Genomic DNA, 57671 nt, shown 5'->3' on the forward strand with positions numbered 1-57671 from the left:
GGCGCTGTCATCGTTAAATATGGATGAGCGTTGAACTGCTGAGCTGACCCGCGGTCCAATCCTGGTCGCCATCGCCCGGGAGCGCACGATGAAAGCGCCGAAGTTCGAGAAGCTGTTCGCCCAGCTGGCGTTGCTGAACCAGCCGCAGCGTCAGCGGGTGCTCGCCGCCCTGCATCCGGCAGCCGGGCTCGCCCGGGTGGTCGCCCTCATCGGCGAGATCCGGTCAAAGGGGCGCTGCTGCCCCGATTGCGGCTGCGAGCGTTGCCACCGGCACGGTCACGCTAACGACCTGCAACGCTTTCGCTGTTGCGCATGCGGCCGCACCTTCAACGACCTGACGGGCACGCCGCTGGCGCGGCTCAGGCACAAGGGCAAGTGGCTTGATTATCTGGACACGGTGCTCGATTCGCGCACGGTCCGCTCTGCGGCCAAGCGTGTCGGCGTGCACCCCAACACCACGTTTCGCTGGCGTCATCGCTTTCTCGACCGGGTCAAGAACGACCGGCCCGAGCGCCTGATCGGCATCGTCGAGGCTGACGAGACGTTCCTGCTCGAATCGCAGAAGGGTTCACGCAAGCTCGATCGCAAGCCGCGCAAGCGTGGCGGCAGGGCCGCCCTGCGTGGCATTTCGCATCACCTCGACTGCATCCTGGTGGCGCGCGACCGCAGCGGCCAGACCATCGACGCCGTCACCGGCCGCGGCGCCTTGAAGGTGAGCCAACTGGTCACTCACCTGCTGCCGAAACTCGATCCCCAGGCGCTGCTGGTCACCGATGCCAACGCCGCCTATCCCGCCTTCGCCCGTGCCCATGGCATTGCGCACCAGGCCGTCAATCTCAGCACTGGCGAACGCGTCCGCAACGGCGCCGAGGGCGCCATCCACGTTCAAAATGTGAACGCCTACCACCGGCGTTTCAAGGAATGGCTGGCGCGCTTCCATGGCGTGGCGTCGCGCCGCCTGCCCAACTATCTGGACTGGCATTGGGCGCTCGATGGCGGCCGAGTCACTTCTGTCGAGCAATTGCTGCGCAGTGCATTCGGGGTCATCAACAGATAACGATGACAGCGCCTAATTCATTGCTACATCCGAGAGGATCGTGTTAAACGGGGGCGGTCAGCTCGACTATGATGGGAGCGGGAAGCCGGATCGTTCATGCTCATATCAGGAGGCCGCATGCGTATGTCAAAGCTTGCTTTACCAATTCTTCTTTCCTTGCAATTGTGCATGGCGTCCGCCGAGGCTAGATCGCCGAATCAAGTTCTGGGCACCTGGCGCATGGTGACCGCGCAGATCGATCCGGACGGCAAGAACGTACCGGCCTACGGCGACAAGCCCAACGGCCTACTGGTGTTCACCGAAGACATGCATTTCATCGAAGTCCTGACCGATGCGAACATTCCAAAATTCGCCTCGAATGTCCGGGGGCAGGGCACGATCGAAGAAAACCGCGCCGCGATGGCAGGCAGCATCGGTTTCTTCGGCACCTATACGGTGGACAAAGATGGCGTCTTCAGCGGCAACCGCGTCGAAGCCTCAACCTTTCCGAACTGGATCGGGCAGGTGCGTACCCGCAAGGAGCTGCGCCTGGTCGTCGAAGGCGATCGCATGATCGAGAACTTCCAGAGGCCCGACGGCGCCAGGATCCGGATCGTCTGGCAACGGGGCAAGCGTCAGTAGCGGTCACAGGACCATGCCACTATCTCGATAGCGAAGATCAACCGCTGCAATCCGATGATCAGGCGGGAATGCGGGCAATGACCTTGATCTCGAAGTCGAGCCCTGCGAGCCAGGTGACGCCGACAGCCGTCCAGTTTGGATAAGGCGCTTCAGGAAAGATTTCGCTTTTGACCTTCATCACCGAGGCAAACTGTTTTTCGGGATCGGTATTAAAGGTACGTTGCTGGAGCAGTATGTGTTGTCGAAGGATGAGGTGTTTGCGTTGCTGAAAGAGCGGAGTGAATTGCTGATGCCGCAGTTGCATGGGCATCGGGCGGCCAAGCGACCTCGTGCGAGGAAGAAGTCGCGGCTTGAGTATCGATGGATGTTTGCTGATCAACCCGTTCCGCGAAAGCCGAACGGTTTTTTTATTGGCGCACGTGTGCTCCCGCTGCGCTGGCCTGCATCCATCAAACGCTCCGATGTTAGAAATCACTCAGCTTTGCGCCATCGATCTCCTCGATCTGGTCCAGGCGCACGGTGTCGCCCGTACTCATCGACATGTACTCGGCACCATTCTTTGCGTATAAGTCGGTAATGGAGGCCGTGTAATACTGTATGGCGCCTGTCTCGTTGCGAATGCCGATCTGCACTGGCTTGCCTAAGGTGGCGTGGGCCTCGAGCAAATCGTGAAATTCGCAGTTGATCGGCTGGTATGGGGAAGAAAAGTTTGTCGTCATGGTCGAGTCACACTCAATGCGGTTATCAAGGGCGAGCGAGTTGGGCGAGTTTGGTGAGCTAGGCCCGTTTTTGCTCCTGCAACGTTTCTAGCACATGCCGCGTCATGCTGCTGGCCAGCTCCTCCTCACCAACGAACACCCGCCCACCGGTCTCCGCCCGCAGCAGTTCAGCCTCTTTGTCGTTATGCGTGCGCACCACGCAGCGAATCGACGGATTGAGCGCCTTCGCAATCTCCACCATCTTGCGCACGTCGAAGGTGTCCGGCGTCGCGATCACCAGCATCGCCGCCTTGTGGATATGCGCCTGGATCAGCACCGCCGGCTCCGCTGCATTGCCCACCACTGCCGGGATGCCGCGCTGGCGCGCCTGCTCGACCAGTTCGCGATGCTGCTCGGCGAGCACGAAGTGAATGCCACGCGCCGTCAGGTCGTCCGCAATGCGCCGCCCAACCCGGCCGAACCCCACCAGCACCACCTGGTTGCTGAGTTTTTCACGCGAGGTCGTCATCGGCAGTTCCGCCAGCGGATCGGCCGGCCGTTCCAGCCTGCGTGCCAGGTGCATCAGGTGGTCCTGCTTGCCGAACCAGCGCTGCACCGGCTCGATCGACGAGAACACCAGCGGATTGAGGGCGATCGAGATGATGGCGCCGGCAAGGATCAGGTTCTGGCCCAGCTCCGGCAGCAGCCCGAGCTGCATGCCCAGCGCAGCGAGAATGAAAGAGAACTCGCCGATCTGCGCCAGGCTGGCCGACACGGTCAGCGCCGTATTGAGCGGATAGCGCAGCGCCAGCACCAGGATAAAAGCGGCGAGCGACTTGCCGACCACGATCACCAGCACCACGCCCAGCACGTGCAGCGGATTGTCGACCAACACCATCGGATCGAACAGCATGCCCACCGAGACGAAGAACAGCACCGAGAACGCATCGCGCAGCGGCAGCGACTCCTCGGCCGCGCGGTGGCTCAGTTCCGATTCGCGCAGCACCATGCCGGCGAAGAAGGCGCCCAGCGCGAACGACACGCCGAACAGGCTCGAAGACGCATAGGCGATGCCGACCGCCGCCGCGATCACGGATAGCGTGAACAGCTCGCGCGACGCGGTCTTGGCCACGCGCCACAGGAACCACGGAAAGACCTTGCGCCCGACGATCAGCATGAAGGCGATGAAGCCGCCCACCTGCAGCAGGGTCATGCCCAGCGCCGGCCACAGATCGAGCCCGGCATCGCCCTTGCCGCCCAGCGGGCCGGCGAGCGCCGGCAGCATCACCAGCACCAGCACCATGACCAGATCCTCGACCACCAGCCAGCCTACCGCGATGCGGCCGTTCATCGAGTCGAGCACCCCGCGCGCCTCCAGTGCGCGCAGCAGCACCACGGTGCTCGCCACCGACAGCGCCAGGCCGAACACGATGCCCGCGCCCAGGCTCCAGCCCCACCACCACGACAGCGCCATGCCCATCGCGGTGGCCACGCCGATCTGCAGCAGCGCGCCGGGCAGGGCGATGCGGCGCACGTCGAGCAAGTCCTTCAGCGAGAAATGCAGCCCGACCCCGAACATCAGCAGCATGACCCCGATCTCCGCCAGTTGCGAAGCCAGGCCGATGTCCGCCACGAAGCCCGGCGTGGCGGGGCCGATGAAGACGCCGGCGGCCAGGTAGCCGACCAGCGCCGGCAGCTTGAGGCGCACGGCCAGCATACCGAACATCAGGCCGAAACCGAGTGCGGCGGCAATCGTGGTGATCAGGCTTAATTCGTGGTGCATCAGGGCGGCGGCTTATCAGGTTGGGATTTCTTTAGTATAAGTCAGCAGTATGTACGGGCCATGAAAATACCGACAGACGTCGATGCGCCGTGGGCGCGTCGTCCGCGCCTGAAGTGCGATAGCATTGGCATATTGTCACTACCGAGCCAGCGCCGCATGCAAAAACAGGATGAACTGCGCCGTTCCAAACTGATCGCCCTGAGCTTTTTCGTGGGCGCGGCCGTGCTGTTCGTCATCAGCCTGCTGCTGCCATACACCTGGTGGACCGGCCTGCTGCGCGCCTTCTCCGAAGCAGCCATGGTCGGCGCGCTGGCCGACTGGTTCGCGGTGGTGGCCTTGTTCAGGCGCGTGCCGATCCCGATCGTGTCGCGCCATACCGCCATCATCCCCAACAACAAGGACAAGATCGCCGACAACCTGGCCCTGTTCGTGCGCGAAAAATTCCTCGACACCGATTCCATCGTCGGCCTGATCCGGCGCCACGACCCGGTACAGAAGGTGGCCGAGTGGCTGGTCAAGCCGGCCAATACCGAGTTGATGGGCGCCCACCTGGTGCGCGCCGCGACCTTCATGCTCGATTTCATCGAAGACGCGGCGGTGCAGAACTTCATCCGTCGCGGCGTGCACACGATGGTGAACAGTGTCGACCTGTCGAAGTCGAGCGGCGCCATCCTGGAAAGCCTGACCCGCGGCCGGCGCCACCAGGAACTGCTCGACGAAGGCATCCGGCAATTGGCACACTTGCTGGACAACGCGGACACGCAAGACTACATCGCCCAGGGCATCGTCGAATGGCTCAAGCAAGACTATGCCTTCATCGAAAAGATGCTGCCGTCGGACCTCATCGGCCGCAAGGGCGCCGACATCGCCGTGCGCCTGGCTGCCGGGGTGCTGAACAAGGTCGCGGCCGATCCCGAGCACCCGCTGCGCCACCGCTTCGACGACTACGTGGCCGGCTTCATCGAACGCCTGAAAGACGACCCGGCCTTCCTGGCCAGGGCCGACGACGTCAAGCGCTACCTGCTCGAGGACGAGACCGTCAACACCTATCTCGGTTCGCTGTGGGCCGAACTGAAGGCCTGGCTCAAGCGCGACCTCGAAAGCGAGGATTCCAGGCTGCGCGGTCGCATCGTGGCCATGGGCGCCTGGATCGGCAAGGTGCTCAGTGAAGATCCCGCATTGCGCCAGTCGCTGCAAGAAAACCTGGAAGCGGCCGCGCGCGGCGTGGCGCCCGAGTTCGCGGGCTTCCTGACGCGCCACATCGCCGACACCGTCAAGCAGTGGGACGACCGCGAGATGTCGGCCCAGATCGAACTCAATATCGGCAAGGACCTGCAGTACATCCGCATCAACGGCACCATCGTGGGCGGCATGATCGGCGTGACCTTGTACCTGCTGTCCCAACTGCCTGCGCTCCTGAACTGAAGGCCTCCACCATGCACACGCTCGCACTGAACGACTGGCTCGCCGCCCACCCCGAGGTCGAGCGCATCCCCGAACGCGACCTGTACGTGGTGGCGCGCTACATGATCCCGATCGACGCCAACCTGGCCCAGGGCTGCCTGGAAGCCTCCGGCATCCCCGCCATGCTGGCCGATGCGCACCTGATGCAGACCGACCTGCTGCTGGCGCCGGCCCTGGGCGGCGTGCGCCTGCTGGTCGATGCCGAACACGTGCAGCAGGCGTATGCGGTGCTCGAAGCGCTGGCGCGGGGCGACTTTGCGCTCGACGAGCACGCGCCGGAAGGCGAGTGGCAAAAGGCCGAGTAGACCGGGTCGACAAGCGGGGTGGCGTACGACATGACGGCGGCCTGCGTGATGGCGGCCTGCGGCTTGGCGGCGCCGGAAACAACAACGGCCCGGTTCGCGAGAACCGGGCCGTTCTGTATTTGGTGGTGATAGGTGGACTTGAACCACCGACCCCAGCATTATGAGTGCTGTGCTCTAACCAGCTGAGCTATATCACCGAAACGGGCAAAAGCAAAAATGGCTTGACTCGTTGGAGAGCCAAGCCATTCGCTTGGAATTCTTGGTGGTGATAGGTGGACTTGAACCACCGACCCCAGCATTATGAGTGCTGTGCTCTAACCAGCTGAGCTATATCACCGCAACGACCAATATTATCGGGCGCGACCGGTTGCGTGTCAAGATCGTGGCGTGTTCTGCGCGTAAAAATGTCGCATCGATGTCATTTATCCAACGTTTCGAGATGGGCCAGCATCGCCCCCGCCGGATCGGGCCCGAGGCAGTCGATCACGATCCGGTCCGGCATCGCGCGCAGCCAGGTGATCTGGCGCTTGGCCAGCTGGCGGGTGGCGATGATGCCCAGTTCGCGCAGCTCGGCACGGTCGATATTTCCGTCCAGGTAGTCCCAGGCCTGGCGATAGCCCACGCAGCGGATCGACGGCAGCGCGGGCGTCAGGTCGCCGCGTGCCCGCAGGCGCGCCACTTCCGCCACCAGACCGCCATCGTCGCTATCGCCGAGCATCTGGTCGAAACGCAGTGCGATGCGCTTGTGCAGCACAGACCGGTCTTCAGTCTCCAGGCCGAACGACACCAGTTCGAACGGCAGCTCGGGCCTGGCACGCTTTGCCAGCAGGGCCGACATCGGCTGGCCGGACAGGGCATGGATTTCCAGCGCGCGGTTGATGCGCTGGGCGTCGTTCGGCGCCAGGCGTGCAGCCGTCACCGGATCGACCGCGCGCAGCTTCTCGTGCATGCCGGGCCAGCCGATGCGCGCCGCTTCGGCATCGAGCGCGGCGCGCACGCCCGCATCCGCCGTCGGCAGGTCGTCCAGGCCGTCGACCAGTCCCTTGAAATACATCATCGTCCCGCCCACAAGCAGCGGCAGCTTGCCGCGCGCCGTGATCTCGCCCACCAGGCGGATGGTGTCGGCGCGGAACTGCGCCACCGAATACGCCTCGAGCGGATCGAGGATGTCGATCAGGTGATGCGGCACGGCGGCCAGTTCGGACGGCAGGGGCTTGGCGGTGCCGATGTCCATCCCGCGATATACCAGGGCCGAATCGACCGAGATGATTTCGCACGGCCGCGTTTGCGCGATGCGCAGGGCGCTTGCCGTCTTGCCGGACGCGGTCGGGCCCATGATGGCCACGGCCATTGGTTTCTTCATATCGTTCATTACTGCCCGCGCAAGAACAGTTTGTCGAGCGCCGAGATCTCGAGCTGGACCCAGGTCGGGCGGCCGTGGTTGCACTGGTCGGCGCGTTCGGTGCTTTCCATCTGGCGCAGCAGCGCGTTCATTTCGGGCACGGCCAGGATGCGGTTGGCGCGCACCGCCGTGTGGCAGGCGAGGGTGCCGAGCAATTCGTTCCTGCGTTCGATCAGCACGCGCGAGCCGCCGTACTCGCGCACGTCGCGCAGCACGTCGCGCGCCAGGGTCTGGGCGTCGGCGTTCTTGAGCAGGGTCGGCACGCTGCGCACGGCGAGGGTGGTCGGCGACAGCGCGGCGATGTCGAAGCCCAGTGTCTTCAGGGTGTCCTGGTGCTCGGTCGCGGTCGCGACTTCGATCGCGTCGGCGTAGAAGGTCACCGGGATCAGCATCGACTGCACCTGCATCTCCTGGCCCTGGGCCTGGGCATCGAGCGCGTTCTTGATCTGCTCGTAGAGGATGCGTTCGTGGGCCGCGTGCATGTCGACCAGCACCAGGCCGCGCGTGTTCTGGGCCAGGATGTAGATGCCGTGCAGCTGGGCCAGCGCGAAGCCGAGCGGGAAGTCGTCGTTCGACAGCGGGCGCTCCGACGCCGAGAGCGGCACGTCCATCGGGGCGCTCATTGGCGCCGAGGTCGTGGCCGCATCCGACTTGAACAGCGCGCCATACGCCTCGGTGCGCTGCGCCACGCCACCCCCGGTCGATGGATCATCCCAGCGGCTCCCCGCCGGATAAGGCGACGGCGAGAAGGTGGATAACTGCGCCCCGAACGACGTCTGCTCATGCGGCCGCATCTGCGGCTGCGATGGCGACGGCGACATCCGCCACAGCGGCGTGCCGCTCGGCCGCACTTCGGCCGCCGTGATCGGCGCCGGCACGCTGCCGTGCGCCGTGGCCGAGGTCTGGGCCAGCGTGCGCTGCACAGCGTGGAACACGAACTGGTGCACCGCGCGGCTGTCGCGGAAGCGCACTTCGATCTTCGACGGGTGGACGTTGACGTCGACCAGCGCCGGATCGAGGTCGAGCGACAGCACGTAGGAGGGGAAGCGGTCGCCGTGCAGCACGTCCTGGTAGGCGGCGCGCACCGCGTGCACCAGCACCTTGTCGCGCACGAAGCGCCCGTTCACGTAGAAGAACTGGCCGTCGGCGCGCGCCTTCGAGGCGGTCGGCAGGCCGACATAGCCATGCAGGTGCAGCGGGCCGGCCGATTCATCCAGGGCCAGGCGCGCCTCGGCAAAATCGCTGCCGAGGATGTGGGCGCTGCGCTTGGCCGCTTCGCTCACGTTCCAGTGGTCGATCGTGCGGCCGTTGTGCGACAGGCTGAACGACACGTCCGGACGCGCCAGCGCGATGCGGCGCACGACTTCGGCGCAGTGGCCGTATTCGGTCTGTTCGGATTTCAGGAACTTGCGGCGCGCCGGCGTATTGAAGTACAGGTCCTGCACGTCGATCGTGGTGCCGAAGGCGCCGGACGATGGCGCCACCGTGCCTTCGTGCGAGCCGACGATCTCGAAGGCGTGGGCCGCGTCGGGCGTGCGCGAGGTGATGCGCACCGCGGCCACCGAGGCGATCGAGGCCAGCGCCTCGCCGCGGAAGCCCAGCGTGCCCACGTTCTCGAGGTCATGCAGCGAAGTGATCTTGGAGGTCGCATGGCGCGCCAGCGCCAGCGGCAGCTGTTCCGGCGCGATGCCGCGGCCGTTGTCGGTGATCGCGATGCGCTTGACGCCGCCTTCTTCGAGGCGCACGGTGATCTGGGTTGCGCCCGCATCGAGCGCGTTTTCCAGCAGTTCCTTGACGACGGCCGATGGCCGTTCGACCACTTCGCCGGCGGCGATCTGCGAGATGAGCTGGTCGGGGAGCTGCTGGATGGGGCGGTGGGTCGGGGCAGGGGCGTTCATGGTGCGATTATATCGCGCTGCCCGAGCCCCGGATCGTCAACGACTCATTGCTGTTCGCGCACGGGAATCGGCACATTGCACAGGTCGATGGCGCCGGCCGCGACCTTGGTCCACGGACCGCCGCGGTTGCGCTGGGCCTCGATCACGGCCTGGAAGGCGGCGCTTTCGGTGCGCATCACCTCGAGCTTGCTGCGTTCGGCCGCCGGCACGTCGGCCGCCAGGCGTACGGTGGTGATCGGCGTGCGCTGCTCGGCCTTCTCGTAGAAGCCGAGGGCTGCCGTCCCGCGCGGCATCACGGTCAGCAGCGGCATGCCGGCCACGATGCGGCCGACCACGGTGATGTTGCGGTCCAGGTGGCGCGGCGCGTGGCCGATCACGGTGTACAGCTGCGAACCGTTGCCCGTATTCGAGGCCTCGTCGCGCGCCACGCCGACCATGGCGTAGCAATGCGGCAACCAGGTCTGGCCGCCTTTCGGATCGCGCGCTACCGGGAAGCCGTTCACGTGACCCACCTGCGGTGCGTAGACGTCGCGTTCCCTCAGTTGCGTGAACGCGCCGGTGCCCTTGGCGGGCACGGTGAATTCGGCGTCCACGGTCTTGGCGGCCTTGAACGGGCGCGGCGTTTCTTCGTCCGGATCGCCCCATTGCACCACGAAGCCATCTTGCGCGCGCATGATCCACAAGCCGTCGAAATAGCGCTCGCGCACCAGCGCGCGGATGTTCGCGGCCGCCTTCGGCGCGAAGTTCGGCGCCAGTTCCATGACCACGCGGCCGGCCGGCAATTCCATGTACAGCGTGTTCTCGGGATCGAGAGGGCGCCAGTCGCCCGGCTTGGACGCCTTGACCACGTCCGCCACCGAGGGCTTGGGCGGCAATTCCTTGCCGGGCGCGGCCGGCGCTGCGCCGGCGTCGTGCGCAAGCAGGGCAACGAGCGCCATGCCGGTGATTGCGTGGATCGTGGTCGCTGCCTTCATGGATTCTCCGTTTGGTTATGTGTATCAGGCAATTGTAGTCGAGCGTGAGGTCTGTACAAACCTGGCGAGCAGGTCCCGTGCCATAGTTGACAATTGGTGTAAATAAGTCGGCAAAAGGCGACCGGCGTGGGCGTAAATTCGCCGCTTTGTTGCTGCGGCGCACTCAAGTTAGCTGCGCCGGGTCCGATAAGGATAGGGTAAGCCCACTATCTGGACATCCATGCGTAACCTGATCGCACTATTCGCCCTGAGCCTGGTCACCGCTCTGGCGAATGCGAACGATGCAGCTCCCACGACCAAGCCCGCGGTTGAGAAACCCGTGGCGATCGCCTCGATCAAGCCGAACCTGCGGCCTGGCGCGGCTACCCCTGCTGCTGCCCAAAAATCCGAAGAAGATGCGGAAGTCGACCTGTCGGTCCGTATCGCCGAAAAACTGGCCGAGCTGCGCGCCAAGCAAGCCCTGCGCGCCGAGGACGCCGCACGCGCACGCCGCGCCGCGGAAGCCCGCCGCAAGAAGGAAGCCGCCGCCGCCGCCGCTGCGGCAGTCGAGGCGGCCAAGCCGAAGAACGGCACCCACTGGACGTATGAGGGCGAATTCGGCCCCGAGAATTGGTCGAAGATCAATACCGCCTGGGCGTCCTGCAATACCGGCAACCGCCAGTCGCCGATCGACCTGCGCGACGGCATCAAGGTCGACCTGGAACAGATCAGCTTCGACTATCACCCGAGCTCGTTCAACGAGATCGACAATGGCCATACGATCCAGGTGAATGTCGCAGGCGGGAACTTCCTGAGCGTGGGTGGGACCACGTACGAGCTGCAGCAATTCCACTTCCATCGCCCGGGCGAAGAGCGCATCAACGGCAAGGGCACCGAGATGGTCGTGCACCTGGTGCACAAGAGCTACGACAACAAGATCGCCATCCTGGCGGTGCTGCTCGAGCGCGGCGACGCCAATCCGATGATCCAGACCGTATGGAACAATCTGCCGCTGGAAAAGCACATGACGGTGACGCCGTCGATCGTGCTTGACGTGAACGAGATCCTGCCGGCGCGGCGCGATTACTTTACGTATATGGGTTCGCTGAGCGAGCCGCCGTGCACCGAGAATGTGCTGTGGCTGGTGATGAAGCAGCCGATGACGGCCTCACCCCAGCAGATGGCCTTGTTCTCGCGGCTGTATCCGTTCAATTCGCGGCCTGTGCAGCAGGCGAATGGGCGGATGGTCAAGGAATCGATGTAAAACAAAAAACGCGCCGAGGCGCGTTTTTTTATGATCCAGGTTCGAACGTATATCGTCAGGAAACGCGGTAACGGCCTTCCCACACGGCGCCCGGCGCCAGTTCGACCGGCGCCAGTTGCGCCGGCTCGATGCACACGAAGCGCTGGTACTCGTCGTCTTCCATATCGGCCAGCGCGGCCGTATCCGCAGCGCCCGGATTCCATACCACGGCATCGCTGAAACCTTCCTGCTCCAGCGTCAGTACACGCGCCCAAGTGCCCAGGGTGATGTTGCAGGCAACATTTTCATAAACCACGTCGAGCTTGTCCGCGATCGACAAGGTCCCGGCCTCGAGCCCCTCGATGCGCACGTCCGCCAGGTGCGGCACCAGGTGATAGGTATGCAGCGCCGCCGCGAACGGGAAGGGGATGTCGCCCGCGTTGCGCACGCTGAACGCCATCTCCAGCGCATTGGCGCGCACGGTCACGCGCAGCGCCAGCGCGAAGCGGTGCGGCCAGGCGGCGGCCGTTGCCGGGGCCAGGCCGGCCTCATTCAGGCCGAACTCCGCCCACGCCGCATCGCCCTCGATGCCGTGCCCTTCCAGGCGCCAGGTGCTGAGCCGTGCGAAGCCATGGCGCATGCCGTCGCCGCGCTCGCCGAACTGGGGAAAGATGACCGGCACGCCGCCACGGATCGCGCGGCTGCCGTCCAGGGCCGAGCGGCCACTGAGGAACATGCGCTCGCCGCCGTCGGCGCCATGCCACGACACCAGGTGGCCGCCATACAGGGTGACGACGGCGCTGGCGCCATCCGGCGCCGTGATGCGAATCGCGGGCAGTTGCCCGAAGCTGATGTTTTCCATGATGGTCGGACTCAGGTCTGGCGGCTCTTGGCCATGGGCGGATTATCGGCGAAATAGCGGCGGATGCCATTCGTGATCGCATTGGCCAACTGGTCCTGGTAGGCGTCGTCGTTCAGGCGCGCTTCTTCCTGCGGGTTCGAGATGAAGGCGGTCTCGACCAGGATGGACGGGATGTCCGGCGCCTTCAGCACGGCGAAGCCGGCCTGCTCGACCGAGGCCTTGTGCAGGCGGTTGATGCCGCCGATTTCCTTCAGCACGGCCTTGCCCAGCTTGAGGCTGTCGTTGATCTGGGCCGTGGTCGACAGGTCGAACAGCACGCTGGCCAGGTGCTTGTCGCCCGTGCCGGTCAGGTTGGCGCCGCCGATCAGGTCGGCCTTGTTCTGGTCATTCGCCAGCCAGCGCGCCGCGCTCGAGCTGGCGCCTTTTTCCGACAGCACGAACACCGAGGAGCCGCGCGCGGTCGGCGAGATCCAGGCGTCGGCGTGGATCGACACGAACAGGTCGGCCTGCACCTTGCGCGCCTTTTGCACGCGGGTGCCCAGCGGCACGAAGAAATCGCCGTCGCGGGTCAGCATTACGCGGGTATTCGGCATCTGCTCCAGCTTGGCCTTGAGGCGCTTGGCCACCGCCAGCACGATGTCCTTCTCGCGGCTGCCCTTGGCGCCGATCGCGCCCGGGTCTTCGCCGCCATGGCCCGGATCGAGGGCGATGGTGATCATGCGCGCCACCTTCTGGGCAGGCAGGGGGGCGGTTGCCTTGGCCGGCGGCGGCTGCACCGCCAGGGCCGGGGCCGTGCCCTTCAGGCCCGACATCTCGGCTTCCAGCTTGGCGATCGCGTCCGGGCCGGCATTCGGCTGGGTGCGCGGGACGGCGAGCGGCGGCACGGGAATCTGCACCGGCGGCGTGCCGGTGGCGGGATTGGGCGAGGCCGGCGCGCCGGCCACCGGCGTACTGGCAACGGGATCGCCCAGGGCCGGCTGGTCGGCCGCCAGGGTCGTGGTCGGGCCCGGACTCCAGTCGCCCTGTTCGATCAGGGCGGCGATCGGGTCGACCGGGTCGGCCGGGTACAGGTCGAACACCAGGCGGTGCTGGTAGCCGGCCACCGGGGCGAGCGTAAACACCTGCGGCTTGATCTCGGCCTTGAGGTCGAACACCAGGCGCACCACGTTCGGCCGGTTCTGGCCGACGCGCACCTGCTTGATGTATGGATCGTTTGCCTCGATCTTGGCCACCAGGCTCTTGAGCGTGGGGCTCAAGGCAAGGCCGTCGATATCGACCACCAGGCGCGGCGGATCGGGGATCAGGAAGTGTTCGGCCTTGAGGTCGGTGTCGTTTTCCAGCGTCACCCGGGTGTAGTCGGGGGCGGGCCAGACACGTACGGCCAGGATTTCATTGGCGCTGGCGTGCAGCGGGATGACGGACAGCAGCAGTGTGCCGCCAGCCTTGAGCAGGACGCGGCGGCGCGAGGACGAAGGCGTCACGCTGGCAGCTGGGGCGGCAGAAGGGGGGCGAGACGGTCGAGGCATAGCAGGCCTAATTCAGACAACGCCTGCAATTCTACATCACGGCCGGGCCCGCTAACGTTGAGCAAGACACGCAAGTCGGGCGGTGGCAACACCGGATCGCCTTTTTCGGGCCACTCGACGATACATACATTGCGTCCGTCGAAGTCCTCGCGAAAGCCCGCATCCAGGAATTCTTCCGGGCTGGACATGCGGTACAGGTCGTAGTGGATGACGTTCAAGGGATTGCCATCGAGCATCACCCGATATGGTTCCGACAAGGTGTAGGTCGGGCTTTTGACATTGCCCGCATGGCCCGCCGACTGCAGCAGCGCGCGGGTGAGTGCGGTCTTGCCGGCGCCGAGGTCGCCGTGCAGATAGATCACCAGGCCCGGCTGCAAGGCGCGCGCCAGGGCGGCGCCGAGGGCGGAAGTGGCGGACTCGTCCGGCAGATAGCGCTGCAAGTGCGATTTAAAAGGCTGCATCGAATAAAATAGGGTGTTGTCTTGCATGTTTTCTTGCGGTATGCCCACTTCCCCCGATTCTGCCCCAGATCCTGACCCCGACCTGCCCCAGCTTGCGCGCGCCATCAAGGCGTGGGGCAAGGAGCTGGGCTTTGCCGACGTGCGCATTGCCGACGTCGACCTGGGCCACCTGGAGGCCGGCCTGCAAGCCTGGCTGGACGCGGGTTACCACGGCGAGATGGATTATATGGCAAGCCATGGCATGAAGCGTGCCCGTCCCGCCGAACTGGTGCCGGGCACGGTGCGCGCCATCGTGGCGCGCATGGATTACCTGCCCGCCTCCCAGGATGCCGACTGGCGCGCCGCGGAGCGCCTGCGCCAGCAGGACCCGGATGCCGCCGTGGTCTCGGTCTACGCCAGGGGCCGCGACTACCACAAGGTCTTGCGCAACCGCCTGCAGTCGCTGGCCGGCCGTATCCAGGACGCGATCGGCCCGTTCGGCTTTCGCGTGTTCACCGATTCGGCGCCGGTGATGGAATTGCCGCTGGCCGAAAAGGCCGGCCTGGGCTGGCGCGGCAAGCATACGCTGCTGCTGTCGCGCGCGGCCGGCTCCACCTTCTTCATCGGAGAAATCCTGATCGACCTGCCGTTGCCCGTCGATCCGCCCACCGGCGCGCATTGCGGCCAGTGCCAGGCCTGCATCGACCTGTGCCCGACCGGAGCGATCCTGGGGCCGGGCAAGCTCGACGCGCGGCGCTGCATCTCCTACCTGACGATCGAGCTGAAAAGCAGTATCCCGGAAGAACTACGTCCCCTGATCGGCAACCGCATCTATGGCTGCGACGATTGTCAGGTGGCCTGTCCGTGGAACAAGTTTGCGCAGCGTGCGTCGGTGCCGGATTTCGACGAACGCAACGGCTTGGGCGAAGGCGACCTGGTCGGTCTGTTCGCCTGGGACGAAGCCGAATTCAACCGCCGCATGGAAGGCAGTCCGATCCGCCGGATCGGTCACGAGCGCTGGCTGCGTAACCTGGCGGTGGGATTGGGAAATGCCGCCGAGAAAAAGCGCGGGGATGCTGTCATCGTGGCTGCCTTGCAATCCCGGCGCGATCATCCATCCGAACTGGTGCGCGAACACGTCGCCTGGGCCCTGGCGCGCCACGCCGCCTGAGCCGATAGTGAATCAGGCCATCAGATCTCGATGCGTTTCAGGCGCAGGGCCGACCAGTCGCCGTCGATCGAGATCATGGCCACGCCGGTGATGCCGTTCTCCTTGGCATAGGCATTGATCGAATCGCGGTTGATGTCGGTGGCCTTGGAGGCGGTCTGCTTGAGGTAGGCGATCCACAGCGAACCCTTCTCGCCCAGCTTGCGCTTGGCGACATCGAAATAGTGTTCGAGATCCTTGCGGTGCATGCAGAACATCAGGATCACATCGAAGGGACCGTCGCCCTCCTTGACGATCTCGGCCGGCATCTGGGCCGCCACGTTTGGATTGACCTGGCCATTGAGCACGAGCATCGATTTTGCCGTTCGTAAAAACATCTTGTCTGCAACTGTCTTTTCGTTCATTGGAGTTTCCTAAAAGAGAGTGGCATCGCGGCGCCCGGGGCCGCGGCGCGTTCAAGACTATTTTACAAGGCTTCTATTGAGAAGCTGGAACGCTTGACGCGCGACAAGGTCGGCAAAAAGGGAGGGGCCGCGCGAACGCGCGGCCGGTATTTACTTCAACAGCCCGGCCAGCTCGACGGCCGTCTTGACCTGCATCTTGTCGAAGATATGGGCCCGATGCACCTCGACCGTGCGCATGCTGATGCCCAGTTTATCGGCCACCACCTTGTTCATCATGCCGGCCAGGATCAGGTCGAGCACTTCGCGTTCGCGCGCCGACAGGGTGGCCAGGCGCGCCTGCACGCCGGCCGATGCGGCCGCCTTGCGCGAGGCGGCGAGGGCTTCCTCGACCCGGTCCATCAGCTGGTTGTCGTTGAATGGTTTCTCGAAGAAATCGAAAGCGCCGCGCTTGAGCGAGTCGACCGCCATCGGCACGTCGCCATGACCGGTGAGAAAGATCACAGGCAGGCGCGGCAGCAGGCCGCGCTTGAACAGGTCGTCGAACACGGCGATTCCGTTCATGCCGGGCATGCGCACGTCGAGCAGGATGCAGTCGCCGCTGACGTCGAGGTCTTGCAGGGCGTCGAGGAATTCCTGCCCGCCCGCGTAACCGCGCGCGGGCAGGCCGCGCGACTGCGCCAGCCAGGCGAGCGAATCGCGAATGACTTCTTCGTCGTCGACGATGTGCAGCATGCAGGTCTCCGTAGTGGCGGGATGGTTTCCCGCCTTGTTGCTTTTCTAATAAAGATGGCGCATCCAGCCAACACCGGCGCGCCGCAGACCGGATTTTAGCCCAGCGCCCGGCTTGCCGCTTGGGCCGGCAGCGAAAATGTGAATACAGTGCCGCCGGCCGGATGCGGCGCGTGGCTCAGGGTGCCGCCATGGAACTCGATCGCGGTGCGGCAGATCGACAAGCCCATCCCCATGCCCTCGGCCCGCGTCGAATAGAACGGAGAGAACAGCCGCTCGGCTACTTCAGGGGCAATGCCGTGGCCGCGGTCGATCACCGAGACCGCCACTTGCTCATCCGCGTGCACGGCCTCGATGCGCAGCACGCGCTGGTCCGGCGCCGTGTCCTGCATGGCCTGGATCGCATTGCGGGTGAGGTTGAGCAGCACCTGCTCCAGCATCACGCGGTCGGCCAGCACGGTTGGCAAGCCGGGCGGCAATTGCACGCGCAACGCCACGCCGGCCTGGCGCGCCTGCAGCTCGATCAACGCATGCACGTTGGAAATGATGCTGCGGATCGTTACTTCCTGGCGCAGCGGTTCGCGTTTCTTGACGAACTCATGCACGCTGCGGATGATCTGGCCGGCGCGCTGGGCTTGCTGGCGCGCCTGTTCCAGCGCATGGCGCAGCATGCCAGGCTTGAGGTCGTCGCCGGTGCCGGCGGCGCGCTCGAGCATGTTCAGGGCGCCCACCGTGTAGCTGGAAATCGCCGCCAGCGGCTGGTTCAGCTCGTGCGCCAGCATCGACGACAACTCACCCATGGTGGCCAGGCGCGCGCTGGCCTGCAGCTTTTCTTCCTGCTGGCGGTTGAGTTCTTCCACCCGCTTGCGGTCGGTGATGTCGAGCACCGAGCTCATCCAGCCGGTATGGCGGCCGTCGACGTCCACCAGCGGCGCCTCGAACACCAGCACCGGCACCCGGGCGCCGTCCGGGCGCTGGAACACGGTCTCGAATTGCGGCGTCACCTTGCCCGACAGGATGCCCTGGAAGCGTTCCTCGTATTCGGCGGTCGCTTCCGGCGCCCAGTAGGCCATCGGCGGTTTTTTGCCGATCAATTCTTCTGGCGGGTGGCCGACGATCTGGCAGAAGGCGCGGTTGACGTAGGTGACGCGGCCCTCCAGGTCGCGCGCGCGCAGGCCCGTGAGCAACGAGTTTTCCATCGCCGTGCGGAACGCCATCTGCTGGCGCAGCGCGCTTTCCGCCGCCAGCGTGCGCGAGATGTGGCGCCACAGCGCGGCCAGGCTGGTCAACAGGCCCAGGGCCAGCACGATCACCGAGCCCACCAGCAGGTTCGGCAGCAGCTGCGGCGCGCGTTTCACGCTGTTGGTCGACAGCACCAGCTGGGCGCCCGGCAGGTCGAGCTCGCGCTGGTGGGTGTAGACGCCGCGTCCCGGACCGCCGGCGGCGCGCCGCGCCACCGTCTGTTCGTCGCGGTCGACCAGGGCCAGCGCATTGTCCTGGGCGAACCACCAGGGTACGGTCTCGTCGAGCAGCACCTGCAGGCTGTAGGTCGCGACCAGGCTGCCCGTGAACTGGCCGTTGCGGAACAGCGGCAGGTAGAAATCGATCAGGCCATGGGTGGATGGCGTGGCGCCATACGGTTCGCTGTAGCGGCCGCGGCGGATCGAGCGCGCCATCTCGCCGGCCAGCGTCGTGGTCCCGGGCAGTCCGGCGGCGGGCAGGTCGGCGCCATGGCTGGCCAGCACCGCGCCGGCGGCGTCGCTCCACACCACGCGCACCAGTTCCGGGCCGTTGACGAACATCTGGCGGAAACGCGCCTGCAATTTCTCCGGCGGCAGCGGCGCGACCACCAGGTCGGCGCCGAGGGCGCTAAGTGCGTCCTCGCTGCGCGCCAGCTCGAAGCGCAAGGTCTGCTCGACCCACAGCGTGTCCGCAATCAATTGCTCTTGGCGTTCGGTGCTTTCCATCTGGCGCGCCTGCCACGGCAGCCAGATCAGTACGGCCAGGAACAGCAGCACCAGCAGCATCGGCACCAGCCAGCGCCAGAACCGCCAGGCGCGGATGCGCGCGCGCGGTTCCGACATGGGCTGGGCGAACGGAATTTTCATGCATGAGTCCTGTATTGGTTAAACTGTCCAGCTGTTGTGGAAGTCCACGATGGCGGTCGAGCAAGGTGCGGCACAGACTTGCGTGCGGCAGTGCATCCGCCAGTGTAAGGGAAGCGCCTCGACGCTTTCCAAGGTTTTATTAGAAAGAATCAGACCGTCATGCAGATCAAGACCCTGGCCGCCACAGCGCTGTTCGTGCTGGCGGCGGCCGCGAGTGTCGACGCCCTGGCGCAGGGACCGATCGTCATCAAGTTCAGCCACGTGGTGGCGCCCGACACGCCGAAGGGCCGGGCCGCCGAGCATTTCAAGGAGTTGGCCGAGCAAATGACGGGCGGCCAGGTCAGGGTGGAAGTGTATCCCAACAGCCAGCTATACAAGGACCGCGAAGAGCTCGAGGCGCTGCAACTGGGCGCGGTGCAGATGCTGGCGCCGTCGCTGGCCAAGTTCTCGCCGCTTGGCGTGCGCGAATTCGAGGCCTTCGACTTGCCGTACATCTTCCCGGACAAGGCGGCGCTGTACAAGGTGACCGAAGGAAGGATAGGGCGCGACCTGCTGCGCAAGCTCGAGTCCAAGGGCATCACCGGCCTCGCGTTCTGGGATAACGGCTTCAAGATCATGTCGGCCAACCAACCCTTGACCTCGCTCAAGGATTTCGAGGGATTGCGCATGCGTATTCAGGCGTCCAAGGTATTGGATGCGCAGATGCGCGCGCTGGGCGCCCAGCCGATGACGCTGGCTTTTTCAGAGGCCGCACCCGCCCTGCGCGACGGCGTGGTGGAGGGTACCGAGAACACGCCGTCGAATATGTACACCCAGCGCATGCACGAGACGCAAAGCCACCTGACGGTGTCCAACCACGGCTACCTGGGTTACGCGGTGATCGTTAACAAAAAATTCTGGGATGGCTTGCCAGCCGCCACCCGCAATACCCTGGCGCGCGCGATGCGCGAAGCCACGGTGTACGAAAAAAAGATCGCCCAGCGCGCCAATGACGACGCCATGGAAGCTATCCGCCAGGCCGGCACCACGACGATTCACTCGCTCACGCCGGCCCAGCAGGCCGAATGGCGGCGTGCGATGCAACCCGTGTATGGACAAATGGAGAGCCGCATCGGCAAGGAAACGGTGCGTGCCATCCTGCGCGAAGTCGAGCGTTGATGCGCGTCAAGTGTCTGGGGGATGTCCGCTGGCATGCTGACATTCGCCTACAACATATGGACAATGACGTTTTGTTTATAAGTAAAATAATTTTCTGAACTTGTGGCCGAAAAGATACATTTTCTACAAGCACTTGCGTTATCATGGGGCTCATGCGCACTGGGATGGTGCGCGGCAGTGCCAAGAACAAGCAACAGGCGGGGCATTTTGAAAAACCGTCGCGAGCGGCGGCAGTTGCGGTCGAGAAGCGCAGTCGTACTGTCGTACGACGAGCATCGCAGGCCGCAACTGCAACGCGCAGCAGGTTTGTCGAGATGCCAAGCGGCATGTAAAGGTTTTTGGGGGAGCATTGATAAAAGCACGGTATTCATACCGGAGACATTCGAGGAGACACCACGTTTGACAGAAGTCGCTGGCATTGACCAAGCGGCCGGAAACGTGACCCGAATTGGAGCGCACCCGAGGGTGCGCTTTTTTTTCGCCTGAACAGTCCAATCACTGGCCGGGTGCGCGCTGCGCGGTTAAGATGCCTGTGCAACACTTTGCTCAGTAGACCCATCATGAAGACCGATCCAGCCAGCCAGATTTTCAATGCCATCGTGCCCGCTCCCTTCGGCGCGCTGGGCATCCGCATCGCCGACGACAAGCTGCGCGAAGTGGTCTACCTGCCGCCTTCTTTCGAAGAAAAAAGCGCCGACAGCGCCATCGCCCAGCAGAGCGCCGAGCAGCTCGCGCGCTACCTGGCCGACCCCGATTTCACCTTCGACCTGCCCTTGATGGCGGCCGGCACCGAGTTCCAGCGCAAGGTGTGGCAAGAAATCAGCGCCATCCCGCGCGGCACCGTGCGCACCTATGGCCACCTGGCCAAGGTGATCGGTTCGCATCCGCGCGCCGTGGGCCAGGCGTGCGGCGCCAATTGGTTCCCGCTGGTTATTCCCTGCCACCGGGTCACGGCAGCCGGTGGCCTGGGCGGCTTCTCGAACCAGAACGACGAAAACGGTTTCCATCTTTCGGTCAAGCGCTGGCTGCTGCGGCACGAAGGCGCCACCGCCGCTCCATGGCAGCAGCAGTCGATCTGGCCCTGATCGACGAGTTCTGCGACACGCTCTGGCTGGAACAGGGCCTGGCGAAGAACTCGCTCGACGCCTACCGGCGCGACCTGCGCCTGTTCGCCGGCTGGCTGGACGCCAAGCGTCCCGGCCGCGGCCTGCTGGCCGTGGGGCCGGAAGACCTGGCCGCCTATTTCGCCGAGCGCCACCCGGAGTCGCGGCCGAGTACTGCCAACCGTCGGCTGTCGGTGTTCAAGCGCTTCTATGGCCTGGCGCTGCGGCGCGGGCAGATCGCGACCGATCCCTGCCTCAAGATGCCGTCGGCGCGCCAGCCGACCCGCTTCGTGCATACGCTGACCGAGGACCAGGTCGAGGCCTTGCTGGCCGCTCCCGATATTTCGACGCCGTTGGGTTTGCGCGAGCGCACGATGCTGGAGCTGATGTATGCCAGCGGCTTGCGGGTGTCGGAACTGGTGGCCCTCAAACTGGTCGAAGTGAGCCTGAACGATGGCGTGCTGCGCGTGACCGGCAAGGGCAGCAAGACGCGCCTGGTGCCGTTCGGCGAAGAGGCGCGGCGCTGGCTCGACCGCTACCTGAAGGATGCGCGCGGTATCATCCTGAACGGTCAGGTCGACGATGCCCTGTTCGTCACGGGCCGCGGCGGCCCGATGACGCGCCAGATGTTCTGGATACTGGTCAAGAAACACGCGTCGAAGGCCGGCGTTACTGGTCCGCTGTCGCCGCACACGTTGCGCCACGCCTTCGCCACCCATTTGCTGAACCACGGGGCTGACTTGCGCGTGGTGCAATTACTGCTGGGCCACGCCGATATTTCGACGACCCAGATCTATACCCACGTGGCGCGCGAGCGCTTGAAACGCCTGCACGCACAGCATCATCCACGTGGATAGAGTAAGTCGGGAACTGCGTAGTAGTCCATAATGGCTGTGCAGATGCAGCATTTCCTTGAAATAAACATGTCGAGGTGACTATGGCACGGAACAATTTTTCGTACGAAAAGCGGCAACGGGAACTCGAAAAGAAGCGCAAGGCGGAAGAAAAAGCCAAGCGCAAACTGGAATCGAAGAACGCGCCGGCTGACGGCGCCGAGGGCGCGCAGCCGGATGGCGATGCGGACGGCGATGAAGACGACGCTGCGCCGGGCGAAGAGCGTACTCCCGCCGCGGCGCCGCCGAGCCTGGCCTGAGCGGCCGGCCCATCAAGAGGATTGCGCGCGTGCTCCGTCGACCTCGATGGAGCCACTGGCGCATGATGGAACTATAAGCATCCACAACGGTCTGAGCCACCTGAATGCGACAAGCTGTCAGTTGGCCGGTGTGAATGGCGGTATGGCGCGATAGAGCGCATGCCGCCCGCCGTTTGCGAGCTCGCAAACGGCATGGCCCGCCACGGTATAACAATGTCGGTGTTGTCTGCCAGATTATTGTCGTTTCCACAGCGAAAGGCCGTTGCTTTGAACGAACCACCGCCGAAGCCAGCGGCGCCCACGTCCACGCCTTCATCCGCGTCGTCATCCGCGCCTCCATCCGATCCTCCGCTTGCCGGGGATGGGCAGGCCATTCCCGCGGGTGATTTTCCGGGGCGCGCCGAGGCGGGGCCCGAGGCCTTCGGCTGGCTCCACCATTTCGTCACGGCGCTCGAGCTGGCGCCGGCGGTCGCCGTGCATTCGATGGACCAGGCCGGCACCATCCGCTTCTGGAACCGCGCCAGCGAAGAGCTGTACGGCATCCCGTCCGGCGAGGCGGTCGGCAAGCCCTTCCGCGAGCTGGTGTTCCACCTCGACCACCAGGCCGAGTTCGAGGACGCGATCGCCGCGATCTGGCACAGCGGCCATGCGCCGCCGGCGCGCGACTGGCAGGTGCAATCGCGCGCCGGCCGGCGCCACTGGGTCTATTCCTGCCACTACCCGGTCAAGCACGACAGCGTGATGCAAGAAGTCTTCTGCATGGAAGTCGACATCACGGCGCGCAAGGAGGCCGAGAGCAACCTGGCGCAGGCGGCCCAGGTGTTCCAGAATGCGCGCGACGCCATCATCATGATGGATGCCGACTACCGCGTGCGCGCCGTCAACGGCGCCTTCACCAGCATCACCGGCCATGCCCCCGAGCACATCCTCGGCCAGTCGCTGGCCAGCCTGGGCTGGGATGCCGCCGACGGCTTCTACGAGCGCATCTGGTCCGAGCTCGACGGCCAGGACCACTGGGAAGGCGAACTGGCCAGTGTGCGCAGCAATGGCGAACACTATCCGGTGCGGGTGGCGCTGACGGCGATCCGCGACGCCCACGGCGACGTGTCCAGCTATATGGCGATGCTGTCCGACATCAGCGAGCGCAAGCGGCTCGAGGAGCAGGTGCGGCACCAGGCCGAGCACGACGCCCTGACCGGCTTGCCCAACCGCATCCTGTTCCTCGACCGCCTGCACCACGCGCTGGCCACCTGGCGCCGCCAGCGCGACCGCTGCGCCGTGATGTTCCTCGACCTCGATAAATTCAAGCCGATCAACGACACCCATGGCCACCAGGCCGGCGACGCCGTGCTGCGCGAGGTCGCCGCGCGCCTGCGCGCCTGCGTGCGCCGGGTCGACACCATCAGCCGCCTGGGCGGCGATGAATTCGTGGTGCTGCTGACCGACATCAAGGGCGCCGACCAGGCCGCGCACGTGGCTGGCGCCGTCACCCAGGCGGTGGCGGGGCCCATCGACCTCAAAGGGCAGCAGGTGACGCTGTCGGTCTCGATCGGCATCGCCCTGTGCCCCGACGACGGCGATGATGTCGAGGCCCTGCTGCACCATGCCGACGTCGCGATGTACCACGCCAAGCAGGATGGACGCGACACCTTCCGCTTCTTCAATCCGGCCATGAACGCCCATGTCATCGAACGGGTCGAGCTCGAGAACCGGCTGCGCAAGGCGATCGAGAGCCATGAGTTCGTGCTCGAATACCAGCCCGAGGTCGAGGTGGCCAGCGGCCGCGTCGGCACGGTCGAGGCCTTGCTGCGCTGGCGCCATCCCGAGCGCGGCCTGCTGCTGCCGCGGCACTTCTTGCCGGTGGCCGAGGAGTCCGGCCTGATCGTCCCGATCGGCGAGTGGGTATTGCAAGAAGCCTGCCGCCAGGCGCGCGCCTGGGGCGAGGCGGGTTTTCCGGTCACGGTCGCGGTCAACCTGTCCGCCGCCCAGCTCGCGCATGCGGGGCTGCTGCCAGCGGTCGATGCCGCCTTGCAGGACGCCGGCCTGGCGCCGGGAGCGCTCGAGCTCGAGATCGTCGAGGAAGCGCTGGTGCGCGGCGAACCGGCTTTCGAGACGGCGCTGGCGCTGCGCGCACGCGGCGTGCAGCTGAGCATCGACCGTTTCGGCACCGGCACCTCGAGCCTGGAGGCGCTGCGCCGCTTCCCGCTCACCAAGCTCAAGATCGACCGCAGCTATGTGGGCGACGTCGGGCACGATCCGGTCGATGCGGCGATGGTGCCGGCCATCATTTCGGTGGCGCGCAGCCTGGGCTTGCGGGTGGTGGGGGAGGGCGTGGAGACGGCCGAGCAGCTGGATTTTCTGCGCCAACATGGCTGCGACGATTACCAGGGCTTCTATGCCGGCGCGGCCATGGCGAAACCCGATTTGTCACCGCATTCTGGCTGATGCGGTTGCCGGACCGTTGCCGGTCACGTCAAATCACGTTGCCCGAACAAGCGTATCCTGGCCAGCACCTGCCCATGATCCGACGCCTCGGGCAAGCCGAGATTCAGGTGATCGTTCAGGTACACCACGTCCACCACTTCCCCGATCGCCCCCGGCAGCGCCGGATTGAATTCGGGCGACACCAGGATGTGGTCGATGGTCGAATGGCGCGTGTCGTGCAGGATCGAGAAGCCCACATGGCGCTGGTGGTCGAGCCGGCGCTGCACCTGGCTGGCGTCGAACATGCGCTCGCCGACCGGCGTGCCTTCGCCTAGCACGATCTCGGTGGTCACCGAATCGGCCACGTCGTTGAAGTCGCCCAGCACGATGCGCGGCCGGCGGTTGGCGTGGGCCATGTCGGTGAGCAGCACGCGCAGCGCGGTGGCCTCGGTGCCGCGCCTGACAAGCGAGCGCAGGCAGGCCAGCGCATACAGGTGAGGGTCGGCGCCGCTGTCGCTCGAGCGGTAGTCGGGCCGGCGCGACTTCAGATGGACCACGACCACGTCGATCACAACCCCCGACGCCGCGATCACGCCCGCATGCAGCGGCGCGCGGGTGAACCGGTCCGGGTCGCGGCTGCCGGGCGGCATCGTGACGTTGTCCGGGAACATGGGCAGCTGCGATCCGGGCTCGGCCAGCGGCAGGCGCGAGACCAGGGCCACGCTCGGGGTCAGGCGCGGCGCGTTCGGGTCGGGGTCGAAGCCGATGTGGTGGGCGTCGCGATAGCGCCGGCTGCGCCGCAGCACTTCTTTCAGCACGCTTTGCGAAAAGATCTCCTGGAAGCCGATCACGTCGGCATTGATCAGGTCGAGCTGATGCGCGGTCCAGTCGAGCTTGGCCTCGTATTCCTCGGCCGTGAAGGGCGCGAGGTTGTCATACAGGCGGGCGCCGGGCGGGGCCAGGTTGAAAGCATTGAAGGTGGCAAAGCGAAGTTCTTCCTGCATAATAGAAACCCCTATTGTTCGTCTTTAGCGTAACACGCATGGCCAAGAAAGAGCACGTCTCAGAGACACCCGCCACCCAGTTCCTGCGCAAGCATGCTGTCGCATTTTCCGAGCATCCTTATGAGTACGAAGAACATGGCGGCACGGCAGTGTCCTCGAGCGCGCTCGGCGTGCCCGAACACGATGTCGTCAAGACCCTGGTCATGCAGGACGAGGCCGCCAAGCCGCTCATCGTGCTGATGCATGGCGACTGCAAAGTGTCGACCAAGAACCTGGCGCGCGCCATCCCCTGCAAGTCGGTCGAGCCGTGCAAGCCGGACGTCGCCCAGCGTCACTCAGGGTATCTGGTCGGTGGCACCTCGCCGTTCGGCATCCGCAAGGCAATGCCGGTCTACGTCGAGGAAAGCATCCTGGCGCTGGACAAGATCTACATCAATGGCGGCCGCCGCGGCTACCTGGTCGGCATCGATCCGAAAGTGCTGGTCGACGTGCTGAAGGCGCGCCCGGTGCAGTGCGCCCTGGCCGAGTAACTTTATCCTTCGCGATCCGATGGTGTATATTCACGACCGATTTCCGGTAAGACCTTTGGGCCGGAACCCACTGAGAGACTAGATGAACACCCTGATTGCCACCATCGCCGCCTATTTGCTCGGCTCGATTTCCTTCGCGGTCGTGATGAGCCGTGTCTTCGGCCTGTCCGACCCGCGCACCTATGGCTCCAAGAATCCCGGCGCCACCAATGTGCTGCGCAGCGGCAGCAAGAAGGCCGCGATCGCCACCCTGGTCGGCGACGCCGCCAAGGGCTGGCTGGCAGTATGGCTGGCGGTGCAGTTCGGCCCCGACGTCGGCCTGGACGACACCGGCATCGCCCTGGTCGCGATCGCCGTCTTCCTTGGCCACCTGTGGCCCGTGTTCTTCCGCTTCGTGGGCGGCAAGGGCGTGGCCACCGCGCTGGGCGTGCTGCTCGGCATCAACCCATGGCTCGGCCTGGCGACCCTGGCCACCTGGCTGATCGTCGCCTACGCCTTCCGCTATTCCTCGCTGGCCGCCCTGGTCGCCTCGATCTTCGCGCCGTTCTACTACGGCCTGCTGTTCGGCGTCGATCCGATCCTGTTCTCCGTGTTCGTGATGAGCGCGCTGCTGCTGTGGCGTCACAGCGCCAATATCGGTAACCTGATCGCCGGCAAGGAATCGAAGATCGGCAGCAAGTCTGCCGGGGCCAAGAAGGCAAAATAAAGCCGGCGCGCGCCGGATTTTCTTGCAGGCGTTACCATTCGTCTCGAACAGCGGCACATCCGTGCCGCGCCGGACAGAAAGGTGGTAAGCCGTGAGCAAGCAACTCAGGATCGATTTTGTGTCGGACGTCTCGTGCCCCTGGTGCGCGATCGGCCTGAAATCGCTGGAACAGGCCCTGTTGAAGGTCGGCGACGAGGTGCGCGTCGACCTGCATTTCCAGCCCTTCGAGCTGAACCCCGACATGGGACCGGACGGCCAGGACATCGTCGAGCACGTGACGCAGAAATATGGCGCCACGGCCGAGCAGCAAGCCGCCACCCGCGAGACGATCCGCGAACGCGGCGCCGCCGTCGGTTTTACCTTCGACATGGAGCGGCGCGGCCGCATCTACAACACCTTCGACGCCCACCGCCTGCTGGCCTGGGCCGAGGACGAAGGCAAGCAGCGCCAGTGCAAAATTGCGCTTCTGGAAGCCTATTTCACCCGCTGCGAAGACCCGAGCAACCACGAGGTGCTGCTGCGCACGGCCGAAAGCGTCGGCCTGGACCGTGAGCGGGCGGCCATCATCCTGGGCTCCAATGAATACGCGGAAGACGTGCGCACGCGCGAACAATTCTTCCAGCGCGCCGGCGTCAAGTCGGTGCCGGCGATCATCATCAACCAGCGTCATTTGATTTCCGGCGGGCAGCCGCCGGAAGTGTTCGAGCGGGCGTTGCGTGAGATTCCAGGGTTGGAAGCAGGGGCTGAATCGCAAAACTCTGAGGCTTGAGTCAGCTCAAATACGTCGTTCCCGCGCAGGCGGGAACAGTGCCACTGGCACTGTTCCCCCTAAGTTTGCTAGCGCTGTCGTAACGCGAACAACTTAGGTTCCCGCCTGCGCGGGAACGACGGTCTTGGGGCAAACAATGCTGCATATGTCCCATGTGGCTCTAGCATGGGGACTTACGTCAACTCCAACACCACCGGCTGATGATCCGACGCCGCCGTCTCCGACTGCACGTCGAGCGCCGTCAGCCGCGATGCCAGGTCGTCGGTGACGAAGAAATAGTCATAGCACTCAGGCCGCTCGGGCCACGGGAAACCGTGCAGTCCGGTGGTCGGTGCGCGCGCCATGTCGCCGTGCACCACGCGCCAGGCGTCCACCAGCGGCAGCGCGCCGGGTTCCGGCTGCGCCAGCAGCGCCTGGTAATCCGGCGCATCGGGCGCGAAATTGAAGTCGCCGCACAGGATCGCCGAACCGGGCCGGAAGCCCAGCTGGAACGGCGCATCGAGGTTCGGATCGGGCTGGAACAGGCGCGAGCGGGCGCAGGCTTCGGCATGCAGCTCGCGGATGCGCGCCACTTGCGCCATGCGCTGCGGCGGCGAATAGTATTCCAGGTGTGTGGTCAGCAGGCGCAGCTTGCCGGTCGGCGCATCGATCACGGTTTCGAGCAGGCCGCGCGGCATGCCGGCGGGGTGCTCCGGATCGGCCGGCCAGGGCAGCAAGTGACGGTGCACCTGCGAGATACGGTACTTGGAGAGGATCAGGTTGCCGAACATCCGCGGAACGTTGTTCTTGTAGATTTCACTCGGGGCGTGCTCCATCGCGTGGTAGCCGCCGAATGCGCCGCTGAGCTGCTTGAACTGGTTGGCGCTGGCGCTGCCCTCGAGCTCGGGGTGGTTGGCGGCCACCTCCTGCAGGCAGATCACATCGGGGTTCAGCCGGCGCAGCACATCGATGATCGCGTGGATGCGTATCCTTCCGTCCTTGCCACAACCCCAACGAATATTCCAGCTTACTACGCGCATTGTTCACCTCCGTAAATCTTGATCGACGGATATTGCCACCGTTTGGCGAGCAACGGTCACACGGTAGGATCGATGTCAGGCTGGCAAGTTCAATGGCGAATTCGAGCGATTTCCTTGTTATTCAGGCAGCTTCGAGCTCGTCCAGCGGCCAGCGTGGGCGCACCGTGAAGGCGTAATCGCGCTGGGCCAGGGCCGGGTTGCGCTCGAGGCGCATGGCGCCGGCAAAGGCGATCATGGCGCCATTATCGGTGCAGAATTCCAGCTCCGGGTAATAGACCTTGAACTTGCGCTTGGCGGCGGCCGCGTTCAGCGATTCGCGCAATTGCTTGTTGGCGCCGACGCCGCCCGCGATCACGAGGCGCTTCAAGCCTGTGTGCTTCATTGCATTGACGCATTTCGCGGTGAGCACATCGACGATCGCATCGACGAAGCCGCGCGCGATGTTGGCCTTGTCCTGCTCGCAGATATTGGCGATGACCTTTTCTTCGTGGTTCTTGACCACGGTGAGCACCGCCGTCTTCAGTCCCGAGAAGCTGAAATTGAAATCCTTGCTGTGAAGCATAGGGCGCGGCAGGGTATAGGCGGTCGGATCGCCGAACTCCGCCAGGCGAGAAATCGCCGGCCCGCCCGGGTAGCCCAAGCCCAGAAGCTTGGCTGACTTGTCGAAGGCTTCGCCGGCCGCGTCGTCCAGGGTCTCGCCCAGCAGCGTATAGCTGCCGACGCCGTCGACCCGCATCAGCTGGGTGTGCCCGCCCGAGACCAGCAGGGCGAGGAAGGGGAATTCGGGACGCTCGGACGCGAGCAGCGGCGACAGCAGGTGACCCTCGAGGTGGTGCACGCCGAGCACGGGTTTATCGAGCGCCAGCGCCAGGCTGCAGGCGACCGAGGAGCCGACCAGCAGCGCGCCGGCCAGGCCCGGGCCTTGCGTATAGGCGATGGCGTCGATATTCGACGCCGGCAGGTCCGCGCGCTTCAGAACCTCGTCCAGCAGCGGAATGGCGCGCCGGATATGGTCACGCGAAGCGAGTTCCGGCACCACGCCGCCATACTCCTCGTGCATGGCGACCTGCGAGTGCAGGGCGTGGGACAGCAGGCCGCGCTCGGTGTCATACAGAGCAAAGCCGGTTTCATCGCAGGAGGATTCGACGCCGAGAACGATCATGGAAGGAGCAGTTTGAATTAGGCAGAACCGTCGATTTTACCGTACGGTTCGTTCGAATTCACGGACGCTGCAATAACTCCTTGTGCGCCTGACGCAACATGCTCTCGGTCTCTTCCCAGCCGATGCAGCCATCGGTCACCGAGCAGCCATAGGTCAGCTGCGACAGGTCGGCCGGAATCGCCTGGCTGCCGCTGACGATATTCGACTCGATCATCACGCCCACCAGCGATTGATTGCCATGACGAATCTGCTGGATCACGTCCGACATCACCAGTGGCTGCAGTTCCGGCTTCTTGTAGCTGTTCGCATGCGAGCAGTCGACCACCAGGTTGGCCGGCAACTTGGCCTTGGTCAGCGCCTGCTCGGCAATCGCCACCGACACCGAATCGTAGTTCGGCCGTCCGCCGCCGCCGCGCAGCACCACGTGTCCGTAGGCATTGCCGCTGGTGCGCACGATCGATACCGAGCCCTGGCCATTGATGCCCAGGAAGGCATGCGGATTGGCCGAGGACAGCACCGCATTGATCGCGATGCTCACGTCGCCGTCGGTGCCGTTCTTGAAGCCCACTGGCGTGGACAGGCCGGACGACATCTCGCGGTGGGTCTGCGATTCGGTGGTGCGCGCGCCGATCGCGGTCCAGGCGATCAGGTCGCCCAGGTATTGCGGGGAAATCGGATCCAGCGCTTCGGTCGCGGTCGGCAAGCCCAGCTCGCACACGTCGAGCAGGAAGCGGCGGGCGCGTTCCATGCCGACCTCGACGCGGAACGAGTCGTCCATGAACGGATCGTTGATATAGCCCTTCCAGCCGGTGGTGGTGCGCGGCTTCTCGAAATACACGCGCATCACCAGCACCATGGTGTCGCTGACTTCGTCCTGCAGCGCCTTCAGGCGGCGCGCATAGTCGAGGCCGGCTTCTGGATCGTGGATCGAGCAGGGGCCGACGACGACGAACAGGCGCTTGTCCTTGCGATCCAGGATATTGCGCAGCGTCTCGCGACCACCCATGACGGTCGCATAGGCGCGGTCGCTCAGCGGCAGGGCTGCGTGCAGTTCGACCGGCGTGGGCATGCGGGCGAACGAGCTGACATTGGTATTTTCAATTTGAGGCGTGCTGATCATGATGCTGTCTGGTTTTTTCAGGTGGATCGGCCAGTGTAGACGGAAATTGCTGCACGTGCATAAGCGATATCGCAAAAACCACGTTGCGCCACTCCCTACGCCGCCCCTCGTGCAGCAGGCGAATCCCGTTCCCGTGTATCCTTTTGCCATGACTACCGACACGAATGACATCGAGCGCTTTGTCGCCGCCCCCTTCATCAAGGAAATCGGCCGCGGCGTCAAGGGCGCGCGCAGCATGACGCGCGAAGATGCGCGCGCGCTCTACGCCGCCATGCTGGAAGGCCGGGTCTCGGACCTCGAACTGGGCGCCATCCTGCTCGCCATGCGCATCAAGGGCGAGTCCGTGGACGAGCTCGGCGGCTTCATGGACGCCGCCGCTGCCTCGTTCGCGCCGCTGCCCACGCCGCGCGGCGAGTTCGCCCCGGTCCTGATCCCGACCTATAACGGCGCGCGCAAGCTGGCCAACCTGACGCCGCTGCTGGCCCTGCTGCTGGCGCGCGAGGGCGTGCCGACCCTGGTGCACGGGGTGCGCACCGACCCGGGCCGCGTAACCACCGCCGAGATCCTGCGCGAACTGGGCATGCTCGATGCGACCACCACCGCCGAGATGCTCAACGAGTTCGCCCACTTGCGTCCAGCCTTCATGCCGATCGAGCACCTGGCCCCGCGACTGGCCCAGATGCTGTCGCTGCGGCGGGTGCTGGGCGTGCGCAATTCGACCCACACCCTGGTCAAGATCCTGCAGCCTTTCGATGGGCCGGCGCTGCGCCTGGTGTCGTACACCCATCCCGAATACCTGGAAACCCTGGGCGGATTCTTCGAGGGCGTGGACAGCGAAACGCAGGGCGACGCCTTCCTGATGCGCGGCACCGAGGGCGAGACCGTGGCCCATCCGCACCGTGCCCAGCGCATCGACTGGTTCCATGCCGGCCAGCGCGCGCTGCTGGTCGAGCGCGATGCGCCGACCGACGACTTGTCCGAGGTGCCCGATGGCCGTGACGCGGCCACCACCGCGGCCTGGATCGGCGCCGCGCTGCGCGGCGAAGTGCCGGTCCCGGCCTCGATCGCGACCCAGGTGGCGTATTGCGTGGAAGTGTCGCGCAAGATCCGCGCGCGCAGCCAGCCGCTGGAATAGTTGCTTACTTATTGCCCCTTTAGCTGCTGACCGGGACCCGCTACTGGCATTACAATGGCAGGTTCGACGGACGGCGGGAAGCAGCAAGCATGGCAAAACAATACGATGTGGCAGTGATCGGCGCGGGCGCGGCCGGGATGATGTGCGCGGCCGTAGCGGCCCAGCAGGGCAAGCACGTGGTGCTGATCGACCATGCCGGCAAGCTGGCCGAGAAGATCCGCATCTCGGGCGGCGGCCGCTGCAATTTCACCAATATCAATGCCGGTCCGCAAAACTACCTGTCGCAGAATCCGCACTTCTGCAAGAGCGCGCTGTCGCGCTACACGGCCCAGGATTTCCTGGCGCTGGTGAAGAAATACCGCATCAGTCACCACGAAAAGCACAAGGGCCAGTTGTTCTGCAACGACTCGGCCGAACAGATCATCGCCATGCTGCGCGCCGAGTGTGATGCTGGCGGCGTGGAATGGCGCATGCCGTGCAAGGTGGCGGATGTGCAAAAGCTGGAGACCGGTTTCTCGATCGGCACGGATGGCGGCGAATTGCTGGTCGACACCGTCGTGGTCGCCACTGGCGGCCTGTCGATCCCCAAGATCGGCGCGACCGACTTCGGCTACCGCATCGCCAGACAGTTCGACCTGAAACTGGTGGAGACCCGTCCCGGCCTGGTGCCGCTGACCTTCGACGGCCCCAGCTGGGAGCCCTTCGTGCCGCTGGCCGGCATCGCGCTCGAGGTCGAGGTGAGCACGGGCAGCGCGAAAGGGAAGGGGAACTTGCGCGGCCATTTCCGCGAAGATTTGCTGTTCACGCACCGCGGCCTGTCCGGCCCGGCGATCCTGCAGATTTCGAGCTACTGGCAGCCGGGTACGCCGATCGTGATCGACCTGCTGCCCGAGATGGACGTGGCGGAGACCCTGATCGGCCTGAAGAAGACCGAAAAAAAGCAGCTGGGCAATGTGCTGGCCCAATGGCTGCCGGCGCGCCTGGCCGATGGCTTGCTGACGGCCAATGGTTTTGATCCAGCCGCGCGCCTGCCCGATATGACCGACGCGAAATTGCGCCAGTTGGGCGACGCGATCAACCGCTGGGCTATCGTGCCGACCGGCTCGGAAGGATATCGCAAGGCCGAGGTGACCTTGGGCGGTGTCGACACCAGGGAGCTGTCGCAGCAGACCATGATGGCCAATAAAGTACCGGGTTTGTACTTCATCGGCGAGACGGTCGACGTCACCGGCTGGCTAGGTGGCTACAACTTCCAGTGGGCCTGGGCATCGGGTGTCGCGGCCGGCCTGGCGCTGGCCAATGGCTGATGTGTCAATCGCGGCACACCGCGATTGACAGCGACATAAACGCTTCCATTGATCGACAAACGATGCTAGAATTTCGTTCTTGTCTAAATCCAACGGTTCAATTTTTACATGACCACTATCCGCCTTAAAGAAAACGAGCCGTTCGAAGTCGCAATGCGTCGCTTCAAACGCACCATCGAAAAAACCGGTCTGCTGACTGAACTGCGCGCACGCGAGTTCTATGAAAAGCCAACCGCAGAGCGCAAGCGCAAGCTGGCAGCTGCCGTGAAGCGTCACTACAAGCGCATCCGCAGCCAGCAACTGCCGAAGAAACTGTACTAATTACAGATCAGCCGGCCAAGACCCGGTGACGGCGATGTCTGTCCCGGCGAGTCGCTGATGTCCGCAAGCCCGCTTCGGTTTCGCCGCAGCGGGTTTTGTCGTTTGTGCCACGCCACAGGCGGTCTCGGCACAGATCCAGTCATACCACCGAATACGGAGATTCCATGAGCTTGAAAGAACAACTGACCGAAGACATGAAAGCAGCGATGCGCGCCAAGGAAACCGGCCGCCTGGCCGCCGTGCGCCTGATCATCGCCGAAGTCAAGCGCAAGGAACTCGACGAACAGACCCAGCTGGACGACACCCAGGTGATGGCCGTGATCGAAAAAATGATCAAGCAGCGCAAGGATTCGATCACCCAGTTCGAAGCCGGCGGCCGCGCCGACCTGGCCGACATCGAGAAGGCCGAGATGGCCATCCTGTCGACCTATATGCCTGCCGGACTGTCTGACGAAGAAATCGCCGCCGAAGTCGCCGCCGCCGTGGCCGCCACCGGCGCCAGCGGTCCGCAAGACATGGGCAAGCTGATGGGCGTGCTCAAGCCGAAGCTGGCGGGCCGTGCCGACATGACCGTCGTCTCGGGCCTGGTCAAGAAGGCCCTGGCCGGCGCCTGATAAGCCACATGATGTCCCGGCGCGCTACCGTGCGGGGACATCATCTTGTTGCATATCAACTTGCAGCAAACGCTGCGGTATAGTCTGCTCCTAGACAAACACTGTGTAACGCCAAGTGATTCCGCAAACTTTCATCACCGATTTACTTAACCGTGTCGACATCGTCGACATCGTCGGCCGCTACGTCCAGCTCAAGAAGGGCGGCGCCAATTTCATGGGCCTGTGCCCATTCCATAACGAAAAATCCCCCAGCTTCACGGTCAGCCCGACCAAGCAGTTCTATCACTGCTTCGGCTGCGGCGCCCATGGCACCGCGATCGGCTTCCTGATCGAGTACTCGGGCATGGGCTTCGTCGATGCCGTCAAGGACCTGGCCCAGAACGCGGGCATGATCGTGCCCGACGCCGACGACCGCATCCCGCCGGCCCAGCGCGCCGCCCAGCAGGCGCAGACGCTGGCCATGACCGATGCGCTGGCCCAGGCCTGCAATTTTTACCGCGCCCAATTGCGTGAAGCACCGAGCGCCATCGCCTACCTCAAGAACCGGGGCCTGACGGGCGAAGTGGCTGCCCGCTTCGGCATGGGCTACGCGCCATCCGGCTGGGACGGCCTGCGCTCGATCTTCCCTGACTACGATGCCCACGTGCTGGTCGAATCCGGCCTGGTGATCGACAAGGTCGATGAGCAGGGCAATCACCAGCGCCGCTACGACCGCTTCCGCGAGCGTGTGATGTTCCCGATCCGCAATACCAAAGGCCAGGTGATCGGCTTCGGCGGCCGCGTGCTCGACGGCGGCGAACCGAAATACCTGAACTCGCCCGAAACCCCGCTGTTCCAGAAAGGCCTGGAACTGTACGGCCTGTTCGAGGCGCGCCAGGCGATCCGTGACGCCGGCTACGTGCTGGTGACCGAAGGCTATATGGACGTGGTTGCGCTGGCCCAGCTGGGCTTCCCGCAAGCGGTCGCCACCCTCGGCACCGCCTGCACCACGACCCACGTGCAAAAACTGTTGCGCCAGACCGACGACGTGATCTTCAGCTTCGACGGCGACAAGGCCGGCCGCCGCGCCGCGCGCCGCGCGCTGGAGGCCTGCTTGCCGCAGGTAAGCGACGACAAGACGATCAAGTTCCTGTTCTTGCCGCAGGAACACGACCCGGACAGCTTTGTGCGCGAGCGTGGCGCCGAAGCCTTCGAGCAAGAGATTTCCGACGCGATGCCGCTGTCGCAATTCCTGTTGCGCGAAGTGACGCAGGAACATGACCTCGACACACCGGAAGGGCGCGCCCACGCCCAGTTCGAGGCCAAGCCGCTGCTGCAGGCGATGACGCCGTCGAGCCTGCGCCTGCAGATCGTGCGCGGCCTGGCCAGCCTGACCCAATCGACGCCGGCGGAGATCGAAAGCCTGTTCGAGTTGTCCAAGCCGGTGGCGACCGTGCGCCGTGCGCCGCCGCGCCAGGGGCGGCCCGAGCCGGTAGGGCTTGAGCTCAAGATGCTGCGCATCCTGGTCGCGCACCCTCACCTGGCGCTGCAGCTCGACGAGCAGGCCCTGAAGGCCTTCGATTATTTTGGAGAGGAAAGTTCTGATCGCCTGCGCCACCTGGTCGAGACCGCGCAGGCCTTGGGCGAACATGGCACCTTCGCGGCCCTGTCCCAGCAGCTCAGGGAAGTGACGAATGAATACGATGCGATGATCGCCGAAATCGCTGCGGAACCGGAAAATGAGGTCGATGGAGACCGCATTGTTCTGTTAAGTTCTGTGCGACAGATCAAGGTGGATTCTTTAAAGCAGGAGCTTAACCAGTTGTTTTCTTCTGGATTGACCCCAGATCAGGTGAGTGCTCGCTACCGCGAGATTGTTGCTCAGCAGGACCTTCTGGCCCGCGAGGCCGCTGCCGAGATGGCACCCCGATGATCACCTGGCTCCGCCCTGGACGCCCAGGCGCTCGCAACTGGAAAAAGGTGGGGTGCGTGCTATAATAAAACGCTAACTATTGCAACTGTTGAAACCATTTTCGGTTCAATTGGACGCGTGGTGTTTCAGTTAGCGAGGCCCAAGAAATTGGGCCTGCAGGATGATGTAAGGTAACAAAACTTTATTTTTAACCATCGTAAAGTTAGTCGTTGTGACATCGAAAGCGCCTGTGCCAACCAAGAAACCCGAAACCAACGTGGCTGCGAAAACCACGAGAGCGTCTGCCGCCAAGGCGGACAATTCGCAAGACAAGGCCGAGGTTCGTACGGCGAACCCAGCGCCTGTCAATCAGACGACCGATGCGGCTACCCTGGCTGCGATCGACACGTCAGGCTACGTCCTGCCTTCCGTCAAGGTGCCGGGACGCCGTGGTCGCAAGCCGAAGGAATTTACCCCCGAGAACGACGAGATCGCGGCACTGAACGCGGTCGAGCGCGCCGAACTGAAGGCGGCGGACAAGGCCAAGGCCAAGGACCGCAAAGCCAAAGAAAAAGCGCTGCTGAAAGACGCGTTCTCGTCGGATACCGAGGCCAGCGAGGAAGAACTCGAGCTGCGCCGCAACAAGCTCAAGGCCCTGATCAAGTCGGGCAAGGAGCGCGGCTTCCTCACGTATTCCGAGATCAACGACCATCTGCCCGAGAATATCGTCGATCCGGAAGCGATCGAAGGCATCATCGGCACCTTCAACGACATGGGCATCGCCGTCTACGAGCATGCGCCCGATGCCGAGACACTGCTGCTGTCCGATAATGTTCCTAACGCCACGAGTGACGACGAAGCCGAGGCTGCCGCCGAGGCCGCGCTGTCGACGGTCGACTCCGACTTCGGCCGCACCACCGACCCGGTCCGCATGTATATGCGCGAGATGGGCTCGGTCGAGCTGCTGACCCGCGAAGGCGAGATCGAGATCGCGAAACGCATCGAGGACGGCCTGAAGGACATGATCCAGGCGATCTCCGCCTGCCCGGTGACCATCGCCGAGATCATCGACGCCGCCAACAAGATCGAGCGCGACGAGATCAAGATCGACGAGATCGTCGACGGCATGGTCGACCCGCAAGGAGGCGAAGATACCTCGCCGACGGCGGTCGCCCCGACCTCGACCGATTCCGACGACGACGAGGAAGACGAAGAGGACGCCGAAGAAGCGGAAGAGGAAGAAGAAGCCTCGACCGGCACCGGCGCCGCTGCGGGCTACTCGGCCGAGCAGCTCGAAGCGCTCAAGCAGGCCGCCCTCGGCAGGTTCGACGAGATCGGCCAGCAATTCGACAAGATGCGCAAGGCCTTCGAGAAGGACGGCTATAACTCGAAAGCCTACGTCAAGGCGCAAGAGGCGATCTCGAGCGAGCTGCTGGGCATCCGCTTCACGGCCAAGGTGGTCGAGAAGCTGTGCGACACCTTGCGCGGCCAGGTCGACGAAGTGCGCCACATCGAGAAGCAGATCCTCGACGTCGCGGTCAACCGCTGCGGCATGCCGCGCGCCCACTTCATCAAGGTCTTCCCGGGCAATGAAACGAACCTGGAATGGGTCGACGGTGAAGTCAACGCCGGCCACGCCTATAGCGCCATCCTGGGCCGCAACATCCCGACGATCAAGGAACTGCAGCAACGCCTGATCGACCTGCAAGCACGCGTCGTGCTGCCGCTGCCAGACCTGCGCAACATCAACCGTCAAATGGCGGCCGGTGAAATGAAGGCGCGCAAGGCCAAGCGCGAAATGACCGAGGCCAACTTGCGTCTGGTGATTTCGATCGCCAAGAAGTACACCAACCGCGGCCTGCAATTCCTCGACCTGATCCAGGAAGGCAATATCGGCCTGATGAAGGCGGTGGACAAGTTCGAATACCGTCGCGGCTATAAATTCTCGACGTATGCGACGTGGTGGATCCGCCAGGCGATCACCCGCTCGATCGCGGACCAGGCGCGCACGATCCGTATTCCGGTGCACATGATCGAAACGATCAACAAGATGAACCGGATCTCGCGCCAGATCCTGCAAGAGACCGGCGCCGAACCGGATCCGGCGACGCTCGCGATCAAGATGGAAATGCCGGAAGATAAGATTCGCAAGATCATGAAGATTGCCAAAGAGCCAATCTCCATGGAAACGCCGATCGGTGACGACGACGATTCGCATCTGGGCGATTTTATCGAGGACAACAACACCCTGGCGCCGTCGGATGCAGCCCTGCACGCCTCGATGCGCGGCGTGGTCAAGGACGTTCTCGACTCGCTGACGCCACGCGAAGCCAAGGTGCTGCGCATGCGCTTCGGCATCGAGATGTCGACCGACCACACGCTGGAAGAAGTGGGCAAGCAGTTCGACGTGACCCGCGAGCGGATTCGCCAGATCGAGGCGAAGGCGCTGCGTAAACTCCGTCACCCATCGCGTTCGGACAAGCTCAAGAGCTTCCTCGAAGGCAGCAGCTGATTCGTGGTACAGGCTTGACGTACCAGCAGTAAAGGCAATATGCTCTCGCCACTTCGCTCATCTGGTGTCCAGCCGGTGAGCAGGTGGCGAGTTCTACTTCCACCGTTCCAGTTTCTGGGCCTCTAGCTCATGCTTGGTTAGAGCAGCGGACTCATAATCCGTTGGTGCCGTGTTCGACTCACGGGAGGCCTACCAAACAAAAACAAGGCTTACGCGAATTTCCCGCGTAAGCCTTTTTTGTTTCCGGACCAGTTCCGGTCTCGTAAAGGCGTCAGCCTCGATTCGCTGCGCAGGTTCAGGCAAGCCTGCCCATGACGAACGTCGCTATCGGCCCCACATCCACTTCGATATCGACATACCCTCGCGCACGAAGCAGCGCCTCGAGTTCCACGGCTTGTGTGACTTCGCCCCCGCTACGCAGCGTTCGCAACGACGACATCACCGCCATGAACGGGTCGTCCGGTCGGGTGTACAGCGGCGCCACCAGCCAGCTTCCGCTGCACGAAGCGGCCGCGATCCGGTCGATCGCCTGTTCGAGCACTGGCAGTGTCATGAACATGGTGGGAAGCCACGCCAGCGTATAGCGCGGACCGGGATCGAGTGCGGTCACGTCGAGACGCCGCAGCCGGATGCGCCCGCCATGCGCGCTGGCGGCCACGTTCTCGGCGGCGAGACGCAATGCGGGTTCCCAGATGTCGATCGCATCGATATCGAGGTCAGGACATGTCTGCGCGGCCCGTAGCGCGACGCCGCCGACCCCGGTGCCGACATCGAGAAACACGCCATCCAGCGCAGCCTGCAGGGAAGGCCGTGTGCTGGCAAGGCCGAGTATGCGGTCGAATGCATTGCTGGAGGAACGCCCCATCGCCTGGAGATGGTTGCGGTCTTCGATCTTCCACTGCGCTGTGCGATCGGGTTCCCTGAACAGTTCGCCGCTTTCCACGAACGCCATCTCGATCTCGACGAGTAATGGCGCGATCTCCGCATCGTCGAGGTCTGCGGCGGCATCGCCCAGGGCCAGTCGCAGACCGTCCCTGATGTGCTCATGGATTGCGGTATCGACGCCGGTGCCGGAACGCAGCTTGAGCGCTGCGCCGATCACCGCCAGCATCCGCGCGGCGCGAGCGAGTTCGTGGATGCGGTTAGAAATAACTCCTGACACGTAATACTCCCTGATCGAGTTGAGACTGCGAGACACGCAAGGTCACAAGCAGATACGCAGGCATGCGATGCCCGGATGCGCCATGCGATGCCATTGCTCAAAACGTAAGAGTTAATTGCGTCGGGCGCCGATTCTCCTCCGAGCCTTGGCGCGCCACACTGTTAGCGTTACCTGCCACGGGTAACTCCCTCAGCGCCGCTCCATTCACAAGCAATGAACCTGAAAGAGGATGATCATGACCGCTCTTCGTTTCCATCGCGTGGGCCTTGCGCTCACCGCCTGCGCGACGCTGTTTGCCGCGCTGATCCAGCCCGCCCACGGCGCCACGCCGGCGCCGGCAAAGCCCGCGTCACAGGCCGCGGCCGCCGTCAGCTACCACAAGGTGGACGTCGACGGTGTCAAGGTTTTCTACCGCGAAGCCGGCCCGAAGAACGCCCCAGCCATCCTGCTGCTGCATGGCTTCCCGACCTCGTCCCACATGTTCCGCGAGTTGATTCCGAAGCTGTCCGACCGCTACCGCGTGATCGCGCCCGACTTTCCCGGCTACGGCCAGAGCGACCAGCCGCCGATGGACCGTTACACCTACAGCTTCGATAACCTGGCTGCCACCATCGACAAGTTCACCACCAAGGTTGGCCTGACCCGCTACGCCATGTACGTGATGGACTATGGCGCGCCGATCGGCTATCGGCTGGCGGCAGCACATCCCGAACGGATCAGCGCCATCGTGGTCCAGAATGGCAACGCCTATGACGAGGGGCTGGACAACCCGTTCTGGGTGCCGGCCAAGGCCTACTGGAAGGACAAGAGCGAAGCCAATGCGGCCAAGCTGCGTCCCCTGTTCGAATTCGACGCCACGCGCTGGCAGTATTCCGAAGGCTACCGCGACCCTGCCAGCCACGTCAGTCCCGATTCCGCCGTGATCGACCAGGCCTATATGGACCGCCCCGGCAACAAGGCGATCCAACTCGAGATGTTCTACAGCTACGGCACCAACCCGCCGCTGTATCCGGGCTGGCAGGCATATTTCCGCAAGCACCAACCGCCGATGCTGATCGTCTGGGGCAAGAACGACAAGATCTTCCCGGCGGAAGGCGCCGCTCCCTATCTGCGCGACTTGCCCAAGGCCGAGCTGCACCTGTTCGACACCGGCCACTTCGCGCTGGAAGAAGACGGCGAGCAGATCGCACGCCTGATGCGCGACTTCCTCGGTCGCAAAGTCAGGCGCTGAGCCGGCGCGCCTGGGTCAGCGTGCCGACCGCGATCATGCATAATGGCTGCCATCGACCACCCGTCCCGAGAAGGCGCGCATGACCGGCAACGCCAGAGCAGAGCAAATCACCGTCAACGACATCGAGGTCGGCATGCGCGTCTACGAAGCGCTGGCGCACCACGCAGGCTCAAGCCAGGGCGCGCCGATCGGCTACAAGGACTTGCTGACCTTCGCGCGCTCGCTGCACCCGAAAGACTTGGTGCTCGGCCGGGCGGTCCCGATCGGCATCGGCATGAAGCTGCGTTTCGTCGACGCCTTCTGCGCCGCTCATGGCTATCCCCGGCTGTCGAGTCTTGCGGTCGACCAGGAGAGCATGCTGCCGGCCAAGGGATACGACGGCGATTGGGACGCCGACCGGCGCGCCGCCGCCGCATTCGACTGGTCGAGCGCCGATGCGCAACTGCCGGCGTTCGCCAGCGCCCAGCGGGCCGCCGTGCCGGCGCGCCTGAAGCCGCGCAAGGAGCGCCCAGCCGACGTGTCCTGGTATGCCTATTTCTGCTCGCACCGCAAGGAGTGCGAGTGGATCGGGCAGGAAGACAAGCACGAGATCATCAACCTGATCATGGCGGGCCTGGATCCGGAAACTGCGTTCGGGCGGGTCAAGGCGGCCAGGGCCGACGCCGCTGGCCCCACCGAAGCGGGTTGAATTACTGGGCCACGGGTTTGGTCACCTCCTTCGCGATGCCTTCGGCTTCTTCCTGCGCCCGCCTGGCGGCCGCCTGCGGCGACAACGGCGCCTCCACCGACGGCTCCTCGTCATGCTCGGCAGGCGGCACAGCATCCGCGTGCGGCTTGATCAGGTCGAGCCGCACCGCATACCGTACCCCATTGCGATAGGCATTGGCCGCGATCTGTCCAGCATCGTTGATGGCGCGCGGGTCGCGGATGTCCCATCCCGAGGCGGGATTGATCAGCGCGTTCAGGCTTTGCATCTTCTTGCCGCGCCAGATGAAGCCGGACAGGTGATCGCTGTCGCCGACGATGTGGCCGCGATTGTTGATGCCGGTGCCTCCGCTCGAGCGCTCCACGGTGGGCGGGCGGCCGTCGATGTCGATCAGGCGCCCGCGGCTGTACAGGAAGGCGACCCGGTTGCGGAAGAAGGTCGGCACCCCGGCATAGCCGGTGGCCTGGCCGCGGTCGTTGATGGACAGTGCGCCGTTGGGCGTCCAGCCAAAGTCGCCCAGGTCGCGCATCTTGCCCTTGGTCCAGATAAAGGAACGCAGCGGCTGGTCGGGGAAGGTCAGCGGACCGGATTCGCCGGCGATCTGGTTCTTGTTGTTGAGGGAAGCGGAGAAGGTGATCGGATTTGTGCCGGGGAAGTCGTTGGGCAGGTCGCCGATATCCGTCAGCGCGCCGTTCGGCGCGCGCAGGAAGCTGCTGATGCCTTCATTGAAGGGCGTATCCGACGCGAAGGCGATGATGTAGCCGGCATTGTTGATGTCGCGCCAGGTGGTGAACCTGCCGCCGATGACGCCGATGTCGCGCAATCTGGCGCAGTCGTAGACGAAGCCGCGCTGCTGGCCGCCAGTGGTGGTCCACTGGCCCAACACCTGGCCCTTGTCGTTGATGGCGACGGCGACGCTGGCCGTGCCTTTCAATGTGCCCAGGTCGACCAGGCCCTTGCCGCGGTTGAGAAAGGCATGATTGACCGTCGGGGAATACGGATAGTAGCCGACCACCACGCCGGCGCTGTTGATGTCGGCGGCCGTGCTGTTGGCCGGCCCCACCACCGTGACCTTGTACTCGGGGTAGGCCGAGGCCGCGCCGGCCAGGGTGAACGACATCAGGACCAGAGACAGGCGATGACGCAAGTACATGACGATCTCCTTGGGTTAGTAATGAGAAGGGGGGGAACTTACTGCGCGACCGGCCGCGCCACCTCGCGTTCCTGGGCCTGCGCCTCGGCCTTGGCCAGTGCCGCCTCCAACGCCGGCGACGCCGGGAAGGCCAGCAGCTCGGCCCGGGCTTCGGGGTCCAGCGCCGGCGCCGCATCGACGTGTGGGCGGATCAGGTCCAGGCGCACCGCGTAGCGCACGCCGTTGCGGCCGGCGACGGCCGCTATCTGGCCGGCGTCATTGATGGCGACCGGGTAGCTGATGTCCCAGCCCGATGCCGGATCGATCAGCGCGTTGAGGCTCTCCATGCGCTTGCCGCGCCAGATGAAACCCGACAGGTGGTCGCTGATGCCGACCACGTGGCCGCGGTTGTTGATCCCGGCGCCGGCGCTGTACCGGTACTCGGTTGCCGGGCGATCGTCGATGCCGACCATGCGCCCGTGGCTGTACAGGAAGGCGACGCTGTCGCGCGGCCCTGCCGGCAGGAAGGCCTGGCCGGTGATCTGGCCGCGGTCGTTGATCGCGAGTCCCATATTGGGCGTCGAACCCAGGTCGCCCAGGTCGCGGATCACGCCGTTCTTCCAGACGAAGGCGCGGTATCCCGGTTCCGGGGTAGTGAAGCGTCCGGAGCGGCCGGTGATCTGGTTGCGGTTGTTGATCGCGGCGGGGACAGTCTCCGGCGCGCCGCTGCCGTCCCATGGAATCGCGCCAAGGTGGGTGAAGGCGCCGTTCGGCGCGCGCAGGTAACCGAGCGTTTCACCGGTGTCCGGATTGCGGCCGGAGGCGGTGATGTAGCCGGCATCGTTGATGTCGCTGTAGCCGGTGACCTTGCCGGAAATCGTGCCGATGTCGCGCGCCTTGCCGCAGGCATAGATGAAGCCGCGCTGGCGCCCGTCGGCGCTGCGCCAGTTGCCGACCACTTCACCGCGATCGTTGATGCCACTGGCCGAACTCCACACGCCTTTCAGGGCGCCCAGGTCGACCAGGCCCTTGCCGCGGTTGAGGAAGGCGCGCCGCCGGTCGCCGCCGACTGGATAGTCGCCGACCACCACGCCGGCGTTGTTGATGCCATAGGCCCAGCTGTTGGCCGGGCCGACCACCGTCACCCGGTATTCGGGGTAGGCCCAGGCACTGCCGGCCACGGTGAACGAGAGCAGGACCAGCGACAGGCGATGATGCAGATACATGACGATCTCCTCGATGGATGAGAATGGCGGCTTCATTGCGCGACCGGTTGCACGATTTCGCGCGCCTGCGCTTGGACCTCGGCCCGCGCCAAAGCCGCCGCTTGCGTCGACGATTGCGCCGTGGCCGCCGCCACCTCGGCCGCCTGGTCGGCATCCAGCGCCGGATCCGCCAGGCCGTGCGGCCGGATCAGGTCGAGCCGGATCGCATACTGCGCGCCGTTGCGGATGGCGGTGGCGGCGATCTGGCCGGCATCGTTGATGGCCTGTGCATCCGTGATGTTCCAGCCGGTTTTGGGATCGACCAGCGCGTTCAGGCCCTGCATCCGCTTGCCGCGCCAGACGAAGCCCTGCAGGTGGTCGCTATAGCCGACGATATGGCCATGGTTGTTGATGCCGAGTCCCTCGCTATACCTCGGCTCGATGGCGGTGCGGTTATCGATGCTCTCCAGGCGTCCATTGCTGTACAGGTAGGCCACGCGGTCGTGCACGCCGCCGGCGAGGACCGCGGCGAAACCCGTGGCCTGGCCACGGTCGTTGATCGCATTGGCGCTGTTGGGCGTCAGCCCGAAGTCGCCCAGGTCGCGCAGCGTGCCCTTGGTCCAGATGACGGCGCGGTACGGCTGCTCCGGGAACGCCAGCGGCCCCGACTTGCCGGAGACCTGGTTGCGGTTGTTCAGCGCGTAGACCTGGGTGATCGGATGCTCGACCGGCAGGTGGCCGATGGCCGTCAAGCGACCGTTGGGCGCGCGCAGGTAGCCGCTCGGGTCGCTGTCGGTGTAACTGGTGGCGATCGTATAACCCGCATTGTTGATGTCGCTGTAGACCGAGCCGCTTCCGATCACGCCGATATCGCGCTGCCTGCCGCAGGAATAGATGAAGCCGCGCAGCTGGCCGCCGGCGCCGACCCAGTTGCCGAGCACCTCGCCCTTGTCGTTGACGGCCACCGCGCCGCTCGACGTGCCCAGCGCGCCCAGTCTGACCAGGCCGTTGCCGCGGTTGATGAAGCCGTGGGTACTGCCGCCGACCGGATAACTGCCGACCACGGCGCCGGCCTGGTTGATGTCGGCGGCGCTGCTGCCGGGCGGCCCGACGATCGTCACCCGATACTCCGGGTAGGCGCAGGCGGCGCCGGCCACGGCGAAGGACAGCAGGAACAGCGCGATGCGATGAGGCGTGTGCCGCATAACAATTCTCCTTGTTAAACAAGGGCTTGCGTCGATTTGGCGGGCCCGTCGATCAACTTACGCCGTCGCAGTACCCTGGATTTGGCGCCGCACAAGCCGGACAGCCGGGCGCCGGCCGCGCATGCCGAATCGATCAGCATGCGCAGCGAAAGGATTGGCGGATGGAATGGGAATGCTTGCCGTTAGCGTGTGCCGACGTCGTTCCCGCGCAGGCGCACTGGTGTCCGGAATGTTTATACGCAAAGTATGCACGTCGTTCCCGCGCAGGCGGGAATCCAAGTGAAGTCACAGAATGTTCATGCTCTAGCGTGGCCCGAACGTTCATCCGAGGTCGATTTTTAGGCAGCTGGCCGGCTGCACTTGGGTTCCCGCCTGCGCGGGAACGACGTGGTTTCTCCTATGAAGAGGCCTTTTGCAAGCGCCCGAAATTATCCCGGACACCAGTGCGCGCAGGCGGGAACCCAAGTCCTTCGCGCCGCCGCTACGTCGAACGCAGCGTCAGCGCGGATAAACTTGGGTTCCCGCCTCGCGGGAAGTCGTTACCTCCAGTGGAGGAAACGACGTGTTTCTGTCAGCCTCTATCCGGCCACGCCAGCGCGAAGCAGGTCCCGCCGCCCACCGGATAACAGCGCGCCTCCCCGCCATGCGCCAGCGCGATCGCCCGCACCACGGCCAACCCCAGCCCGCTGCCCGATCCACCCTGCAGGCGCGCCGCGTCGCCGCGCTGGAAAGCGTCGAACAGCTTCGAGGCGAACGCCGGATCGATCCCGGGCCCGCTGTCCGTCACGCTGAGACGGCATTCGCCGCCGCCCCATGCCAGAGCGATCTCGAGCGACCCAGGCGCCGCATGGCAGCGCGCGTTTTCCAGTAGCGCCAGCAAGGCCTGGCGCATGCGCGCCGGATCGCATTCGACTGCGCCTTCCTGCAGCCGCAGTTCGGGCGCCAGGCCTTTGGCGCGCAGGTCGGGTTCGGTCAGGGCCAGCACGTCGCGGATCCCGGCCGCCAGGTCGCAGCGCTCCACCTGCAGGGTCAGGTGGCCGCTGTCGGCCAGGCCCACCACCCGCAAGTCCTCGATCAGCCGTCCCAGGTTCTCGACCTGGACCAGCAGGTTGCGAAACAGTTTTTCGCTCGGCTCGAACACGCCTTCGGCCAGGCCCTGGATGCGGCCGCGCAGGATCGTGACCGGGGTGCGCAGCTCGTGGGCGATGGCGGCGTTCCAGAACACCTGTTCCTGCGCCATCCGGTCCAGGCGTTCGGCCATCACATTGAAGTCTTCCACCAGCAGCGAAGCCTCGCCCAGCGAGCGGTCGTCGCTCGTCGCGCGCGCCGACAGGTCGCCGTTCGACACCCGGCGCAGGCTGCCCGCGACCGACGTCAATGGCGCCAGGATGCGGCGCGACAGCTTGGCGGCGGCGAACACCGCCAGCACCACCGCGCTCAAGGTCGACAGCACGATCCAGCCCCATTCGGGGCCCGAGGGCATCCAGGCGCCGGCCGGGGCCAGGTGGGCGGGGGCATAGGCGAACATCACGAAGTAAAAGACGTAGGAGCCCACCGTGATCGCCACCACCACGCTCAGCACCAGCAGCGTCATGGTCAGCACGATCTGGCGGCTCAGGCCGTGGACGGGTTTCACGTCTTGCCGCCGAACTTGTAGCCGACGCCGCGGATCCCGCGCGGCACGTCGGCCACGCCCGCCTCTTCGAGCTTGCGGCGCAGCTTGCTGACGTGGCTGTCGACCGTGCGTTCCAGCGTGTCGCCCTCGGGCAGGCAGTGGGTGAGCAGGTCGATGCGGCTGAACACCTGGCGCGGCGAGCGCGCCAGATAGGCCAGCAGCTTGAATTCGGTCAGCGTCAGATTGGGTGCGGTGCGCCCGTTGGCCAGCGTGACCTCGTGCTTGTCCAGGTCGATGACGAGATCGTCGACGCGGATCACGGACGCCCCACTGCCCGCCGCATGGGCCAGCGTGCGGCGCAGCACCGCCTGCGCGCGCGCCACCACCTCGGCCGGGTTGAAGGGCTTGACCACGTAGTCGTCGGCGCCGATGCGCAGGCCGGTCAGCTTGTCGACGTCCTGGTCCATCGCAGTCACCATGATCACCGGCGTGCCGCCGCGGCGACGCATCTCGGACAGCACCATCCAGCCGTCCAGGCCCGGCATCTGCACGTCGAGCAGCACCAGGTCGGGCCGCGCCGTCAGGTGCAGGTCGAGCGCCTGGCGGCCATCCTGCGCGCGCAGCGTGCGAAAGCCGCCGCGCGAGAAATAGGCGGTGAGGATGACCGCGATCTCGTCGTCGTCCTCGGCGATCAGCACCAGGGCCGGTCCAGCGCCCGATTGCGCGGTCATCTCCATCGAATCTCCATACAAGGGCAACCGAATGCCAACGTGCACACCGCACAATCGCCGTTTGCCCGACCCGCTACTCTACCCATGCCCCAGTTTTTCATCAACCGTCCCGTGTTCGCCTGGGTGATCGCCCTGTTCATCGTGCTGCTGGGCGTGATCGCCATTCCGCAGCTCCCGGTGGAACGCTATCCCAACGTGGCCCCGCCCACCGTCAGCATCACGGCCGTCTATCCGGGCGCGACGCCCCAGACCATGAACGACGCCGTAGTCGGCCTGATCGAACGCGAACTCTCCAGCGTCAAGAACCTGCTGTACTTCGAGTCGTCGACCGATACCACCGGCACCGCCCAGATCACCGCCACCTTCCGGCCCGGCGTCGATCCCGACATGGCCCAGGTCGACGTGCAGAACCGCATCAAGGCGGTCGAACCGCGCCTGCCGCAGACGGTGCGCCAGAACGGCCTGATCGTCGAGTCGACGATCTCGAACTTTTTGATGTTCATCGCGCTGACGTCGGACACCGGCGCCTTCGACGAGACCGACCTGGGCGACTACATGGCGCGCAACGTGGTCGAGGAGCTGCGCCGGGTCGAGGGCGTCGGCAAGGTGCAGCTGTTCGGCGCCGAGAAGGCGATGCGGGTCTGGGTCGATCCGGCCAAGCTGGTGGCCTACAACCTTTCGATGACCGACGTGACGGCCGCCATCGCGCGCCAGAATGCGCAGATCGCCCCGGGCCGGGTGGGCGACGCCCCGGCGCCGCCGGGGCAGCAGATCACGGTGCCGCTGACCGCCGAGGGCCAGCTGTCCACGCCGGAACAGTTCCGCGCCATCGTGCTGCGCGCCAATCCGGACGGCTCCACCTTGCTGCTACAGGACGTGGCGCGCATCGAGCTCGGCGCGCAGAGCTATGGCTTCAGCACCCGCGAGAACGGCCACGTCGCCACCGCCGCCGGCGTCCAGATGGCGCCGGGCGCCAATGCGGTGGCCACCGCCGCCGGCGTGCGCGCGCGCCTGGCCGAACTCTCCAAGGCGATGCCGGCCGGGATGAAGGTCAGCGTTCCTTTCGACACCGCGCCGTTCGTGGAGATCTCGATCAAGAAGGTGGTGATGACCCTGCTCGAGGCGATGGTGCTGGTGTTCCTGGTGATGTACCTGTTCCTGCAGAACGTGCGCTATACGCTGATCCCGGCGCTGGTGGCGCCGATCGCGCTGCTGGGCACCTTCACGGTGATGCTGATGGCCGGCTTCTCGGTCAATGTGCTGACCATGTTCGGCATGGTGCTGGCGATCGGCATCATCGTCGACGATGCGATCGTGGTGGTCGAGAACGTCGAGCGCCTGATGGCGACCGAGGGCCTGTCGCCCAAGGAGGCCACGCAGAAGGCGATGCGCGAGATCACTGGCGCGGTGGTCGGCATCACCCTGGTGCTGACCGCCGTGTTCATCCCGATGGCCTTCGCCAGCGGCTCGGTGGGCGTGATCTACCGCCAGTTCTCGCTGTCGATGGCGGTCGCCATCCTGTTCTCGGCCTTCCTGGCGCTGTCGTTTACGCCGGCGCTGTGCGCCACCCTGCTCAAGCCGGTCGAGGGCGGGCATCACGAAAAGAAGGGCTTCTTCGGCTGGTTCAACCGCGGCTTCGAGCGCCTCACGGCGCGCTACTCGTCCACCACTACGGCGCTGGTCAAACGCGCCGGCCGCATGATGCTGGCCTGGCTGGCGATCGGCATCGCGCTGGCCTTCGCCTTCGGCCGGCTGCCGTCGGCCTTCCTGCCCGAGGAAGACCAGGGTTACTTCATGACCTCGTTCCAGCTGCCGGGCGACGCCACCGTCGAACGCACCCTCGAGGTGGTCAAGGCCTATGAAGCGCACGTGGCTTCGCGCCCCGGCCTGGGCGACAACGAAGCCATCCTCGGCTTCGGCTTCTCGGGCTCGGGCCCGAACGCGGCCATGGCCTTCACGATGCTCAAGGACTGGGACCAGCGCGACGGCGCCACCGCCCAGGGCGAGGTGGCGGCGGCGCAGGAAGCGATGAATGCCAGCCGCGAAGGCATGATCATGAGCCTGATGCCGCCGGCCATCGACGGCCTGGGCAACTCGTCCGGCTTCGCGCTGCGTTTGCAGGACCGTAGCAACCAGGGCCAGGCGGCGCTGATGGCGGCCCAGGACAAGCTGCTTGCGCTGGCCGCGCAAAGCCCGCTGGTGGCCGGCGTCTATCCCGAAGGCTTGCCGCCCGGCGTGAGCGTGCGCCTCGACATCGACCGCGCCAAGGCGCAGGTGCTGGGCGTGGCGTTCGCCGACATCAGCGACACCCTGTCGGCCGCCATGGGCTCGGTGTATGTCAACGACTTCCCGAACGCCGGACGCATGCAGCAGGTGATCGTGCAGGCCGAGGCCAGCGCCCGCATGCAGGTCGCCGACGTCCTCGCGCTGAACGTGCGCAACGTGAACGGCGGCATGGTGCCGCTGGCCGAGGTGGTCAAGCCCGTCTGGACCGAGGCGCCGCCGCAGCTGATCCGCTACCTGGGCTATCCGAGCGTGCGCATCGCGGGCGCCGCGGCGCCGGGCGCGTCCAGCGGCGAGGCGATGGACGAGATGGAGCGCCTGGCCGGCCAGCTGGGCCCCGGCTTCGCAGTCGAGTGGACCGGCCAGTCGCTGCAGGAACGCGAAACGGCGGCCCAGGCGCCGCTCTTGATGGCGCTGTCGATGCTGGTCGTGTTCCTGGTGCTGGCCGCGCTGTACGAGAGCTGGTCTATTCCGTTCTCGGTGATGCTTGTGGTTCCGCTGGGCCTGATCGGCGCGGTGGCGGCGGTAATGCTGCGCGGCCTGCCCAACGATGTGTTCTTCAAGGTCGGCATGATCACCGTGATCGGCCTGTCGGCCAAGAATGCGATCCTGATCGTGGAATTCGCCAGGCAGCTGCACGACGAAGGCAAGGGTTTGCTGGAGTCGGCGGTGGAGGCGGCGCGCCTGCGCCTGCGGCCTATCCTCATGACGTCGCTCGCGTTTGCGCTGGGCGTGGTGCCCCTGATGATCGCGTCAGGCGCCAGCGCCGAGACCCAGCACGCGATCGGCACCGGCGTGTTTGGCGGCATGGTGGCGGCCACCGTGCTGGCGGTGTTGTTCGTGCCGGCCTTCTTCGTGTTTGTGGTCGGCCTGCAGGAGCGCATTGCGCGCTGGCGCAAGCGCAAGCCCTGATTCCGGCGAACTCTCTCCAATTGTCACGAGCGCGTGGCTAAAAAGTCACAAAAAACTGACAAGTCCGATAGGTTGTCGTTCATTTGTAATTAGATGTATTTCCTTGTGGCAACTTACTGCATATACTCCCCGCAGTTGAGTTGCCGCATGGAAACAAATGTCAGTCCTTCCGCATTATTTTCGCCCCTGTGCGTCGATCGCCCTGTTCGTCGCCAGCTTCTCCCTTCCAGCGCTTGCACAGGATGTGTCAGCGCTGGCCGAGCAGCAGTTGCAACTCCAGCAGCAGCGCGAGGAAGCCCGGCGCAAGCGGGACGAGGCCCAGCCGGACGTACGCCTGCAAGGTGCGCCGACGGCGCCGGCCGGCTATCCCGCCGCCGAGTCTCCCTGCTTCCTCATTCACACGGTCGAGCTCGAAGGAGAAGGCGCCCAGGATTTCGCGTGGGCGCTGGACGCCGCGCGCCCCGGCCGCGGTCGTTGCCTGGGCAGCGCCGGCATCAACGTCCTGGTCGGGCAAGTCCAGAATGCACTGGTCGCGCGCGGCTATGTGACTACCCGGGTGGTCGCCGCGTCGCAAGACCTGCGGGACGGCCGGTTGCAGCTGACCCTGGTGCGCGGGCGGATCAGGGCGATCCGCTTCGCCGGCGCCGAGCCGGGACACTGGCGCTCCGCGCTGCCGGCCCGCCCGGGCGACCTGCTGAACCTGCGCGCGATCGAGCAGGGCCTGGAGAACCTCAAGCGGGTGCCGGGCGCCGAAGCGGACATCAAGATCGTGCCGGCCGACCTGCCCGGCGAAAGCGACCTGCAAGTCCAGTGGCGGGGCGGCCGCGCCTATCGCCTTGCCGTGTCGCTCGACGACAGCGGCAGCCAGGCCACCGGCACCTACCAGGGCGGGGTCACGCTGTCGGTCGACAATCCGACCGGCTTCCAGGACCTGTTCTATCTCACGCTGAACCATAACCTGCCCGGCGACAGCCCGTCCGGCGATTACGGCACGCGCGGCTATGCGGCACATTACTCGGTGCCATGGCAATACTGGCTGTTCTCGGCCCAGGTCAACGACTATCGCTACCACCAGAGCGTGGCCGGCGCCAACCAGGACTACATCTACAGCGGCAGCAGCCTGAACACCGAGTTGAAAGCGGCGCGCCTGGTGTACCGCGACGCCGTGCGCAAGACCACGCTCTCGGTGCGCGCCTACCAGCGCCGCAGCCACAACTTCATCGACGACACCGAAGTCGAGGTGCAGCGCCGCCGCATGGGCGGCTTCGTGCTCGGCATCGCGCACAAGGAATTCATCGGCCGCGCCACGCTCGACGCCGCGCTGGGCTGGAAGATCGGCACCGGCGCCTTCGGGACCCTGGCGGCGCCGGAAGAGCCCTACGGCGAGGGCACGGCGCGCCCGCGCCTGCTGACCGCTGACCTGGCCCTGCAGTTGCCGCTCACGCGCGACCTGGCCTGGTCGTCCTCCTGGCGCGGCCAGTGGAACCGCACGCCGCTGGTGCCGCAGGACCGCTTCGCCATCGGCGGCCGTTACACCGTGCGCGGCTTCGACGGCGAAACCAGCCTGTCGGCCGAGCGCGGCTGGCTGCTGCGCAACGACCTGGCCTGGACGCTTCCCGGCACCCGCCAGCAGCTGTATGCGGCGATCGACCATGGCCAGGTGTCCGGCCCCGGCGCCGAGCGCCTGCTGGGAACGCGCCTGAGCGGCGCCGCCGTCGGCTGGCGTTTTGCGTGGGGCCGCCTGCAGGGCGAGCTGTTTGCCGGCGCCCCAGTCGACCGTCCCGAAGGCTTTCGCACCGCCAGCGTGACCACCGGCTTCAACCTGAACTACGACTACTGACACCCATGAACAAGCTCCGTTACCGTCTCGTCTTCAACCAGGCCCGCGGCATGCTGATGGCCGTCCAGGAAACCGCGCGCAGCCAGGGCAAGAGCCCGGGCGAGACGTGCGCACCGGCGGGGATGCGCGGCATGGGCGGGCCACCGTTGCTGCGGCGCCTGGCATTGCTGCTGGGGACGGCGTTCGGCGGCGCCTTGTGGTGCGGGGCGGCGTTGGCCCAGATCGTGGCCGACCCGCGCGCACCCGGCCAGCAGCAGGCGACCGTCCTGCGCACGGCCAACGGCGTGCTGCAGGTGAACGTGCAGACCCCGAGCGCAGCCGGCGTGTCGCGCAACGTCTATGCGCAGTTCGACGTGCCGCACGGGGGCGCCATCCTGAACAACGCCCGCACCGACGTCCAGACCCAGCTTGGCGGCTGGGTCCAGGCCAATCCCTGGATGAAGGAGGGCAGCGCGCGGGTCATCCTGAACGAGGTCAATTCGAGCAATCCGAGCCGCCTGCAAGGCTTCGTCGAAGTGGCCGGGCCACGCGCCGAAACCGTGATCGCCAACCCGGCCGGCATCGTGGTCGACGGCGGCGGCTTCATCAACGTCAGCCGCGCCACCCTCAGCACCGGCGCGCCGCAGATGGTGGATGGACGGCTCACCGGCTTCGACGTGCAGCGCGGCGTGATCGCCATCGAAGGGGCCGGCCTGAACGCCAGCCAGACCGACTACACCGCGCTCATCGCGCGCTCGGTCCAGCTCAATGCCGGCCTGTGGGCGCAGCGCCTGGACATCGTCGCCGGCGTCAACCGGGTGGGCCTTGGCGATGAACCGGAGGCGGCTCCCGTCGTGACACCGGCGGGCGCCAGCCACACCGACGCGCCGTCCTATGCGATCGACGTCGCGCGGCTGGGCGGCATGTACGCCAACCATATCTGGCTGGTGGGCACCGAAGCCGGGGTCGGCGTGCGCAATGCCGGCGAGATCGGCGCCGCCGCCGGCGACCTGGTCGTCACCAGCAGCGGCCGCCTGGAAAACCGCGGCACGATGGAGGCGAAAGAACGCCTGGATGCGCAGGCACGGGCGATCGAGAACGAGGGCGGCATGCTCGCCGGCGCTGGCCTGGCGCTGGCGGCGCAGGAGCTGCGCAACGCGGGCGAACTGGCCACCCACGGCCAAGCCCGGATCGTCCTCGAGGGGGCGCTCGACAACCGCATGGGCACGCTCGAGGCGAATCGCATCGAGATCGCCGCCACCACGCTGACGAACCGCGACGGCAGCATCGTCCAGACCGGGGGCATGGCCCTGGGCCTGGAGGCGCAGGCCGTGTCGAACGGCGGCGGCACCCTGGGCCAGGCCGCCGCCGCGCCTGCCACAGTATCGCCGGCAGCGCCGGCGGCGCCAGTCGGTGCGGACACGCCGGTGGATGCTGGAGCGGGAACGCCACCGGCCGCGCCAATCGTGTCAGAAGCGTCAACGCCAACGCCAACGCCAACGCCGGCGCCGGTCGTGGCGGACGGCATGCTGAAGGCCGACCTGCTCGACAACGACGGCGGCCGGATCGAGGCCAGCGGCGGCGTTGGCGTGCGCGCCGGGCAATTCATGAACCTCGGCGGTGAGGCGCACCTGGAGAAGCTGGAGGTGCGCGGTCCACGCTTCGACAATGCCGGCGGCACGCTACAGGTACGTGACGCGCTGCAGGTCGAGACCGGCAGTTTCGGCAACCGCGCGGGCAGCCTGCTGGTGGGCGGCGCGGCCGACGTCGTCACCGGCGGCTTCGACAACGTCGACGGGCTGCTGCAAGCCAGCCGCCTCGCGCTGCAGGCCACCACGCTGGACAATAGCGGCGGCATGCTGCGCCACGTCGGTGCCGCGCCGGCCGCGATCGTGGTCGACGGCGAACTGAAACAGCAGGCCGGCGCGATCCATACGGCATCGGCGCTTAAGTTGCGCGCCGGCAGCATCAGCGGCGCGCGGGGCACGCTGAACGTCAGCGGCGACCTGGACCTGGTCAGCGGCGCCGCCAGCGCGACGCAGGGCGTCTGGCGCATCGGCGGCGACGCCCGCATCGCGACCGGCGACCTGGACGCCAGCGAAGGCATCGTCAGCGCCGAGGGCGCGCTGGCGCTGGCCAGCAAGTCGATCGACAACAGCAACGGGCGCATCGTCGCCGGTACCAAGGCGACGGTGCGGGCCGATGGCGCGATCGACAACTCGCGCGGCCTGATCCAGGCCGACAGCGCGCTCGAGGTCGCGGCCGGCGGGCGGCTGCTGAACCGGGCAGGCACCGTCGAGACCCTCGGCGCGCACGCCACGTTGGCGCTCGAGGCGGCCTCGATCGACAACACCTCCGGCCGGCTGGTCAATACCGGCGACGGGGCGGCCCGGATCGTGGCCGGGGTCATCACCAGCGATGGCCTGATCGGCGGCAATGGCAGCCTCGACATCGAGGCCGGACGGCTGGCCAACGAGGACAAGGGCCGCATCGTGTCCGCCGCCGCCATGGCGCTGGCCGTCGATACCCTGCTGACCAACCGCGGCAGCATCGCCAGCGGCGCGGCGCTGGCGGTGCGCGGCGCGCGCGCCGAGCTCGACAACCAGGGCAGTATCCTGGCGCAGGACGACCTGCTCATCGACAACGGGGCGATCGTCAACCGCGGCACGATCGCGACCGCCAGCGGCGGCGCGGGCGCGCTACTGGTGGACACCGGGCGCCTCGACAACGACGGCGGTGCGCTGCAGGCCGCCGCCAACGCCCGCATCGAGGTGGCCGGCCGCGTCAGCAACGTCGAGGGCGTTATCGACGCGGCGGGCGAGCTGCGACTGAAAGCCGGCGGCAATCTCGACAATACAGGCGGCGACATCATCGGCGGCCAGCGGATCGACGTCGCGGCACGCAATATCGACAACCTGGATGGCAGGATCGTCAGCACCGGCCACGGCGACTCGGTCGTGAAGGCGGCGGGCACGATCGATAACGGGGGCAGCATCGGCGCCCGGGGCGCGCTCACGGTCGACGCGCGCGTGCTCGAGAACCGTGCCGGCGCCGACATCGCCGCGCACGGCGCCCTCGACCTGGGCGTGAGCGAGCGTCTGGTGAACCACGGCGCCATCAGCAGCGGCGGCGCCATGACCTATGACGAGGGCGGCGCGCTGCTGGAAAACCGCGGCACGATCACTGCCGGCGGCGACATGCGCATGCGCGTGGACACCATCGACAACCAGGGCGGCGCGATCCTCACCCTCGATGGCGCCGACATCGCGCTGGCGGCCAATACCCTGGACAACCGCGGCGGACGCGTGATGGCGGGCGATGCGGCGCGCTTCGATATCGCGGGCGAGATGAACAATGACGGCGGCCTGGTCCAGGCGGGCGACGCGCTGCGGGCGCGGGTGGGCGGCAAGTTGAGCAACGCGGCCGGCACCATCGAGGTGCTGGGCGAGCACGGGACCCTGGCGATCGACGCCGGCGCGATCGACAACATCGCCGGACGCATCGTAAACGCCGGCAGCGGCGACAGCAGCGTGCGCGCCGCCGCCACGCTGGACAATACCGGCCTGATCGCCGGCAATGGCAAGCTGGCGGTAGAGGCCCACGACGCGCGCAACAGCCCCGATGGCGTCATCGCCGCGGGCGCCGCGCTCGAACTGACGCTGCATGGCAGCCTGGACAACGCGGGCACGATCAGCAGCCGCGCCACGCTGGACATGGACGCGACGACGGCGTCGGTGAAGAACCGCGGCGTCATCGTCGCCGGCGACGACGCCACCCTGGCAGTCGGACGGCTCGACAACGACGGCGGCCGGATCGTGACCGCGCTCGATTCCGGCGCCAGCCTGGCGCTGCAGGCCGACAGCGTCAGCAACCGTCGCGGCGCCATCATGGCCGAAGACGCGATGGCGGTGCAGGTGACGGAAGGGTTCGACAATACCGGCGGCACGCTGCAGGCAGTCAACCGCATGGACGTGGCCGTCGGCGCCACGCTCTACAACGACGCCGGCCTGATCGAGGCGAGCGGGTCGGCGTCGACCCTGGCGCTGCAGGCCGGCACCGTCGCCAATGGCGGCGGGCGCATCGTCAACGTCGGCGTTGGCGCTGCCACCGTGACCGGCGACGCGATCGTCAACAACGGACTGATCGCCGGCAACGGCACTCTGGATGTGGCGGCCGGCACCCTGCTCAACGAGGCACAGGGAACGATCGCCTCCAGCGGCGCCATGCAGGTCGCCATCGGAACCGCGATGGACAACCGCGGCGCCGTCAATAGCGGCGCCACGCTCGACATCGGCGCCCAGGACGCGGTGGTGCGCAACAGCGGCCTGGTGGTCGCGCGCGGCGCGCTGGCCATGCGCGCCGGAGAGCTGAACAACGACGGCGGCCAACTGGCCACGGCAGGCGGTTCCGGCGCGGCGCTGCGCATCGAGGGCGGCGATATCAGCAACCGCAAGGGCCTGATCCTGTCCGACGCCGATGCGACGATTGCCAGCAGCGGCGCCATCGACAACCGCGAGGGAACGCTGCAGGCAGCCGGCTCGCTCGCGCTCGATGCAGCCGGCAAGATCGACAACGATGCCGGCGTGATCGAGGCGCTGGATCCTGCGGCTACCCTGGCGCTGCGCGCGGGGGAGCTCGATAATGGCAGCGGGCGGCTGGTCAACGTCGGCGCCGGCGCCACCAGCATCGATGCCGGCAGCATCGCGAACCGCGGCCTGGTGGCCGGCAACGGCCAGGTGACGCTGGCCGCCGCCAGCATCGACAACGCCGCGTCCGGCACCATCGCCGCCGGACGCGGGCTCGAGATCGACGCCAGCGCCAGCATCGTCAACGCCGGCCTGGTGAGCAGCCATGACGCGCTGCTGGTGCGCGCCGCGACGGCAAACGTGCGCAACAGCGGCCAGATCGTCAGCGGGGCCGACGCCACGCTCGACACCGGCGCCTTCGAAAACAGCGGCCAACTGGTCACCACCGCGGAAGGCGGCGGCGACATCGCGCTGCGTACGGGCGACGTCGTCAATGCCGGCGGCGCCATCGTGGCGGCCGGCGCCATGCGCATCGACACCGACGGCACGCTCGAC

General features: G+C 65.6%; 47 protein-coding genes and 3 tRNA genes (1 of these 50 running past the window's edge). 26 read left to right on the plus strand and 24 right to left on the minus strand.

The features are described from left to right. Positions 1-88: 88 nt before the first annotated feature. Together SOM61_RS25350 and SOM61_RS25355 are read left to right on the plus strand one after the other, a co-directional pair. Entirely contained in the window at positions 89-1057 is a 969-nt protein-coding gene (locus tag SOM61_RS25350; RefSeq protein WP_320476642.1) for an IS1595 family transposase, read from the plus strand. 117 nt (positions 1058-1174) lie between these two features. After that, entirely contained in the window at positions 1175-1678 is a 504-nt protein-coding gene (locus tag SOM61_RS25355; RefSeq protein ID WP_320476643.1) for a lipocalin-like domain-containing protein, read from the plus strand. A gap of 58 nt (positions 1679-1736) precedes the next feature. Here SOM61_RS25355 and SOM61_RS25360 read toward each other — a convergent pair whose 3' ends face one another. From SOM61_RS25360 to SOM61_RS25370, 3 genes are all read right to left on the minus strand, one after another. Continuing rightward, positions 1737-1988 (minus strand): Rid family hydrolase, encoded by a 252-nt coding sequence (locus SOM61_RS25360; protein WP_320476644.1) that lies wholly within the window; start codon positions 1986-1988, stop codon positions 1737-1739. Positions 1989-2142: 154 nt separating this feature from the next. After that, positions 2143-2397 carry a hypothetical protein gene (locus tag SOM61_RS25365; RefSeq protein WP_320476645.1) on the minus strand — a complete coding sequence of 85 codons (255 nt, stop codon included), beginning with the start codon at positions 2395-2397 and terminating at the stop codon, positions 2143-2145. A gap of 58 nt (positions 2398-2455) precedes the next feature. Continuing rightward, positions 2456-4159 (minus strand): cation:proton antiporter domain-containing protein, encoded by a 1704-nt coding sequence (locus SOM61_RS25370; protein WP_320476646.1) that lies wholly within the window; start codon positions 4157-4159, stop codon positions 2456-2458. A 156-nt stretch (positions 4160-4315) separates the two neighbouring features. Here SOM61_RS25370 and SOM61_RS25375 point away from each other — a divergent pair, with 156 nt between their 5' ends. Next, positions 4316-5584 carry a DUF445 domain-containing protein gene (locus SOM61_RS25375; RefSeq protein WP_320476647.1) on the plus strand — a complete coding sequence of 423 codons (1269 nt, stop codon included), beginning with the start codon at positions 4316-4318 and terminating at the stop codon, positions 5582-5584. 11 nt (positions 5585-5595) lie between these two features. After that, positions 5596-5928 (plus strand): putative signal transducing protein, encoded by a 333-nt coding sequence (locus SOM61_RS25380; protein ID WP_320476648.1) that lies wholly within the window; start codon positions 5596-5598, stop codon positions 5926-5928. A 120-nt stretch (positions 5929-6048) separates the two neighbouring features. Here the strand turns inward: SOM61_RS25380 and SOM61_RS25385 are convergent. The 5 genes from SOM61_RS25385 to SOM61_RS25405 form a co-directional block, all read right to left on the minus strand. Then, a tRNA-Met gene (locus SOM61_RS25385) sits at positions 6049-6125 on the minus strand. 63 nt (positions 6126-6188) lie between these two features. Continuing rightward, positions 6189-6265, minus strand: a tRNA-Met gene (locus tag SOM61_RS25390). Between the two features lie 81 nt (positions 6266-6346). Continuing rightward, positions 6347-7300: a tRNA (adenosine(37)-N6)-dimethylallyltransferase MiaA gene (miaA, locus tag SOM61_RS25395; RefSeq protein ID WP_320476649.1), complete on the minus strand. Its 954-nt coding sequence runs from the start codon at positions 7298-7300 to the stop codon at positions 6347-6349. Then, positions 7300-9228: a DNA mismatch repair endonuclease MutL gene (gene mutL, locus SOM61_RS25400; RefSeq protein WP_320476650.1), complete on the minus strand. Its 1929-nt coding sequence runs from the start codon at positions 9226-9228 to the stop codon at positions 7300-7302. Before mutL ends, miaA begins: the two co-directional genes overlap by 1 nt. 44 nt (positions 9229-9272) lie before the next feature. Further along, the gene (locus tag SOM61_RS25405) at positions 9273-10202 is read right to left on the minus strand and encodes a peptidylprolyl isomerase (RefSeq protein ID WP_320476651.1); all 930 of its coding nucleotides are present in this window, start codon (positions 10200-10202) and stop codon (positions 9273-9275) included. 220 nt (positions 10203-10422) lie between these two features. Here SOM61_RS25405 and SOM61_RS25410 point away from each other — a divergent pair, with 220 nt between their 5' ends. Next, positions 10423-11445, plus strand: a complete 1023-nt coding sequence (locus SOM61_RS25410) for a carbonic anhydrase (protein WP_320476652.1) — start codon at positions 10423-10425, stop codon at positions 11443-11445. Between the two features lie 55 nt (positions 11446-11500). On the opposite strand, the gene SOM61_RS25415 is transcribed toward SOM61_RS25410, so the two are convergent. The 3 genes from SOM61_RS25415 to tsaE are packed head-to-tail and all read right to left on the minus strand — an operon-like array spanning position 11501 to position 14273. After that, positions 11501-12286, minus strand: coding sequence for a D-hexose-6-phosphate mutarotase (locus SOM61_RS25415; protein WP_320476653.1), 786 nt, complete (start codon positions 12284-12286; stop codon positions 11501-11503). A gap of 11 nt (positions 12287-12297) precedes the next feature. Continuing rightward, entirely contained in the window at positions 12298-13812 is a 1515-nt protein-coding gene (locus SOM61_RS25420; RefSeq protein WP_320476654.1) for an N-acetylmuramoyl-L-alanine amidase, read from the minus strand. Next, the gene (gene tsaE, locus SOM61_RS25425) at positions 13764-14273 is read right to left on the minus strand and encodes a tRNA (adenosine(37)-N6)-threonylcarbamoyltransferase complex ATPase subunit type 1 TsaE (protein WP_320476682.1); all 510 of its coding nucleotides are present in this window, start codon (positions 14271-14273) and stop codon (positions 13764-13766) included. Before tsaE ends, SOM61_RS25420 begins: the two co-directional genes overlap by 49 nt. Before the next feature lie 40 nt (positions 14274-14313). Here tsaE and queG point away from each other — a divergent pair, with 40 nt between their 5' ends. Further along, positions 14314-15423 carry a tRNA epoxyqueuosine(34) reductase QueG gene (gene queG, locus SOM61_RS25430; protein ID WP_320476655.1) on the plus strand — a complete coding sequence of 370 codons (1110 nt, stop codon included), beginning with the start codon at positions 14314-14316 and terminating at the stop codon, positions 15421-15423. A 20-nt stretch (positions 15424-15443) separates the two neighbouring features. On the opposite strand, the gene SOM61_RS25435 is transcribed toward queG, so the two are convergent. The 3 genes from SOM61_RS25435 to SOM61_RS25445 all read right to left on the minus strand — a co-directional run bounded on the left by SOM61_RS25435 (position 15444) and on the right by SOM61_RS25445 (position 18661). Further along, the gene (locus SOM61_RS25435) at positions 15444-15773 is read right to left on the minus strand and encodes a DUF3052 family protein (protein ID WP_229493352.1); all 330 of its coding nucleotides are present in this window, start codon (positions 15771-15773) and stop codon (positions 15444-15446) included. 201 nt (positions 15774-15974) lie between these two features. Further along, positions 15975-16556 carry a response regulator transcription factor gene (locus SOM61_RS25440; RefSeq protein WP_123070429.1) on the minus strand — a complete coding sequence of 194 codons (582 nt, stop codon included), beginning with the start codon at positions 16554-16556 and terminating at the stop codon, positions 15975-15977. 95 nt (positions 16557-16651) lie between these two features. Further along, the gene (locus SOM61_RS25445; protein WP_320476656.1) at positions 16652-18661 is read right to left on the minus strand and encodes a two-component system sensor histidine kinase NtrB; all 2010 of its coding nucleotides are present in this window, start codon (positions 18659-18661) and stop codon (positions 16652-16654) included. 159 nt (positions 18662-18820) lie between these two features. Here SOM61_RS25445 and SOM61_RS25450 point away from each other — a divergent pair, with 159 nt between their 5' ends. The 5 genes from SOM61_RS25450 (at position 18821) to SOM61_RS25470 (ending at position 24520) form a co-directional block, all read left to right on the plus strand. Further along, a complete protein-coding gene (locus tag SOM61_RS25450; protein ID WP_320476657.1) occupies positions 18821-19819 on the plus strand; it encodes a TRAP transporter substrate-binding protein in 999 nt (332 codons plus the stop codon). Positions 19820-20379: 560 nt separating this feature from the next. After that, on the plus strand, positions 20380-20904 hold the full coding sequence (locus SOM61_RS25455; RefSeq protein WP_320476658.1) for a methylated-DNA--[protein]-cysteine S-methyltransferase: 525 nt from the start codon (positions 20380-20382) through the stop codon (positions 20902-20904). Beyond that, positions 20877-21779 (plus strand): site-specific tyrosine recombinase XerD, encoded by a 903-nt coding sequence (gene xerD / locus SOM61_RS25460; protein ID WP_320476659.1) that lies wholly within the window; start codon positions 20877-20879, stop codon positions 21777-21779. The genes SOM61_RS25455 and xerD overlap by 28 nt, the downstream gene beginning before the upstream one ends. A gap of 80 nt (positions 21780-21859) precedes the next feature. Continuing rightward, positions 21860-22075 (plus strand): hypothetical protein, encoded by a 216-nt coding sequence (locus tag SOM61_RS25465; protein ID WP_320476660.1) that lies wholly within the window; start codon positions 21860-21862, stop codon positions 22073-22075. Positions 22076-22342: 267 nt separating this feature from the next. Continuing rightward, the gene (locus SOM61_RS25470) at positions 22343-24520 is read left to right on the plus strand and encodes a putative bifunctional diguanylate cyclase/phosphodiesterase (protein WP_320476661.1); all 2178 of its coding nucleotides are present in this window, start codon (positions 22343-22345) and stop codon (positions 24518-24520) included. Positions 24521-24543: 23 nt separating this feature from the next. Here the strand turns inward: SOM61_RS25470 and SOM61_RS25475 are convergent, their stop codons facing one another. Beyond that, a complete protein-coding gene (locus SOM61_RS25475; RefSeq protein ID WP_320476662.1) occupies positions 24544-25503 on the minus strand; it encodes an endonuclease/exonuclease/phosphatase family protein in 960 nt (319 codons plus the stop codon). Between the two features lie 38 nt (positions 25504-25541). Between SOM61_RS25475 and ybaK the strand changes: the two genes are divergently transcribed. The 3 genes from ybaK (at position 25542) to SOM61_RS25490 (ending at position 27508) form a co-directional block, all read left to right on the plus strand. After that, positions 25542-26033, plus strand: a complete 492-nt coding sequence (ybaK, locus tag SOM61_RS25480; RefSeq protein WP_005665396.1) for a Cys-tRNA(Pro) deacylase — start codon at positions 25542-25544, stop codon at positions 26031-26033. A gap of 82 nt (positions 26034-26115) precedes the next feature. After that, a complete protein-coding gene (gene plsY / locus SOM61_RS25485) occupies positions 26116-26739 on the plus strand; it encodes a glycerol-3-phosphate 1-O-acyltransferase PlsY (RefSeq protein WP_320476663.1) in 624 nt (207 codons plus the stop codon). Positions 26740-26830: 91 nt separating this feature from the next. Next, positions 26831-27508 (plus strand): DsbA family oxidoreductase, encoded by a 678-nt coding sequence (locus SOM61_RS25490; protein ID WP_320476664.1) that lies wholly within the window; start codon positions 26831-26833, stop codon positions 27506-27508. A 173-nt stretch (positions 27509-27681) separates the two neighbouring features. On the opposite strand, the gene SOM61_RS25495 is transcribed toward SOM61_RS25490, so the two are convergent. From SOM61_RS25495 to SOM61_RS25505, 3 genes are all read right to left on the minus strand, one after another. Further along, positions 27682-28527: an endonuclease/exonuclease/phosphatase family protein gene (locus tag SOM61_RS25495; RefSeq protein ID WP_320476665.1), complete on the minus strand. Its 846-nt coding sequence runs from the start codon at positions 28525-28527 to the stop codon at positions 27682-27684. A 121-nt stretch (positions 28528-28648) separates the two neighbouring features. Continuing rightward, positions 28649-29689, minus strand: coding sequence for a tRNA (adenosine(37)-N6)-threonylcarbamoyltransferase complex transferase subunit TsaD (gene tsaD, locus SOM61_RS25500; protein WP_320467365.1), 1041 nt, complete (start codon positions 29687-29689; stop codon positions 28649-28651). A gap of 58 nt (positions 29690-29747) precedes the next feature. Then, entirely contained in the window at positions 29748-30809 is a 1062-nt protein-coding gene (locus SOM61_RS25505; protein ID WP_320476666.1) for a 3-deoxy-7-phosphoheptulonate synthase, read from the minus strand. Between the two features lie 148 nt (positions 30810-30957). Here SOM61_RS25505 and ybiB point away from each other — a divergent pair, with 148 nt between their 5' ends. The 7 genes from ybiB to SOM61_RS25540 all read left to right on the plus strand — a co-directional run bounded on the left by ybiB (position 30958) and on the right by SOM61_RS25540 (position 38784). Next, the gene (gene ybiB, locus SOM61_RS25510; RefSeq protein WP_320476667.1) at positions 30958-31944 is read left to right on the plus strand and encodes a DNA-binding protein YbiB; all 987 of its coding nucleotides are present in this window, start codon (positions 30958-30960) and stop codon (positions 31942-31944) included. Between the two features lie 89 nt (positions 31945-32033). Continuing rightward, complete coding sequence (locus SOM61_RS25515; RefSeq protein ID WP_320476668.1) at positions 32034-33251, plus strand: BaiN/RdsA family NAD(P)/FAD-dependent oxidoreductase; 1218 nt, start codon at positions 32034-32036, stop codon at positions 33249-33251. Positions 33252-33359: 108 nt separating this feature from the next. Continuing rightward, positions 33360-33572, plus strand: coding sequence for a 30S ribosomal protein S21 (gene rpsU, locus SOM61_RS25520; RefSeq protein ID WP_005665410.1), 213 nt, complete (start codon positions 33360-33362; stop codon positions 33570-33572). Positions 33573-33736: 164 nt separating this feature from the next. Beyond that, positions 33737-34186, plus strand: a complete 450-nt coding sequence (locus SOM61_RS25525; protein ID WP_320476669.1) for a GatB/YqeY domain-containing protein — start codon at positions 33737-33739, stop codon at positions 34184-34186. Positions 34187-34301: 115 nt separating this feature from the next. After that, complete coding sequence (dnaG, locus tag SOM61_RS25530) at positions 34302-36098, plus strand: DNA primase (protein WP_320476670.1); 1797 nt, start codon at positions 34302-34304, stop codon at positions 36096-36098. Positions 36099-36354: 256 nt separating this feature from the next. Beyond that, on the plus strand, positions 36355-38589 hold the full coding sequence (rpoD, locus tag SOM61_RS25535; protein WP_414675062.1) for an RNA polymerase sigma factor RpoD: 2235 nt from the start codon (positions 36355-36357) through the stop codon (positions 38587-38589). Between the two features lie 116 nt (positions 38590-38705). Next, positions 38706-38784, plus strand: a tRNA-Ile gene (locus tag SOM61_RS25540). A 100-nt stretch (positions 38785-38884) separates the two neighbouring features. On the opposite strand, the gene SOM61_RS25545 is transcribed toward SOM61_RS25540, so the two are convergent. Then, positions 38885-39751, minus strand: coding sequence for a methyltransferase domain-containing protein (locus SOM61_RS25545; RefSeq protein WP_320476672.1), 867 nt, complete (start codon positions 39749-39751; stop codon positions 38885-38887). A 235-nt stretch (positions 39752-39986) separates the two neighbouring features. Here SOM61_RS25545 and SOM61_RS25550 point away from each other — a divergent pair, with 235 nt between their 5' ends. Next, complete coding sequence (locus SOM61_RS25550) at positions 39987-40982, plus strand: alpha/beta fold hydrolase (protein ID WP_320476673.1); 996 nt, start codon at positions 39987-39989, stop codon at positions 40980-40982. 79 nt (positions 40983-41061) lie between these two features. Continuing rightward, positions 41062-41670, plus strand: coding sequence for a hypothetical protein (locus SOM61_RS25555; RefSeq protein ID WP_320476674.1), 609 nt, complete (start codon positions 41062-41064; stop codon positions 41668-41670). Between the two features lies 1 nt (position 41671). Here the strand turns inward: SOM61_RS25555 and SOM61_RS25560 are convergent, their stop codons facing one another. The 5 genes from SOM61_RS25560 to SOM61_RS25580 all read right to left on the minus strand — a co-directional run bounded on the left by SOM61_RS25560 (position 41672) and on the right by SOM61_RS25580 (position 47582). Further along, on the minus strand, positions 41672-42841 hold the full coding sequence (locus tag SOM61_RS25560) for an HAF repeat-containing protein (protein WP_320476675.1): 1170 nt from the start codon (positions 42839-42841) through the stop codon (positions 41672-41674). A 38-nt stretch (positions 42842-42879) separates the two neighbouring features. Beyond that, positions 42880-44046 (minus strand): HAF repeat-containing protein, encoded by a 1167-nt coding sequence (locus tag SOM61_RS25565; protein WP_320476676.1) that lies wholly within the window; start codon positions 44044-44046, stop codon positions 42880-42882. Positions 44047-44078: 32 nt separating this feature from the next. After that, the gene (locus tag SOM61_RS25570) at positions 44079-45230 is read right to left on the minus strand and encodes an HAF repeat-containing protein (protein ID WP_320476677.1); all 1152 of its coding nucleotides are present in this window, start codon (positions 45228-45230) and stop codon (positions 44079-44081) included. 571 nt (positions 45231-45801) lie between these two features. Beyond that, complete coding sequence (locus SOM61_RS25575) at positions 45802-46824, minus strand: ATP-binding protein (protein WP_320476683.1); 1023 nt, start codon at positions 46822-46824, stop codon at positions 45802-45804. Between the two features lie 38 nt (positions 46825-46862). Next, a complete protein-coding gene (locus tag SOM61_RS25580) occupies positions 46863-47582 on the minus strand; it encodes a response regulator (protein WP_320476678.1) in 720 nt (239 codons plus the stop codon). A 78-nt stretch (positions 47583-47660) separates the two neighbouring features. Between SOM61_RS25580 and SOM61_RS25585 the strand changes: the two genes are divergently transcribed. The 3 genes from SOM61_RS25585 to SOM61_RS25595 all read left to right on the plus strand — a co-directional run. After that, positions 47661-50771 (plus strand): efflux RND transporter permease subunit, encoded by a 3111-nt coding sequence (locus tag SOM61_RS25585; protein ID WP_320476679.1) that lies wholly within the window; start codon positions 47661-47663, stop codon positions 50769-50771. Positions 50772-50928: 157 nt separating this feature from the next. Next, the gene (locus SOM61_RS25590) at positions 50929-52611 is read left to right on the plus strand and encodes a ShlB/FhaC/HecB family hemolysin secretion/activation protein (protein WP_320476680.1); all 1683 of its coding nucleotides are present in this window, start codon (positions 50929-50931) and stop codon (positions 52609-52611) included. 5 nt (positions 52612-52616) lie between these two features. Beyond that, on the plus strand, positions 52617-57671 hold part of the coding region annotated (locus SOM61_RS25595) for a two-partner secretion domain-containing protein (protein ID WP_320476681.1) (this coding region is incomplete at its 3' end). Its footprint extends 6776 nt past the window's final position; 5055 of 11831 annotated nt are visible.

Origin of the sequence: Massilia sp. CFBP9012, assembly GCF_034045115.1 — a bacterium.
Lineage (GTDB): Bacteria > Pseudomonadota > Gammaproteobacteria > Burkholderiales > Burkholderiaceae_D > Telluria.

Bases quoted from the DNA above. Each gene is read 5' to 3' on its own strand.
- SOM61_RS25365 (WP_320476645.1), bottom strand. From the start codon at position 2,397: ATGACGACAAACTTTTCTTCCCCATACCAGCCGATCAACTGCGAATTT.
- SOM61_RS25565 (WP_320476676.1), bottom strand. From the start codon at position 44,046: ATGTATCTGCATCATCGCCTGTCGCTGGTCCTGCTCTCGTTCACCGTG.
- SOM61_RS25525 (WP_320476669.1), top strand. From the start codon at position 33,737: ATGAGCTTGAAAGAACAACTGACCGAAGACATGAAAGCAGCGATGCGC.
- SOM61_RS25350 (WP_320476642.1), top strand. From the start codon at position 89: ATGAAAGCGCCGAAGTTCGAGAAGCTGTTCGCCCAGCTGGCGTTGCTG.
- SOM61_RS25550 (WP_320476673.1), top strand. From the start codon at position 39,987: ATGACCGCTCTTCGTTTCCATCGCGTGGGCCTTGCGCTCACCGCCTGC.
- queG (WP_320476655.1), top strand. From the start codon at position 14,314: ATGCCCACTTCCCCCGATTCTGCCCCAGATCCTGACCCCGACCTGCCC.
- xerD (WP_320476659.1), top strand. From the start codon at position 20,877: ATGGCAGCAGCAGTCGATCTGGCCCTGATCGACGAGTTCTGCGACACG.
- SOM61_RS25370 (WP_320476646.1), bottom strand. From the start codon at position 4,159: ATGCACCACGAATTAAGCCTGATCACCACGATTGCCGCCGCACTCGGT.
- SOM61_RS25560 (WP_320476675.1), bottom strand. From the start codon at position 42,841: ATGTACTTGCGTCATCGCCTGTCTCTGGTCCTGATGTCGTTCACCCTG.
- ybaK (WP_005665396.1), top strand. From the start codon at position 25,542: ATGGCCAAGAAAGAGCACGTCTCAGAGACACCCGCCACCCAGTTCCTG.
- SOM61_RS25515 (WP_320476668.1), top strand. From the start codon at position 32,034: ATGGCAAAACAATACGATGTGGCAGTGATCGGCGCGGGCGCGGCCGGG.
- SOM61_RS25495 (WP_320476665.1), bottom strand. From the start codon at position 28,527: ATGCGCGTAGTAAGCTGGAATATTCGTTGGGGTTGTGGCAAGGACGGA.
- SOM61_RS25375 (WP_320476647.1), top strand. From the start codon at position 4,316: ATGCAAAAACAGGATGAACTGCGCCGTTCCAAACTGATCGCCCTGAGC.
- miaA (WP_320476649.1), bottom strand. From the start codon at position 7,300: ATGAACGATATGAAGAAACCAATGGCCGTGGCCATCATGGGCCCGACC.
- SOM61_RS25450 (WP_320476657.1), top strand. From the start codon at position 18,821: ATGCAGATCAAGACCCTGGCCGCCACAGCGCTGTTCGTGCTGGCGGCG.
- SOM61_RS25360 (WP_320476644.1), bottom strand. From the start codon at position 1,988: ATGCCCATGCAACTGCGGCATCAGCAATTCACTCCGCTCTTTCAGCAA.
- SOM61_RS25435 (WP_229493352.1), bottom strand. From the start codon at position 15,773: ATGCTCGTGCTCAATGGCCAGGTCAATCCAAACGTGGCGGCCCAGATG.
- tsaE (WP_320476682.1), bottom strand. From the start codon at position 14,273: ATGCAGCCTTTTAAATCGCACTTGCAGCGCTATCTGCCGGACGAGTCC.
- SOM61_RS25475 (WP_320476662.1), bottom strand. From the start codon at position 25,503: ATGCAGGAAGAACTTCGCTTTGCCACCTTCAATGCTTTCAACCTGGCC.
- SOM61_RS25380 (WP_320476648.1), top strand. From the start codon at position 5,596: ATGCACACGCTCGCACTGAACGACTGGCTCGCCGCCCACCCCGAGGTC.
- SOM61_RS25590 (WP_320476680.1), top strand. From the start codon at position 50,929: ATGTCAGTCCTTCCGCATTATTTTCGCCCCTGTGCGTCGATCGCCCTG.
- SOM61_RS25440 (WP_123070429.1), bottom strand. From the start codon at position 16,556: ATGCTGCACATCGTCGACGACGAAGAAGTCATTCGCGATTCGCTCGCC.
- plsY (WP_320476663.1), top strand. From the start codon at position 26,116: ATGAACACCCTGATTGCCACCATCGCCGCCTATTTGCTCGGCTCGATT.
- SOM61_RS25575 (WP_320476683.1), bottom strand. From the start codon at position 46,824: ATGACGCTGCTGGTGCTGAGCGTGGTGGTGGCGATCACGGTGGGCTCC.
- tsaD (WP_320467365.1), bottom strand. From the start codon at position 29,689: ATGATCGTTCTCGGCGTCGAATCCTCCTGCGATGAAACCGGCTTTGCT.
- SOM61_RS25410 (WP_320476652.1), top strand. From the start codon at position 10,423: ATGCGTAACCTGATCGCACTATTCGCCCTGAGCCTGGTCACCGCTCTG.
- SOM61_RS25405 (WP_320476651.1), bottom strand. From the start codon at position 10,202: ATGAAGGCAGCGACCACGATCCACGCAATCACCGGCATGGCGCTCGTT.
- SOM61_RS25570 (WP_320476677.1), bottom strand. From the start codon at position 45,230: ATGCGGCACACGCCTCATCGCATCGCGCTGTTCCTGCTGTCCTTCGCC.
- SOM61_RS25420 (WP_320476654.1), bottom strand. From the start codon at position 13,812: ATGCCTCGACCGTCTCGCCCCCCTTCTGCCGCCCCAGCTGCCAGCGTG.
- ybiB (WP_320476667.1), top strand. From the start codon at position 30,958: ATGACTACCGACACGAATGACATCGAGCGCTTTGTCGCCGCCCCCTTC.
- rpsU (WP_005665410.1), top strand. From the start codon at position 33,360: ATGACCACTATCCGCCTTAAAGAAAACGAGCCGTTCGAAGTCGCAATG.
- SOM61_RS25505 (WP_320476666.1), bottom strand. From the start codon at position 30,809: ATGATCAGCACGCCTCAAATTGAAAATACCAATGTCAGCTCGTTCGCC.
- SOM61_RS25555 (WP_320476674.1), top strand. From the start codon at position 41,062: ATGACCGGCAACGCCAGAGCAGAGCAAATCACCGTCAACGACATCGAG.
- SOM61_RS25445 (WP_320476656.1), bottom strand. From the start codon at position 18,661: ATGAAAATTCCGTTCGCCCAGCCCATGTCGGAACCGCGCGCGCGCATC.
- SOM61_RS25585 (WP_320476679.1), top strand. From the start codon at position 47,661: ATGCCCCAGTTTTTCATCAACCGTCCCGTGTTCGCCTGGGTGATCGCC.
- SOM61_RS25580 (WP_320476678.1), bottom strand. From the start codon at position 47,582: ATGGAGATGACCGCGCAATCGGGCGCTGGACCGGCCCTGGTGCTGATC.
- SOM61_RS25415 (WP_320476653.1), bottom strand. From the start codon at position 12,286: ATGGAAAACATCAGCTTCGGGCAACTGCCCGCGATTCGCATCACGGCG.
- SOM61_RS25355 (WP_320476643.1), top strand. From the start codon at position 1,175: ATGCGTATGTCAAAGCTTGCTTTACCAATTCTTCTTTCCTTGCAATTG.
- SOM61_RS25465 (WP_320476660.1), top strand. From the start codon at position 21,860: ATGGCACGGAACAATTTTTCGTACGAAAAGCGGCAACGGGAACTCGAA.
- SOM61_RS25455 (WP_320476658.1), top strand. From the start codon at position 20,380: ATGAAGACCGATCCAGCCAGCCAGATTTTCAATGCCATCGTGCCCGCT.
- mutL (WP_320476650.1), bottom strand. From the start codon at position 9,228: ATGAACGCCCCTGCCCCGACCCACCGCCCCATCCAGCAGCTCCCCGAC.